This window comes from Collinsella sp. WCA1-178-WT-3 (M1), from assembly GCF_009696325.1.
Classification (GTDB): domain Bacteria; phylum Actinomycetota; class Coriobacteriia; order Coriobacteriales; family Coriobacteriaceae; genus Collinsella.
On the sequence record NZ_VUME01000007.1, the window covers coordinates 57,672 to 100,007 of the forward strand.

Annotated in this window: 35 protein-coding genes and 1 tRNA gene (1 of these 36 cut by a window edge); 9 read left to right on the forward strand and 27 right to left on the reverse strand. The window is 62.2% G+C overall.

Going from position 1 to position 42,336, the window contains the following annotated elements; translation table 11 throughout:
* The 10 genes from FYJ40_RS05855 to cpaB all read right to left on the reverse strand — a co-directional run.
* A protein-coding gene (locus FYJ40_RS05855) for a hypothetical protein (protein ID WP_154517655.1) crosses the window boundary here: on the reverse strand, positions 1-536 show its start. Its footprint begins 1,525 nt before the window's first position; the window shows 536 of its 2,061 coding nt (coding positions 1-536); its start codon is at positions 534-536; its stop codon lies off the left edge, out of view.
* A gap of 76 nt (positions 537-612) precedes the next feature.
* Complete coding sequence (locus FYJ40_RS05860) at positions 613-1,149, reverse strand: TadE/TadG family type IV pilus assembly protein (protein WP_154517652.1); 537 nt, start codon at positions 1,147-1,149, stop codon at positions 613-615.
* On the reverse strand, positions 1,085-1,303 hold the full coding sequence (locus FYJ40_RS05865) for a hypothetical protein (RefSeq protein ID WP_154517649.1): 219 nt from the start codon (positions 1,301-1,303) through the stop codon (positions 1,085-1,087). The genes FYJ40_RS05860 and FYJ40_RS05865 overlap by 65 nt, the downstream gene beginning before the upstream one ends.
* A 1-nt stretch (position 1,304) precedes the next feature.
* On the reverse strand, positions 1,305-1,535 hold the full coding sequence (locus tag FYJ40_RS05870) for a hypothetical protein (RefSeq protein WP_154517646.1): 231 nt from the start codon (positions 1,533-1,535) through the stop codon (positions 1,305-1,307).
* Between the two features lie 293 nt (positions 1,536-1,828).
* Positions 1,829-2,062, reverse strand: coding sequence for a hypothetical protein (locus FYJ40_RS05875; RefSeq protein ID WP_154517643.1), 234 nt, complete (start codon positions 2,060-2,062; stop codon positions 1,829-1,831).
* Positions 2,063-2,072: 10 nt separating this feature from the next.
* Positions 2,073-2,714, reverse strand: a complete 642-nt coding sequence (locus tag FYJ40_RS05880; RefSeq protein ID WP_370450647.1) for a type II secretion system F family protein — start codon at positions 2,712-2,714, stop codon at positions 2,073-2,075.
* A complete protein-coding gene (locus FYJ40_RS05885) occupies positions 2,711-3,637 on the reverse strand; it encodes a type II secretion system F family protein (protein ID WP_154517640.1) in 927 nt (308 codons plus the stop codon). The genes FYJ40_RS05880 and FYJ40_RS05885 overlap by 4 nt, the downstream gene beginning before the upstream one ends.
* A complete protein-coding gene (locus FYJ40_RS05890; protein WP_154517637.1) occupies positions 3,610-4,938 on the reverse strand; it encodes a CpaF family protein in 1,329 nt (442 codons plus the stop codon). Before FYJ40_RS05890 ends, FYJ40_RS05885 begins: the two co-directional genes overlap by 28 nt.
* Positions 4,935-6,572, reverse strand: coding sequence for a P-loop NTPase (locus FYJ40_RS05895; protein ID WP_154517634.1), 1,638 nt, complete (start codon positions 6,570-6,572; stop codon positions 4,935-4,937). Before FYJ40_RS05895 ends, FYJ40_RS05890 begins: the two co-directional genes overlap by 4 nt.
* Positions 6,572-7,231: a Flp pilus assembly protein CpaB gene (gene cpaB, locus FYJ40_RS05900; RefSeq protein WP_370450646.1), complete on the reverse strand. Its 660-nt coding sequence runs from the start codon at positions 7,229-7,231 to the stop codon at positions 6,572-6,574. Before cpaB ends, FYJ40_RS05895 begins: the two co-directional genes overlap by 1 nt.
* Between cpaB and FYJ40_RS08935 the strand changes: the two genes are divergently transcribed.
* Positions 7,218-7,421 carry a hypothetical protein gene (locus FYJ40_RS08935; RefSeq protein ID WP_195838599.1) on the forward strand — a complete coding sequence of 68 codons (204 nt, stop codon included), beginning with the start codon at positions 7,218-7,220 and terminating at the stop codon, positions 7,419-7,421. The two genes, cpaB and FYJ40_RS08935, sit on opposite strands and share 14 nt — an antisense overlap.
* Before the next feature lie 67 nt (positions 7,422-7,488).
* Here the strand turns inward: FYJ40_RS08935 and rsgA are convergent, their stop codons facing one another.
* Positions 7,489-8,442, reverse strand: coding sequence for a ribosome small subunit-dependent GTPase A (gene rsgA, locus FYJ40_RS05905; protein ID WP_195838597.1), 954 nt, complete (start codon positions 8,440-8,442; stop codon positions 7,489-7,491).
* Positions 8,443-8,953: 511 nt separating this feature from the next.
* A complete protein-coding gene (locus FYJ40_RS05910) occupies positions 8,954-11,635 on the reverse strand; it encodes a cation-translocating P-type ATPase (protein ID WP_154517628.1) in 2,682 nt (893 codons plus the stop codon).
* Between the two features lie 442 nt (positions 11,636-12,077).
* Between FYJ40_RS05910 and pyk the strand changes: the two genes are divergently transcribed.
* The gene (gene pyk / locus FYJ40_RS05915; protein WP_154517625.1) at positions 12,078-13,538 is read left to right on the forward strand and encodes a pyruvate kinase; all 1,461 of its coding nucleotides are present in this window, start codon (positions 12,078-12,080) and stop codon (positions 13,536-13,538) included.
* Positions 13,539-13,740: 202 nt separating this feature from the next.
* Here pyk and FYJ40_RS05920 read toward each other — a convergent pair whose 3' ends face one another.
* The 6 genes from FYJ40_RS05920 to pheS all read right to left on the reverse strand — a co-directional run bounded on the left by FYJ40_RS05920 (position 13,741) and on the right by pheS (position 21,341).
* The gene (locus FYJ40_RS05920) at positions 13,741-14,589 is read right to left on the reverse strand and encodes a hypothetical protein (RefSeq protein WP_154517622.1); all 849 of its coding nucleotides are present in this window, start codon (positions 14,587-14,589) and stop codon (positions 13,741-13,743) included.
* A 79-nt stretch (positions 14,590-14,668) separates the two neighbouring features.
* Positions 14,669-15,439, reverse strand: a complete 771-nt coding sequence (locus tag FYJ40_RS05925) for an energy-coupling factor ABC transporter ATP-binding protein (RefSeq protein ID WP_154517619.1) — start codon at positions 15,437-15,439, stop codon at positions 14,669-14,671.
* 44 nt (positions 15,440-15,483) lie between these two features.
* On the reverse strand, positions 15,484-16,320 hold the full coding sequence (locus FYJ40_RS05930) for an energy-coupling factor transporter transmembrane component T (protein WP_154517616.1): 837 nt from the start codon (positions 16,318-16,320) through the stop codon (positions 15,484-15,486).
* Positions 16,298-17,383: a cobalt transporter CbiM gene (cbiM, locus tag FYJ40_RS05935; protein WP_154517613.1), complete on the reverse strand. Its 1,086-nt coding sequence runs from the start codon at positions 17,381-17,383 to the stop codon at positions 16,298-16,300. The genes FYJ40_RS05930 and cbiM overlap by 23 nt, the downstream gene beginning before the upstream one ends.
* A gap of 246 nt (positions 17,384-17,629) precedes the next feature.
* The gene (gene pheT / locus FYJ40_RS05940) at positions 17,630-20,083 is read right to left on the reverse strand and encodes a phenylalanine--tRNA ligase subunit beta (RefSeq protein WP_154517610.1); all 2,454 of its coding nucleotides are present in this window, start codon (positions 20,081-20,083) and stop codon (positions 17,630-17,632) included.
* A gap of 181 nt (positions 20,084-20,264) precedes the next feature.
* A complete protein-coding gene (pheS, locus tag FYJ40_RS05945; protein WP_154517607.1) occupies positions 20,265-21,341 on the reverse strand; it encodes a phenylalanine--tRNA ligase subunit alpha in 1,077 nt (358 codons plus the stop codon).
* 505 nt (positions 21,342-21,846) lie between these two features.
* On the opposite strand from pheS, the gene FYJ40_RS05950 reads away from it, so the two are divergent.
* Complete coding sequence (locus tag FYJ40_RS05950) at positions 21,847-23,421, forward strand: carboxypeptidase M32 (RefSeq protein ID WP_154517604.1); 1,575 nt, start codon at positions 21,847-21,849, stop codon at positions 23,419-23,421.
* 205 nt (positions 23,422-23,626) lie between these two features.
* On the opposite strand, the gene glmM is transcribed toward FYJ40_RS05950, so the two are convergent.
* Entirely contained in the window at positions 23,627-24,958 is a 1,332-nt protein-coding gene (glmM, locus tag FYJ40_RS05955) for a phosphoglucosamine mutase (RefSeq protein ID WP_154517601.1), read from the reverse strand.
* A gap of 82 nt (positions 24,959-25,040) precedes the next feature.
* Positions 25,041-26,063: a DMT family transporter gene (locus FYJ40_RS05960; protein WP_195838593.1), complete on the reverse strand. Its 1,023-nt coding sequence runs from the start codon at positions 26,061-26,063 to the stop codon at positions 25,041-25,043.
* Between the two features lie 290 nt (positions 26,064-26,353).
* On the opposite strand from FYJ40_RS05960, the gene FYJ40_RS05965 reads away from it, so the two are divergent.
* Positions 26,354-26,428 (forward strand) — tRNA-Val (locus tag FYJ40_RS05965).
* Between the two features lie 545 nt (positions 26,429-26,973).
* Here FYJ40_RS05965 and FYJ40_RS05970 read toward each other — a convergent pair.
* The gene (locus FYJ40_RS05970; protein ID WP_154517598.1) at positions 26,974-27,987 is read right to left on the reverse strand and encodes a hypothetical protein; all 1,014 of its coding nucleotides are present in this window, start codon (positions 27,985-27,987) and stop codon (positions 26,974-26,976) included.
* 387 nt (positions 27,988-28,374) lie between these two features.
* Here FYJ40_RS05970 and FYJ40_RS05975 point away from each other — a divergent pair, with 387 nt between their 5' ends.
* Positions 28,375-29,061, forward strand: coding sequence for a DUF5710 domain-containing protein (locus tag FYJ40_RS05975; RefSeq protein WP_154517595.1), 687 nt, complete (start codon positions 28,375-28,377; stop codon positions 29,059-29,061).
* A gap of 445 nt (positions 29,062-29,506) precedes the next feature.
* Here the strand turns inward: FYJ40_RS05975 and FYJ40_RS05980 are convergent, their stop codons facing one another.
* Positions 29,507-30,157, reverse strand: coding sequence for an HNH endonuclease (locus tag FYJ40_RS05980; RefSeq protein WP_195838909.1), 651 nt, complete (start codon positions 30,155-30,157; stop codon positions 29,507-29,509).
* Positions 30,158-30,245: 88 nt separating this feature from the next.
* On the reverse strand, positions 30,246-30,590 hold the full coding sequence (locus FYJ40_RS05985) for a hypothetical protein (RefSeq protein WP_154517589.1): 345 nt from the start codon (positions 30,588-30,590) through the stop codon (positions 30,246-30,248).
* A 215-nt stretch (positions 30,591-30,805) separates the two neighbouring features.
* On the opposite strand from FYJ40_RS05985, the gene FYJ40_RS05990 reads away from it, so the two are divergent.
* The 3 genes from FYJ40_RS05990 (at position 30,806) to FYJ40_RS08940 (ending at position 35,587) form a co-directional block, all read left to right on the forward strand.
* Positions 30,806-31,297 (forward strand): hypothetical protein, encoded by a 492-nt coding sequence (locus tag FYJ40_RS05990; RefSeq protein WP_154517586.1) that lies wholly within the window; start codon positions 30,806-30,808, stop codon positions 31,295-31,297.
* A 258-nt stretch (positions 31,298-31,555) separates the two neighbouring features.
* A complete protein-coding gene (locus tag FYJ40_RS05995) occupies positions 31,556-34,600 on the forward strand; it encodes an insulinase family protein (RefSeq protein ID WP_154517583.1) in 3,045 nt (1,014 codons plus the stop codon).
* 390 nt (positions 34,601-34,990) lie between these two features.
* Positions 34,991-35,587 carry a 5-formyltetrahydrofolate cyclo-ligase gene (locus tag FYJ40_RS08940; RefSeq protein ID WP_195838591.1) on the forward strand — a complete coding sequence of 199 codons (597 nt, stop codon included), beginning with the start codon at positions 34,991-34,993 and terminating at the stop codon, positions 35,585-35,587.
* A gap of 91 nt (positions 35,588-35,678) precedes the next feature.
* Here FYJ40_RS08940 and metA read toward each other — a convergent pair whose 3' ends face one another.
* The gene (gene metA, locus FYJ40_RS06005) at positions 35,679-36,605 is read right to left on the reverse strand and encodes a homoserine O-succinyltransferase (RefSeq protein WP_154517577.1); all 927 of its coding nucleotides are present in this window, start codon (positions 36,603-36,605) and stop codon (positions 35,679-35,681) included.
* Positions 36,606-36,816: 211 nt separating this feature from the next.
* Here metA and FYJ40_RS06010 point away from each other — a divergent pair, with 211 nt between their 5' ends.
* Complete coding sequence (locus tag FYJ40_RS06010) at positions 36,817-37,794, forward strand: L-lactate dehydrogenase (protein WP_152067319.1); 978 nt, start codon at positions 36,817-36,819, stop codon at positions 37,792-37,794.
* A 381-nt stretch (positions 37,795-38,175) separates the two neighbouring features.
* On the opposite strand, the gene FYJ40_RS06015 is transcribed toward FYJ40_RS06010, so the two are convergent.
* The 3 genes from FYJ40_RS06015 to FYJ40_RS06025 form a co-directional block, all read right to left on the reverse strand.
* Complete coding sequence (locus FYJ40_RS06015) at positions 38,176-39,144, reverse strand: SIS domain-containing protein (protein ID WP_370450645.1); 969 nt, start codon at positions 39,142-39,144, stop codon at positions 38,176-38,178.
* Positions 39,145-39,288: 144 nt separating this feature from the next.
* Positions 39,289-40,044 (reverse strand): GntR family transcriptional regulator, encoded by a 756-nt coding sequence (locus FYJ40_RS06020; protein ID WP_154517574.1) that lies wholly within the window; start codon positions 40,042-40,044, stop codon positions 39,289-39,291.
* 2 nt (positions 40,045-40,046) lie between these two features.
* Entirely contained in the window at positions 40,047-42,023 is a 1,977-nt protein-coding gene (locus FYJ40_RS06025) for an ATP-dependent DNA helicase RecQ (RefSeq protein WP_154517571.1), read from the reverse strand.
* Between the last annotated feature and the right edge of the window lie 313 nt (positions 42,024-42,336).

Below are 42,336 nucleotides of genomic sequence, written 5' to 3' on the forward strand. Positions count from 1 at the left end.
TCTGACCCCTCGAGCGCAACAAAATCCGACTCCGATGTCCTGGGCACGGCGAGCGCTGTGCCGGTATAGGTCACGTTATCGGTATCCTGCGCCGAAACAGCCTGCGTAGCTCGCGCGGCAACCAGATATGGCAGAGCCGTTTCGACTTTTTGCAAACCCTCCGACGCACTTTTGGCAAACCTATTGCGCGTTTTAATAATCTCAATCCCGGTATCGACCATATCGCTTGCGGCTATTTTCCCACCCGGCACCAGCATGGCAACCAAGCCGGTGCCGATTGTGGCAAACCCCGCCAAGCCCAAGCTCAAAATGCTCGCATCCACCACCGTGGCCGCTGTATGGTAGGACGATATCACGTTGGCACCCGCCAGAGCACCGCTATCGGCCGCCACCTGGGTATCCCCGGCACGCGACATACTCCATATCGCCGCCGTCGACGAAAACAGCAGCGTAAGCACCACAAGTATGACGACCGCCGAAGAAAGCGTAGTGTAGGCACCGTCCTCGATAAACAAGTCGATACCGGAGCGGCCCATGAAGCCGCCCCGCTTGCGGCGGGCATTCGACCGGCAACGGCACACGAGCCCTCGCATCATTCGCAGCAGGCGACGCCTACTCCCACGCGGCAATCCACGAATCATAGTCTCCCTCCAGCCATCCGGGACGCGATCGATACGAAACGTCGACTTTCAACTCAACATTTCCTTCTCCCCCCACATTGCCCATGGCCTGCGCGAACGCGCCGATCACGGGTAGCGGCTTTACATCACCCGCGATAGATACAGACGAAACGTCCCCTGCGCCCGCCCGGCCAAGCTCGATATCCCACGACAGCGGTCCGCCGGCGTGAAAGATCGAGACATCGGGCACCGCGGCGAGACGGCGGCGGGCAAACTCCTTGAGGTCGTCGTCCTCCGCCGTCGTCGTGGTCATGAGCCGCGCCGTCTCGGCGGCGGCAGACTCCATGACCGCACGCGTATAGAGCAGGCACACCGGCTGCAGCGCAAGCAGGATGAGCGTCAAAAACGTCGGCAGCAAAAAGGCGGCCTCGACCGTGGACTGCGCCCAATCCTCGCGCGCGATATCAATAGAGCGCGATGTCTTTGGCGCCTGCGGCGGCGTCGATAACCGATGTCGAGGCGACGCCATGGGACGCCGCCCGTGCAGCCAACGCCGCCAAGCGTCCGTCGGTGCCGGCGCGCCAAAGCCCCGCAATCGCCAGTACGATGGAAAGCAGCGCCATGGTGACGATGGCGTACTCAACGGTCGATTGGGCAGACTCCTCGCGCAAAACGTCAAGCATTTCACGATCCCTCCTTTGACCCCGATGCTTGCGGAACCAAGCGCACCGCGCGTAAGCGGCACGAGGCGTCGCCGGCATCCGCGGCAACCGTCACCATGTCGACCCAGCCGCGCCCATCGCGCACGATGGCGCCCCATACGTTGCCCTTGATGTCGAGGTAACCGCTTAGAGCGAGCTGGGCTGTGGGCACCTCGCGATAGACACGCAACAGGTCCGCGGCAGCCTCGGTCATCGGCCGCTCCTCGGCCCATGTCAGTCGGACTGCGACTGCGTTGTCCGCAGATGGACCTGCCGCAACATCCGACCGTTCGTCGAGCGCCCGCAGAAAAGTTTGTGCCGTGACGGCGGCATCCCTGTCGGCCGTGTCCCGCGCTTTGTCATCGGGAGGCGCCACCGCGCCCGAGCTCCCATCCGCGACGGCCCCAGAACGCTGCTGTCGCACGGCATTCAGCCCCCAGAGCGTCGCCGCTATCGCCACAATCAGGCAAGCGAGCACCAGCAGCACGCCAACAGAATGCCCGCCTTCTACAGGCTGTTGATGCCGTCTTTGATCGCGTTCCATAGCTTTTCGACGTTGCCCTTAAATGCAACGATGGCAATGATCGCGATTACCACGAGCACGCCGACCAAGATGGCGTACTCGGTGGTACCCTGCGCGCTTTCCTCCTGCACCAGCGCCTTGGCACGTTGACAGGAACGCATTGCACGGTAAAGCGTCCAACTCCAAACCCTACCCATAACGTCAGCCATTTTGTTCATGTATTCCTCCCTACATCATCCCGCCTGCTCCCAGCAGCGGGCCCAATATGGATAACAGCAGTGCCGGCAAGATGAGCGTGCCGGTGGGAATCAGCAGCTTGACGGGCGCTCGTTCAATCTCGCGCTCGACCGCGGCACGATGGGCGGCGCGGATCTCGCGACTTTGGGCAGCAAGGGTCTCGGCAAGCGGGGCACCCAGGGCGAGCGCTTGACCCACCGTAATGGCAAAGGTCTCGAGCGCCCGCACGTCCAGGTCCTGCGCGGCCGCCAACAACTCGTCCTCGCGCGCTCCCACGCCCACCTGCCACGCCATGCATGCCCGTTCAAGCCGAACAGTCAGCGCCGATCGACGATTGGCGCAAAAGATCTCGAGCGCCGCATCGAACGAAAGGCCGGCGGAAAGCCCCAGGCGCACCACATCAATCATCTCGGACACCTCACCGAGCGAAACCTGCGCTGAGTTGTCCCCGCCAAATGCGCCCCTCACCCGCGCAATAGCGGCATCGATCACCGAATGGGACGCAGCAACGACCAGCACCGCCTCGCCCCTGAAAATCTCCATGGCCTGGCGCACATCCGAGCGCTCCAGGCCCGTCGCGACAAATACGCCGAAGGCGCACAGGCAAGCCGCGGCGGCAACCAGGGCGCTCACAGCTCCACCCGCATAATGCGCCGGATAACCACCAGGGCGACGCCGTTAAGGGCAAGCCCCAGAACCACGGCGCCGGCGCCTACCGGCGTTGCGAGACCGTAGCGAAAATCTGCCGAAAGCAGGGCCAGCACCGCGCACATACCCGCCGGCATCGCCGCGACCATATGCGCCGACATGCGCGCCTGCGACGTTTTGACATCCAGGCGGCGCTTGAGCTCAATACGCTCCCCCACCATGCTCGACGCCTCGGACAGCAGATCGGCAAGCGGGGCACCGGTCCGCTGCGACACCTTGAGCGCCAACGTGACAAGCGAAAGCCCGGGGGCGTCGATGCGGACAAGCAGGTCGTCGAGCGCATCGGCAGCCGAAATGCCACAGTCGATCGCCGCCGCCACCCGCAGAAACTCGGTATGCACCGGCTCTTGCGCGTGAGCGCCCACAAACCGCATGCCCTGGGCCAGCGAATGTCCCGAGGCAAGCGACATGGAAAGTGCCGTAAAGGCCTCGGGCATGGCTTCCTCTACATCGCGCTGCTCGCGTCGGTGGTCAAAGATGTCGCGTGCGGCGCCCGCGGCAAAGGGCGCAACCGCCCCCAAAACAAAGCCGATGGGCGATAGCGACACCACGGCAAGTGCAAGGCAGCAGACGCCACTCGATAGCAACAGGAACGCTAAGCGTGAAGCATCATCCTCAACGACAAGACCGATGCGGCGCACGGGAACCAACGATACCCAGGAGCGGGCGATCTTTTTTAGAAGATCATTTTTCACCAGCTCGTGTGGCAGCTTCTCGGCCACCGATTCAAACATATGGCGCACCAGCTCCGCCGGCGGCACCCTCGGCACATGAGGCTCCACTCCGCATACCGTCGCGACCGAAAACCCGGCAAGGCCCCCTACGACGAGGGGCACAACGACCTCCATTCGTCCACCTCCTCCTGTGTAAGCGTTCCCGAGCGCAAGCCCTCTGCGATAAACGGCGGCTCGCGGTTGAGGGTCCAGGTGCGCTCGGCGGCATCGAAGGTCACGTAGCGCTCGAGTTCCACGCCACCCGACGCGCCGCGTCGCACCCCCGAATAGGAGGACACAAAACGCCGGCCGTCCGCATGGCGCTCGGACATCACGATGCCGTCAAGCGCCATAGCGATTTGTTCCTCGATAAGCTCGCTCGGCAGATCGATGCCATAGCGCGCAAGCAGCGTCAAACGCACCACGGTCTCTTGCTCGGTGCCCGCATGAAGCGTGGTGAGCGACCCATCGTGCCCGGTGTTCATGGCCTGCAGCATGTCGCAACATTCCGCACCGCGTACCTCACCCACCACAATACGGTCGGGACGCATACGCAGGGCGTTGGTCACCAGGTCGCGGATTGTCACCGCACCCTCACCCTCAATTGAAGCCTCGCGCGCCTCCAGGCGAACCACATGCGGGTGATGCGCGAACTTGAGCTCGGCGGAATCCTCGATCGTCACGATGCGCTCGCCGGTAGATATCTCGCACGATAGCGCGTTGAGCAGCGTAGTCTTGCCCGACCCCGTACCGCCCGCAACCGCCAAATCTTGGCGCAGCGACACCGCACACGAAAGCAGTTGCGCATACCAAAGCGGCAGCGACCCCAGGCCCACAAGCTCGTCCAACGAACAGATGCGATCCGAGAACTTGCGGATAGTGAGGATCGGCCCATCGATCGCCACGGGAGGAATCACCGCGTTGACGCGATAACCTGTCTTGAGGCGGGCGTTGACGATGGGACTGCGCTCGTCGATACGCCTGCCCAGCGGCGAGATGATGCGGTCGATGAGCACGCGAATCTGCTCGTCATCCTCAAACGCATGCTCGATGGGGTATAAGACCCCGCCGCGCTCAAAGAAAGCCGAGCGGCAACCGTTGATCATAATCTCGGTGACGGTGTCGTCCTCGATGAGCGGCTGCAGCGGGCCCAAGCCCACCACGTCATCCAAGATCTCGTTGATGATGGTCTCACGCTCGGGCGTCGCCAGGTCGGTCGGTTCTTCCACGTTGAGTGCCGCCTCCACCGCAGGACGCAATTCCGAGCGGGCAAGAACCGGATCGACGTAGGCACTGATGCGTGCCACCTCGTCGTAGCCCACGCGATCCATCACGGCCCGCTTGGTGCGGCGCTTGACCGCACGGCGCCATCCCACATCGACAGGCGCCGTCGCCGCCGCCGCACCGGCTGCTTTGATTCTCGTTTGCAGGCTCATCGGCAATCACCCTCACGCGACCAGGGAAGGCGGATGCGCGGGCGTTCGGCACGCGTCGCGCGGTCGATGACCGTGTCGCTCCAAGGCCCTACGGCGCAGCCCAGCTCCACGAGCATCTCGCGCGTGGCTTCGCGCACACTGGTCGCGAAGGCACTGGCCTGACCCACGGCCTCGTCGGCACGACCAAACGCCATGAGTGCAGCCAAATCCTGCCCGCCATCGGCAATTCGAATTTTGGAACTGAGCGAGCACGCGATCTCAAAACGAATGGCGACATCCTCGTCCGCCCCACGCGCGCCAAATCGGTTGAATACGGCGCTCATGCGCGTGCGCGGCACGCCCACACGGCTCGCCAGCTCAATGACGCGCGCTGCAGACGTCGCGGAAGAAACTGACGCATCACCCACGACAAGGCAACGGTCGCACGCCGCCACCGCAGCCGCCACGGCATCGCCCCAAAAGACCGAGGTATCGATAAGGACCACGTCGGACTCACGACGCAAGATGTCGAGCAGCAGCTCTACCGGACGCGCCATGAGCTCGGCGCGCTCGGGCGCTGCGACAGGCCCCCAAAGCGTAACGCCTGGGGCAACGCGCATCGATGCAGCGACCACGTCTGGCTCCGCAAGTGCGCCCGCGACCGACGGCTCGATAAGTGTCGCCATGTCATGTGGGGCATCGGCGCCCAGCAAGTCGTAGAGATTTCCAAACATTAGGTCCAGATCGAGTACGGCAGCTCGCAGACCCAGCAACGAAGCGGCATGCGCCATCGTGGCGACAATCGTCGATTTGCCACAGCCGCCCGATCCCGAGACGGCGCAGATGACCGGAGCTCGATGCGACGTCGACGCAGTGTCTGCCAGCGGTGCAGGGGCTGACGACGTGGGCGGCAACGTCCCCGTCTCGCCAGCCGCACCCAAGCGCTGCGTCCACGCCGGCACGGCAGGCTGCTCAAACGGTAGGGGCGGAACTGGGGATTCCGCTGTCACGTCGACGTGCGGGCCATCACCCGCGACAAGCCCCTCGACCTCATCGAGTCCATCGGCCAGGCTCACGCCGTGCACGTATCCCATATCTACGGCCAGGAGGTCTTCGCCATACGGTATCGACGCTCCGGCGTCATCACATGCAAGGGGGCCCGGGGGGCGCCGAACATGCTCGGCTTCCGCTTTCCCATAGTCATCAACACGCGGGCCTCTTGTAGCGCGAGGCGCCCCGGGTTCCCTATCAACAAAAACATCGGGCTCAAGCGACACGCCCCAATCGGAATCAACCGCTCCCTCGCCCACATGTCCGCTGCCGCATATGCTGTGCGCAGCGATGACCTCGGTCGCCCCCGCGCGAAACAGCCCCTCGATATCCGACGGATCGAGCGCCTCTATCAACACGACGACGCGGCTCACGCGTCCTTCGGCAGTCAGGCGCGCGACGGTCTCTCGCACATCTTTAGTATCAAACAGGGATGCCGCGATAATGGCAGCGCCACGGCGCGAAGGAAACGCCCGAGCCATAGACACCAACCCGTCTAGGTCGCCCACGCGAAGCACCTGCGCGCCCGCATCGCGGCCCTCGACTTCCTGCTGCAGCAGTCCGTAATCGCCACACGCGCAGCACGCAAGCCAGATCGCCTTCATCACTCGTCGCCTCCGCTCTTTTTGCCGCGTGCCGTGGCGGGAATCGTCAAGCTGACCGTTCCCTTGCCCGAGGCTCCCAGCAATTCCTTGACGTCTTTGGGGTCGGCCGCCAGCGTCACCCACTCGACCTTGCCTTCGCGCGTGGCACCGGCCTCGTCGCTGGTATCGATCACATACGCGCCGCACAGCCGGTCGGTCACGCCGTCTTTTTGCACGTACACATCCACATAGCTGCCCACGCCTGCGGCTCCGCCCACCGAATGCTCGGCATCGACCGCCACCGAAACGGCAACCTTGCCCTTGGGCACCTCGAGCGTATGGCTCTCGGCTTTGGTGTAGACATCGCAGACCACGGCATTTTTGGGAATACGCGAGGTCGTCACGTCGCCACGCACCTGGCGCAGCTCGGTCGCCGCATCGCGCGGCAGCAGGCTCGCGAGCCACTCTTGGGTTACGACATTGGTCTCGTCGAGGGTCTCACCCACATCGATATCACGTGCGGCAACGCAAACTTCGACGCGATCGCCGCCGTATTTGGCCAAGGTTTTGGCCTGGGCCTGCTCAGCCCGCGAACGAACCGATGATCCGTAAACCATGCAGAGTGCCGCGGCGAGCACGCCCGCTGCCAGACTGATGGCGATGCGCTTGCTCTTGTTCACGGCAGCTCCTCTCAAGACAGCACTGGGCGGATGGGATGCCCGTACCACTATTGTCCGAGCGGCCAAGCAACAAAACAGCGCGATCACCATCTTGGTTTTAAGTGTCAAACCAATTACCAGCCAAGAGCTGACCAACCCGTCAAGCCCGCGGCAAGGTTTTGGTCAGCGCGTCGGCAAAACGCTCATTTAAGGGCGCATCGGCAGTAAAAAAGCCGCCTCCCGCATAGTTGGAAGACGGCTGTCATAGATAAATTCAATTACAGATGGACATCGGGATCGAGCATTTGGGCACTCACACGCATGGATGACGCCAAGTTTTGGAACGTTTCCAGGCGCAGGCCATCGATCTGCCCGGCATCGGCGGCATCGCGAACGGCGCAGCCCGGTTCGTGGGTATGCGTGCAGTCGCCAAACCGACACGCACGCGACACCTCGACGATCTCGGGGAAGGCACGCGCCAGGCCCCGCTCGTGACCAACGAGCGGCAAACTGCGCAGGCCCGGAGCGTCGGCAATGACGCCGGCGTCGCCCGGCAGCGCCACCATCACGCGCGCGACCGTGGTATGGCGGCCTTGGTCGTCGCGCTCGCGCACACCACCGGTAGCCAGCGCATCGTGGCCCAGCAGCGCATTGAGCAGCGTCGACTTTCCGGCCCCCGACTCACCCAGGATCATGGCGCACGTTCCCGCCGGCACACAGGCGCGCACCTCATCCAAACCACGGCCTTCGGCAGAGGACGTCACGATCACGCGCACGTCCGGGCCCACCAGACGGCGCACGCGATCCAGATCGCGCTCGAGTTCCGCGGCCTCGCAGCGGTCGGCCTTGGTAAGCACCACCACCGGCTCGGCATCGCAGTCGAGCGCCAACACCAGCGAGCGCGCCACGCGGTCGAGCAGCACCTCGCCGGCGCCAAGTGCCTGCACGATCAGCACGCTATCCACGTTGGAACAAAGCACCTGACGCTCGCCGCGGGCGCGGCCACGCCAACGCTCAAAACTCGTGCGTCGCGGCAGGACGCATTCGATTACGCCCATGTCGTGCCCGGGTGTACGACGCACCGCCACACGGTCGCCCACAGCCGGCAGCAGTACCTCGTCCTCGCCGCGCGACTTGGCAAACCCCACGGCATGCTCGGCACGAAAGGTATCGTCGGCCGTCGCCACCAGCGGAAACCCGCGGTCCAGGCGCACCACGGCACCGAGCTGCATCTGCTCGGGCTCCTCGGCCTGAGCGCAAAAGTCGTCAAATGCAGCCTGCTGAGCCGCATCGACCGGCAGGTCATCGAACGCCGGAACATCCTGCAGTGCGTCAAGCCCCGGTACGCTTGCCAGCAACTCCTCAGCAGATGCGGGAGCCTCGGTCGCGAGCTTCCGACGACGATCACGCTTGGCCCGCGCCCCCGTCGTCTTTTTCTTCGCCTTAGCCCTAGCCTTGCCCACAAGCGCCTCCCAGCACCACAAATCACAACTGAGCAGGTATTTTAAATCAAAAAGAGCTGGCCGGGCAAAGCCCTAACTCAAAAAGAGCCGGTCGAGCAAACGCTCGACCGGCTCACAAACTTTCCCTCAGCCCTTTATCATCCGCGCGGGAGAAAAGCCAGCAAGGATGCCGCAGGGCCCGCCCGCCGGGAGGGGTTTCCTAAGGGCACATCCCGCAGCCGCAAAGCGGCGAGGACGTGCCCGTGGAAACCCCGCAGGCGGTCGGGCCCGGACAGGAACGTTACTCTTTTTCGACCGCGCGCATGATCGCCTTGTAGATCTCCATCAGCGGAATGATCAGGAAGGCAAGGCCCAGCGCGGCGATAACGCCCTTGAGCTCAAGCGTCACGGGGCCAAAGAACATCTCGGCAAGCGTCGGCTGCACGGTTACGATCACCGTCAGCACCAGCGCCAGCGCGGCAGAGGCCCACAGCCACTTGTTCTGCTTCTTCATCTTAAACAGCGACGTGCGGCGGCTGCGCATGTTAAAGCAGTGGAAGATCTCGACCATGTTGAGCGTGATGAAGGCCATCATCACGCCTTCCTCGTCGGCGACGCCGGCGATCATATCGGCGATGTGGATGTAGCCCATGTCAAAGTACACGCCCACAAAGAAGCTCGCCAGCACCAACGCGGCAATGATCAAGCCCTGGACCACGCAGTCCAGGCCCATATTGCCGGCAAAGACGCCGTCCTTGGCGTTGCGCGGCTTGCGCTTCATGATGTCGCCCTCGGCATCCTCCATGCCCAGCGCGAGCGCGGGGAAGCAGTCGGTGACCAGGTTCACCCACAGCAACTGCACCGGCTGGAAGATGGTAAAGCCGATGAGCGTGGCGATAAACACCGAGAACACCTCGGCAAGGTTGGCCGAAAGCAGGAACTGGATGACCTTGCGGATGTTGTCGTAGATGCGGCGACCCTCTTCGCAGGCACCGATGATGGTGGCGAAGTTGTCGTCGGCAAGCACCATGTCGGCGACGTTCTTGGTAACGTCGGTACCGGTGATGCCCATGCCAACGCCGATGTCGGCACGCTTGATGGACGGGGCGTCGTTGACGCCGTCGCCCGTCATGGCCACGATCTGGTCGCGCGACTTCCAAGCCTCGACGATACGGGTCTTGTGCTCGGGCTGGACGCGGGCGTACACGCCGTAGTCCTCGATGTGCGCGTCGAGTTCCTCGTCGCTCATGCGATCGAGGTCGGCACCGGTGATGGCATGGCTGCGATCGGTGACGATGCCCAGCTGCTTGGCGATGGCCACGGCGGTGTCGATGTGGTCGCCCGTGATCATGACGGTGCGGATACCGGCATCGTGGGCCTCGCGGATGGCGTCGGCGACCTCGGGGCGGACCGGGTCAATCATGCCGGACAGGCCGCAGAAGACCAGGTCGTGCTCGAGCGCGGCGGGGCTGCAGTCGCTCGGGACCTCGGTGTAGGTGCGGCTTGCCAGCGCCAGCACGCGCAGGGCCTCGTCGGCCATGGCCTTGTTGGCGGCCACGAGCTCGGCACGACGCTCCTCGGTCAGGGGGACGACCTTATCGCCCTCGTAGATGTGGGTGCACAGGCCGATCACCACGTCGGGCGCGCCCTTGGTGTATTGCTCGTACTCGCCGTCCAGGGTCTCAACGACCACGGACATCATCTTGCGGCCCGAGTCAAACGGGGCCTCGCCCACGCGCGGGTGCTCGGCAGTCAGACCAGTGAGGCCCGCCTTTCCGGCATCGTTGACGAGCGCGCACTCGGTCGGCTCGCCCACGGCCTCGCCCAGTTCCTCGTCCCACTGGGCATCGGAGCACAGCGCCATACCTGCCAGGAACTTCTCCTTAGGCGCAGCGAGCTCGTGCTTGACGACGGTCATCTTGTTTTGGGTAAGGGTACCGGTCTTGTCGGAGCAGATGGTCTGCGTGCAGCCGAGAGTCTCGACGGCAGAGAGCTTGCGGATAATTGCCTGGCGCTTGGCCATCTTGGTCACGCCAAGCGACAGCACGATGGTCACGACGGCGACCAGGCCCTCGGGGATGGCAGCGACGGCGAGTGAGACGGCGACCATAAAGGTGTCGAGCAGGGCAGTCGGGTCGGTAAGGACGTTGCCCACGCCGTGGCGGACGATGTCGACGCCAAAGATCACGACGCAGATGACGATCACCATAATGGTGAGGATACGGCTGAGCTCGGCGAGCTTCACCTGCAGCGGCGTGAGCTCTTCCTTGGCCTCGGCCAGGGCACCGGCGATCTTGCCCATCTCGGTATCCATGCCGGTGCCGACCACGACGGCGCGGCCACGGCCGTACACAACGGTGGAGCCCATGTAGCACATGTTCTTGCGGTCGCCGAGCGGCACGTCATCGGTGCCCGCGGCAAGCTCGATCACGTTGGCGTGCTTCTCGACCGGCACCGACTCGCCGGTGAGCGCGGCCTCTTCGATTTTCATCGTGGCGCTCTCGAGCACGCGGCAGTCGGCCGGGACGGAGTCGCCCGCCTCGAGCATGATCACGTCGCCGGGTACGAGCTCGGCGCTCGGCAGGTGCACGAGTTTGCCGTCGCGTAGAACCTTGGACTGCGCCGCGCTCATCTCCTGAAGGGCCTCGAGGGCCTCCTCGCTCTTGGCTTCCTGGACCACGCCCAGCACCGAGTTGACGATAACGACGAACATGATGATGGCGACATCGGCAAAGTCCGCCTCGCCCTTAACCATGCCCGTGAGCGCGCTGATAACGGCGGCAACGATCAACATGATGACCATGGGGTCGGCCATCTGCTCAAAGAAACGCTTCCACAGCGGCGTCTTCTCGGCTTCCTCGAGCTTGTTAGGGCCTGTCTTGGCGAGGCGCGACGACGCCTCGTCGTTGCTCAGGCCGAGGTTCTCATCGACACCTTGGTCGCTGAGCACCTCCGCCGCGGCGGACAGGTATTCCTTTTGCATATAGAGTCCCCTCCTGGGATTCGGGCCACTCAGCAGATTGATGCCCGATCATAATTCCCAGGAGAAGGGCAAGGGCTCATCAAGGCTGCCGTGCTGAGCGGCAGTTGATAGTGGAGCTATGGTACCCCAAAGCGACGCGTCTAGCCAAAACAATCCATTTGGAAATATGGTCCGTATGCAACGATGCGGACCGTGTGATGCTCAATACTGATAAAACGTTTTTTCTTAGGCGCGTCGCCAAACTAACATATCGCCCAGATAGCAGCGGTTAGAGCGGTTGGTAAAATTTTTTCATATACCGTTTTTCCCGTAAAAAATGAACTTCTAATTCGGCATACGGTCGATTTTTTGGGGTATTCGGTCGGCATTTCGTTATAATCAACTCAGTTTTATTTCTTATGGTTTATCTATCAGCGCAAGACGATGTCAGATGGAGGTCTGAATGTACAAGCGCACTAAGATTGTATGCACCATGGGTCCCGCCTGCGATAGCGACGAGACCATCCGCGAGATGATCAAGGCGGGCATGAACGTCGCCCGTTTTAACTTCTCGCACGGCTCCTACGACGAGCACCACGGTCGCATCGAGCGCGTCCGTCGTATTTCCAAGGAGCTCGGTATGCCCGTCGGCATCCTGCTCGACACCAAGGGCCCCGAGGTCCGCACCGGCCTTCTGGTCGACGGCAAGAAGGTTGCCGTCAAGACCGGCGACAAGATCGTCGTTACCGCTCAGCCCACGTCCGAGGATTTCCACGGCACCGCTGAGCACATCTCCCTCGACTACCTGGCTCTGCCCTCCGAGGTCGAGAAGGGCTCCCTCATCCTGATCGATGACGGCCTGGTTGCTCTCGAGGTCGAGTCCGTCGACGGCCAGGACATGACCTGCGTCGTCAAGAACGACGGCCTAATCGGCGAGCGCAAGGGCGTCAACATGCCCAACGTCAACATCTCGCTGCCCGCCATCACCGAGCGCGATCGTCAGGACATCCTCTTTGGCCTGACCGAGAACATCGACTACATCGCCGCTTCCTTCATCCGTGACGGCGAGTCTGTCCGCGGCATCCGCGAGCTTTGCCGCGAGAACGGCGGCGAGCACGTGACGATCTTCCCGAAGATCGAGTGCGCCCTGGGCGTCGAGAACTTCGATGAGATCCTCGAGGCTTCCGACGGCATCATGGTCGCCCGTGGCGACCTGGGCATCGAGATCAAGCCCGAGCTCGTTCCGCACATCCAGAAGGAGATCATCGCCAAGTGCAACGCGGCCTACAAGCCCGTTATCACCGCTACGCAGATGCTCGACTCCATGCAGCAGAACCCGCGCCCGACGCGCGCCGAGGTTGCCGACGTTGCTAACGCCATTTACGACGGTACCGACGCCGTCATGCTGTCCGGCGAGTCCGCTGCCGGTAAGTACCCGGTCGAGGCCGTCAAGATGCAGGCCAGCATCGCTCTCGAGACCGAGAAGTACCTCCCGGCTCACGCTCCGCTCGAGGTTCCGGCCGATGCTCACGGCACCCGCGTCGTCAACAACGTTGTGGGTATGTCCGCTGTGAACATGGCCACCACCGTTGGCGCCAAGTGCATCACCGTGCCGACGACCACCGGCCGTACCGCTCGCCTGATCTCGCACTTCCGTCCCAACATGCCGATCTGCGCGTTCTCCCGCCACGAGTGGGCCGTCCAGCAGATGATCATGTACTGGGGCGTTATCCCGCACAAGGCCGAGATTACCCAGGGCACCGTCAACGGCACGATCGTCAAGGCGATCGAGACCGCTAAGGAGCTCGGCTACGTCGAGACCGGCGATTTGACCGTCGCTACCGCCGGCGATCCCCGTATGAGCGTCCAGCTTGAGGACAAGGTCTCCTCGACCAACGTCGCCTACGTCGCTCAGGTGCGCTAAATCGCACTTGCAAGCACATTTGCATTAAAAAGGGCCCGGAAGGCTTCGCCTTCCGGGCCCTTTTTAAGACGTACTTCATATGCCGCTTCATCGATTTGTGTTCAGTCGCGAACCTTTCCGATGCCGAGCGCACCACCGAAGATGCCCTGCGACGGAAGCTGTTGGTCGATTGGGATGAACTGTTCACCGCGAAGTCAGCCGGCTAGCAGCTAGCGACCAGAGGGACTGCGGGGACGTCAGAAGCGGCAACGCGGGCGGCAAAACCCGCCTCGGTTAGCTCGACGACCTCGGTAAACGTTGCGTCAAAGAACTCTTCGGTCAGCAGACGGTACGGCGGATGATCCGGATCGCCGGGGTTTTCGCGCACAATCTCGTGCATAACGCCAATGGTCTTGAGCACATACTCTTGTGGAATCGAATACTGACCAAACTGGGCCGCCGCGGTATAGAGGCGATCGGTCGCACGCGGGATAGAAACGATGCCGAGCGTCTTGCCAAACCAGTCAAAGTCTCCCTGCTTCTTAATGCGGAACTCCTCGCACGGCTTGCCGCCGCGCGCCTCGAGATATTGATTCACGCGCGTGTTCCACACGGTATCGGCCACCAGATGCGACCAAACGCCCAGCGTCAAATCGAGCAGCGACTGCGCAACGTCATCGGGCGCGAGCGAAAACTCGGCGGCGCCGGGGCCGTCAACCGGCTCGGCGTCTTTGTAGCGCTGCGGATAGTGCACCCGATTGAGCCTTTCACGCTCTTCGACAATCGAGGTCGCTGCAGCCGGCGCACCCGTCGGCGCACCTTTAAGCAACGGCGCCACATAGGTGTCCCAAAACTCATGCTCGCGTGGCTTAGGAATGGGCTCGGGCTTGGCAAAGTGCGTGATGCGATACGGGATGGGGTCGGCAATACCGGGAACCATGTAGCCCACAAAAATGTCCGGAACCACGCTGCCAAACAAAAAGGCATTGCGGTCGCGCACGTTATCAGCAAGCGCACCGGCACGCGCCAGAAGTCGTTCCGTCTGAGCGATATGAATATTCCAACTTGGCATAGCTACCCCCGTAAAAACCCGGATAACTATACCATTCGCAGCAAGTCACGCGCGCGGCCGCAACCCCACTATGCGGCAACTATTCTGCTGCACCGTTTTCGGTTCCATATGATGGCACGGGAGCCCCGACCACGTGGTGATATCGATCGATATAAATCGCACGGGCCCCAAGACGTCGTACTAAATCCTGATGATGCGTGCTCATCAAGACCGTCTTACCGGCAGCAACATAAGCCAGTAGAAAGTTGACCACGATGTCGCAAGAGTCCTCGTCAAGTCCGTTGGTAGGCTCGTCGAGCACCAGAATATCGGGGTTCATCGACACGACGGCAGCCAGCGCCACACGCTTCTTTTGCCCGCCCGAAAGCTGATAGGGCGAGGCATCGACCAGATCGGCAACCTGAAACAGCTCCATGGCATCACGGACGCGGCGCCCAAGCTCGTCCGCCGAAAGCCCCATTTGAGCCGGGCCAAACGCGACCTCCTCGCCGACCGTGGCGCAAAAGAGCTGTGAATCGGCGTTTTGGAACACGAAGCCCACGCGCTGATGGAACCGCTGGGCCATCGCGGAATCCTTGAGATATGCCGCATCGACCACATGTCCATCAAACAGGTACGTACCCGCATCCGCAAGCTCAAGGCCGTTGATAAGCCGCATGATCGTCGTCTTGCCGCAGCCGTTGGGTCCAAGCAGCGCAACCAGCTCACCGCGATTAACCTGCAGCGACACGCTATCGACCACCGTATGGCCCGCATAGGAAAACACCACGTTACGAAACTCGATGAGCGGCGTGGCCTTGGCGCCGGCAGCACCGCTCGCACCCATCGCACCATTTGTATCGTTTGCCAAAACGTCGCCCTTCCCTATTCACATCGACGGCTTGACCGCCCGCGCTACAGCACCGCGCACAACACGGCGAGCAGCACCACAACGGCCGCATAGACCGCGTCGCGCCAGCCAAATCCGTTCCGCGCAGGCGCCGGATATGCGCCGGCAAAACCGCGGCAAAGCATAGCCTCGTCCATCGCGCGGCTGCATTCCATCGCCTTGATAAAGGTCATGCCCATGATACCCGCGATCGAATCGGTACGCGAAAATCCTGCAGGCGCACGGCCAACGCTGCGCAGCAAGACTGATTCGCACAGGTCGTGCGCCGTGCGTCCCAGCACCTCGATGTGTTTGAGCGCCATATCAAACGTAAAGATAACCTCGTCGGGCAGGTGCAGCATCTTAAGCGCCGCCGACATGCGACTCCAGGTAAGCGTCCACGAAACGCCCAGCACCAGCGTCACGTTAATGAATGTCTTGAGCGCAATCTTGAGCATGGCGCCCGTGGCAGAAGCACCCAGCAGCAGGGCCGGCAGCGCCAAAACCACGGCAAACCCCGCGGCAGCCAACGCCGGCACAAAGGTCGCGCGCAGCCCGCGTACGGGGCGCGCCGCAACGAGCGCCAACGCGATCGCTGTCATCAGCATCAAGTACAGCGGGCTCTGCGTCAGGCATACGCACAGGACGCAGACGAACATCCCCACCAAACGCACTGGCGCCGAAACGGAAGAAAGGGCGCGGTCGATAATCGACCCGCCCTTATGCACGCCGCCACCTAGGCGAACCCGCTCAAGCAGGCTCGCCAGGTGCAGGACATTTTTTTGCATCACACGATGCCGAGCCCCCGCGGGCTCATAACACTGCTCGGCCGCAAGCCAGCTAGGCAGCTCGACCGTCGCCATGGGCTCCGCTTTCCTTAACCGTCAGCGAGATCAGGCGAAAGGCGATGGTGAGCACCGCCACGCCAATCACGCCCGAGAGGATATACATGGCAGCCTGGCCGGCAAAGCCAAGGCCCTGCTCTTCGGAATAGGCCTGCAGATAATCGCCCGTGGGCAGGGCATCGGCAAAGGTCGGGGTATCGAGACCGACCGAAGTCTGCAGACTGTCGTCACCAGCCTCCTGAACGGCGGTCGCGGCGCCCTCAGCGTCCCACTCGCCCCAGGCGTCACCCGTGGCAAGCAAGCCGAGCGGCGTGGCCACGACAAGCACGGCGACCAGGATGAGCGTGGGGACCAGCGAGGTCTTCTTGGCAGCAGCACCCTCGGCAGCAAGCTGGCCATCGGCGGCCTCGGGCCCGACGATAACGCTCGGCGCCGTCTTCTTAATGAAACCGTAGATGGCGGCCGTCGCCACGCCCTCGACCACGCCGGCAACCAGCATATGCGGGATCATCATGGCAGGGATAGCAATAGAGAGCGGGAAGGGGCAGTACAGCGGAGCGCCCGAAGCGTTGGTAAAGAGCATCGGCTGAATACCAAACTCGATCGCCGTGCACAGGGCTGCCAGGCACAGGCCGACCCAGCCACTCACCGCAGCGGAGACCGCGGTGCCCCAGCTCCTATCGTGCAAACGGCTGTTGAGCGCACGGAACACGATAGCAGCGGCAAACGGCAGCACGAAGGCCATGTTAAAGCAGTTGGCGCCAAAGGACAGGATGCCGCCGTCGCCAAACAGCAGCGCCTGCAGCGCCAGCGCGACCGAAACCGCGATGGCCGCGGCCTCCGGGCCCAGCAGCAGCGCGATGAGCGCGCCGCCGACGGCGTGACCCGTGGTACCGCCGGGCAGCGGCACGTTGAACATCATGAGCAAGAAAGAGAATGCGGCGCAGATGCCCAGGAACGCCATGTGCTCGCGGTCGAGCGTGACGCGCACCTTTTTGATGCAGTGAACCCAAACGGGCACCATCGCCACTGCCATGACGGCATCGGTCTGCGGGGACAGATAATTATCTGGAATGTGCATGTACGCCTCCCGGTTATCGGCGCACGGAATTGCAACGCCGCTTAAATCACCTTGCCAGTGTTACGTATTGTCAGATTCGTAACACGCCACGGGCTATCATAGCAAAACGGCGCGCTGCCGACAAAGCAGCACGCCGTTATGTAATGCGCGTGTCATATATGCAGGCTCAGCAGTGCCTTATACCGAGGATAGCAGTCACGTAAGGCTCGGCAGCAGCCACCGCTGCCCCATACCCCAGTGCAGGGCCTAGCCGCGGACCTCGCCGTTTACGCCCTTGCACACCTTGGTGACGATCTTCTGGTGCGCTTTTTCGACCTCTTCGCTGGTAAGCGTGTGGTCGTCGGAGCGATACGTAAGCGCAAAGGCCATGGACTTCTTGCCCACGCCCACGCGGACCGGATCGCGGTAGACATCGAACAGACGCACGCCCTCGAGCAGCTTGCCACCGGCGCTGGTAATGCGGCGCTCAAGGTCCTCGCAAGTCACGGAGTTGTCGACCACGATAGCCAGGTCGTGCTCAACAGCCGGGTACTGCGAGAACTCGCGGTAGTTCTCCTGGTTGCGGGCGCCCTTGATCAGCTTGTCCAGGTCGAGCTCAAAGGCAACGACGACCTCGTCGATGCCCATGGCCTCGCGCGCCTCGGGGTGGATCTCGCCGACCCAGCCCAGCACGGTGCCGCCAGACAGAACCTCGGCGGCACGGCCCGGCTGCAAGAAGGCATAGTTCTCGCCCTCGACGGGACGGAAGCGAACCTTCTCGATGCGCAGCTGGGCGAGCAGCTCCTCGACGATGCCCTTGCCAAAGAAGAAACGCAGCTTGCGGTACTTCATGTTCCAAGACTGCTCGCTCCACTGGCCCGAGAGCACGCCCGCCACGGACTTAGTCTCCTTGGGCAGGCTGGCGTTCTCGCGGCCGTGGAACAGGCTGCCGACCTCGTACAGGTGCACGTTGGGCGTGCCATGGGCCTCGTTATACGCCACAGACTGCAGCAGACCCGGCAGCAGCGAGCGGCGCATCTCGGTCTGCTCGGCCACCAGCGGGTTCATAAGTACCACGGGGCAGCCGCGGCCCTCGGTGGACATGCCGATCTTCTCCAGGTCGCCCGGGGCGGCAAAGCCAAAGGTCGTGGTCTCGTTGAGGCCGCAGGCGCGCAGGATCTCGCCGACCTTGCGGGTAAGCTTCTGCTCGCGGGTCAGGCCGCCGATGTGGTTCTTGGCAGCCGGGATGGTCGCCGTCACGCGGCCCATGCCCCACAGGCGCAGGACCTCCTCGATCAGGTCGATTTCGCGCGGCAGGTCGGGGCGGAAGCTCGGCGGGGTAACCATAAAGTCCTCGCCGTCGCGCTCGACGGTGCAGCCCAGGCGGGTGAGCGAGCGCTCGATAAAATCGGGCTCGATGTCGGCGCCGCAGATGGCGTGCACGCGGGCCAGGCGCAGCTTTATGCTGTCGATGGTCTTGGGCGCGGGGAACACATCTACGTAGCCGGGAGCGACCTCGCCGCCGGCGATCTCCTCGATGAGCGCGCAGGCAACATTGGCCACATCCACGCAGCCGGTCTCATCGACCTGGCGCTCAAAGCGGATGGAGGCGTCGGAGATCAGCGACAGGTCGCGGCTGGTGTGCGAGGTGCGGCCGGCGTCGAAGCAGGCGCTCTCGACCATCACGTCGACGGTGTCGTCCTCGATCTCGGAATCCATGCCGCCCATAACGCCGGCCAGCGCCACGGGGCGCTCGCCGTCGGTGATAAGGCCCATGCCGGCATCGAGCGTGCGCTCCTCGCCGTCGAGCGTCGTGAACTTCTCGTCCTGCTGGGCGGCGCGAACCACCACGCGGCGCCTGCCATCGCGCTCGGCAAAGGTGTCCAGGTCAAAAGCGTGCAGCGGCTGACCGGTGAGCATCATCACGTAGTTGGTGATGTCGACGATGTTGTTGTGCGGACGCACGCCCAGGGCGTTAAGGCGCTTGACCATCCAGTCAGGCGAGGGGCCGACCTTCACGTTGCGCACGATGCGAGCGACATAGCGGTCGCACAGGCCCTCGTCGGCGATCTCGACCGAAAGCTCGTCGTCGGTCGCGCGGCCGGTCTCCGCCTTGATGGCGGGCAGCTCAACGTGGAAATCGCGATCGAAAATGGCACCGGTCTCACGGGCCATGCCAATCATGGACAGGCAGTCGGGGCGGTTGGGCGTAATCTCGCAGTCGAGTACGATGTCGCTCGAGCCCACATACTCGGCAAACGGCATGCCGCAGGGCGTATCCTCGGGCAGGATCATGATGCCGGAGTGGTCGCCACCCAGGCCGAGCTCGCGCGCGGAGCAGTTCATGCCCATGGACACGACGCCGCGAAGCTTGCTCTTCTTGATCTTGACGTCACCGGGAAGCACGGCGCCGATCATTGCCGTGACGATGTGGTCGCCGGCCTCAAAGTTCTGCGCGCCGCAAACGATCTGCAGCGGGGCGGAATTGCCGTCGGCGTCGAGGTTCTTGTCACCCACGTCGACCGAGCACACATACATGTGGTCGCTATCGGGGTGCGGGGTCTTGGTGAGCACCTTGGCAGTCACCACGTGGTCGAAGGACTCGCCCACGGTGTCGATCGCCTCGACCTCGGTGCCGGTACGGATATATTCGTCCGAAAGGGTCTTGGGATCCTCCGGAATATCGATCATGGTCTTGAGCCAGTCGTAAGAAACACGCATCTAACTGGTCTCCTTTCATCTGTAACGTCTGCAATAAACAGACGGAAAACTCCAGCTACGGAGACGGGTTTCCGAGGTGCCGCAGGTTGCCCCGAAAGAGGAGCGCCGCGTACTTGGGTACGCAAGCGACGGTTTGAGGGGCAAGGTGCGGTGGCTCGGGAAGCCGCCGGGACAGGTCAACTTAAAACTGATTCAGGAAACGCATATCGCCTGTCATGAGCGTTCTGAGGTCGGGCAGGTCGTAGCGCAGGGCAGCGACGCGCTCGGCGCCAATGCCAAAGGCGAAGCCGGTGTACTTCTCGGGGTCGATGCCGCAGTTGATCAGGACGTTGGGGTCGACCATGCCGCAGCCCAAGATCTCGATCCAGCCGCTGTGCTTGCAGAAGTTGCAGCCCTTGCCGCCGCAGACGTGGCAGCTCACGTCCACCTCGCAGGAAGGCTCGGTGAAGGGGAAGAAATGCGGGCGGTAACGCGTCTTGCGGTCCTCGCCAAACATGCACTTAACAAAGTAGTCGAGCGTGCCCTTAAGATCGCCAAAGGTGATGCCTTCGTCGACGACCAGGCCCTCGATCTGGTTGAACTGCGGCAGGTGACAGGCGTCGGCCGTGTCGGGACGGTAGACGGTGCCCGGGCAGATCATGTAGATGGGCGGCTTCTGCGACTCCATGGTGTGAATCTGCACGCCCGAGGTCTGGGTGCGCAGCAGCACGTCGGACTCGCCGTGGGCATGCGCCTCGGGGTGCGCGACGCTGCCGGGGTTGTTGTCGACCACATAGAAGGTGTCGCGGGCCGAGCGGCTCGGGTGATCCATGGGGGCGTTGAGCGCGGTGAAGTTGTAGTAGGAGGTGTCGACCATGGGACCGGACTCGACGGTGTAGCCGATACCGCTAAAGATATCCTCGGCCTCCTCGATGATCTGCTTGATCAGGTGCTGGTGGCCGATCTGCGGACGAATGCCCGGCAGCGTGATGTCGACGGCCTCGTGCTCGAGTGCGTGCTTGAGGGCGGCGGCCTTCATCTCGGTGGTGCGCTCGTCGAGCATGCCCTCGATCAGCTGGCGCATCTCGTTGGCGCGCTTGCCCATCACGGGGCGATCCTCGGGGGCGAGCTTGCCCATCATGCGCATCAGGCCGGTGATGCGGCCCTTGCGGCCGAGCAGCTCAACGCGCGCAGCCTCGAGCTTGGCGGCGTCGTCGGCGCCTGCGACGAGCTCCTTGGCCTCTTCCTCGAGTTTGACCAGATCATCAATCAGACTCATGTCTTCCCTTTCGTCTCTTGCGTTCCCCGCTCGCCAGGACGACTGCCGCCGTCTGGCGTTGCAAAAACGCGGCCCGGTTCGGTAACAAAAAACCGTCCTCGGGCATGTGCATTGCCCAAGGACGGTTGAATTCCGCGGTACCACCTTGTTTGACCCGGCGGATGTCTGGCCCGCCGTGCCCACTCTGTGCCCCTTATCGCGAGGCTCACGGCTTCCCTACTGAGGCTTCGCCGCCGCTGGCCGCGCGCCCGTTGAGGTTGCTGCTCGGGAGTGAACGCTTGGCCCTTGCCACCGCAGGAAGGCTTGCAGCCCATGACCTTCCCTCTCTTGCCGGCGACGCGGCGGGCAAAACCCTCTCCGTCAACGCATTGGGCTATAGGATAACACATTCTGCGAGCATATCGCCGCGTTCCGTTTTGTTCGCACTGGGTACAAGGCAGGTAGCTGTGCAAACTGGCCGCACGCCCACCCGTGGCGTCCGGTCTGCGAGATCAAGGATATAGGTATGGGAAAGAAACTCGATAAGAAGGCCAAGGCCGCCGTGGCCAAGGCCTCTAAGAACGCCAAGGCAGACAAGGGCATCAAGAAGCTCCGCAAGCTCGAAGGCAAACTATGGACCCGCGAGTACCTGCTCAAGATTGCCGAGTTCGATGGCGCGACGATTGCCCCCGCCAACGGCGCTGCGGCCCGCGCCGATGCTATGGGCACCCTTGCCGGCGAACATCACAAGCTCCTGACCAGCAAAAAGTCCGTCGAGCTTGTAGGCTCGCTGGCACACGAGACCGTCGCCGGCGGCAAGATCGACGACCCGCAGCTGCTCGACGAGATCCGTGTGCTCGGCCGCGACCAGCGCGAGGCCAGCGTTATCCCTACTGAGGAGGCCGAGGCCTGGACCAGGCTCACCTGCGAGGCCGACGCCGTGTGGCACAAGGCCAAGACGGCCAACGACTGGGCAAGCTTTGAGCCCTACGTGGATAGAATCGTCGCCCAGCTCAAGCATCAGGCCGAGCTCATGGACCCCAAGCGCGACCCATACGATGTTTGGCTCGACCAGTACGAACGCGGCCTTTCCGCCAAGAGCTTCGATGCGTTTTGTGACGAGGTCAAGGCCACCGTCGTGCCGCTCGTGCACGCCATCGGCGAGCGCGGGCAGCAGCCTACTGCCGACTTTTTGCATGCCCGCGTGCCCGAGGCCGCCCAGCGCGCCATGAGCTTCGACCTGATGAAGCTCGTCGGCCTTAACCTGGACGACACCACGCTCGCCTTTACCGAGCACCCGTTTAGCGAGGGCTTTGCCGTGGGTGACGCGCGCATCGCCACGCACATCTACGAGGACGACTGCATCTCCAACGTCTATAGCATCATCCACGAGGCGGGGCACGCCATGTACGAGCTGGGCGTGAACCCCGCTTACGAGCGCACGTGTCTGGAGGGCGGCACCTCCATGGGCATTCACGAGAGCCAGAGCCGATTTTTCGAGAACACCGTAGGCCGCAGTCGCGCTTTTATGGGCCCGCTGCTCGAAGTGCTGCGCCGTCACGCGCCCGAGGTCTACGGCAACGTGGACGAGGACACGCTCTACCACGCCGTGAACATCGCTCAGCCGTCGCTGATCCGTACCGAGGCCGACGAGCTCACCTACCCGCTGCATATTATGGTGCGCTACGAGATTGAGCGCATGCTGTTTGCCGGCGAGGCTACGGCCAAGGACATCCCCGCGCTTTGGAATCGCTTTATGGACGAGTACCTGGGTATTCCTGTTCCCGACGACACGCGCGGCTGCCTGCAGGATACGCACTGGAGCGGCGGCTCGTTTGGCTACTTCCCCACGTATGCGCTGGGCAGCGCCTACGATGCCATGTTTGTGCCGGCCATGTGCCGCGACGGTGTCGACCTTAACGGCGCCTGTGCGAGCGGCGACCTGGCACCCGTCCGCGCTTGGCTGGGCGAGCACATTTGGCAGTGGGGCCGCGCCAAGGACGCGCCGGAGCTCATCAAGGGCGCGTGCGGTATGGCATTCGATGCCCGCTACTACTGCAGCTACCTGCAGGACAAGTTCACCACGCTGTACCAGCTGTAAGGATTGACCAGCACGCCATCGCCAACGCCAACCATGTTGACGTCGATGTCTTGGCAACGTCAGCGAAAACGGCCCCAAGCGAGCAAGGTGACGTGAAATGAAAGGGCGCTGACCTTCTGGTCGCGCCCTTGAAATTGAACGCCAGATTGCCGCTTGGGGCCGTTTGTAGCGTCGAGCGGTTACGCGGTTTGGTAAAACCGCGTAACTACAGAGCCTCCAGCGCGGCGGCGATGCGCTTCATGGCGGCGTCGGCGGCGTCTTGGTCGGGGGCCTCGGCCAAAACGCGAATCACCGACTCGGTTCCGCTCTTGCGCACCAGCACGCGGCCCTCGCCTGCCAGCGACGCCTCGGCCTCGGCAATGGCGGCCTGCACGCCCATGTTGCCCAGCGCAGCATCCTTGTCCGCCACGCGTACGGCAACCTGCGCCTGCGGCAGCAGCTTACACGGCACCGCGAGCTGCGAAAGCGTCTCGCGTTCGGCACGAATCACTTCCATCACACGCAGCGAGGTCATAATGCCGTCGCCCGTACGCTCGATATCGCCAAAGATCGTATGGCCCGTCTGCTCGCCACCCAGGCTGTAGCCGCCCTCGCGCATCTTGGCATACACGTGGCGGTCGCCCACGCCGCTGGTCACGGCACTCAGGCCGGCAAGCTCCAGCGACTTAATCAGGCCAAAGTTGCTGGCGATCGTCGGCACCACGGTACCGCCCGAGAGGCGCCCGTGCTTGTTAAGATACACGCCGCACACGTACAAAATCTGGTCGCCGTCGACCACGCGGCCGCGCTCGTCCACGGCCAGGCAGCGATCGGCATCGCCGTCGTAGGCAAAGCCCACGTCCAAGCCTTGCTCCACCACATGGCGCTGCAGGCGCTCCATATGCGTAGAGCCGCAGTCGACGTTAATGTTAAAACCGTCGGGCGCGGCGTTAATCACGCGCACATCGGCGCCGAGCGCATCGAACACCGGCTTGGCGACAGAGGACGCCGAGCCGTTGGCGCAGTCAATGCCAATCTTGACGCCCTGCAGCGAAAAGTTCGCGCTTGCAATGAGCGAGGCAATGTAGCGGTTGCGACCCTGCATGTAGTCAACCGTGGCGCCAATGTGGTTGCCCGTGGCCAGCGGCACCTCGCTCTTGCCATCGATGTAGTCCTCGATGAGCTCCAGCACGTCCTCGTCCATCTTAAAGCCGTCGCTGTTGACCAGCTTAATGCCGTTATCGCAAAACGGGTTGTGGCTCGCACTGATCATGATGCCGCAATCGAAGCAGCCCTCCACGGTCTGGTGCGCCACGCCCGGCGTGGGGATCACGTGCAGCATATAGGCGTCTGCGCCGCTCGCGACTAGGCCGCTCACCAGCGCCGCCTCGAACATATAGCTCGAACGACGCGTGTCCTTACCCACGATCACGCGCGCCTTGGCCCCGCGCCTGGCGCCGTAATACCAGCCCACAAAGCGGCCGATCTTGTACGCGTGCTCCACGGTCAGCCCAACGTTGGCCTCGCCGCGAAATCCGTCGGTGCCAAAGTACTTCATAAGAGGTCCTTTCCGTAGACAAAGGCGCGCCGCCAAAGCAACGCGCCGCCAGCCCATTATCCTTTAATAGCAACCGCGGGGGCTACACCGTTAAAAACATCATTACGATAATCATGGCAAAGCCGATAAGGTCGGTCGGCAAAAATACCGTGCCCAGCATAACGGCGCTGGTAACGGTTGCCGAGACCGGCTCCACGGTCCCGATGAGGCTCGCGCGCACCGAGCCGATGTCCTTGACGCCCTGCATATAGAGCATGTACGCCAAAAACGAGCCCACGACCACAAACACCGCGAGCGCCTCGACGGCAGCAGTATCGAGGGCCGGCATATGAGCCCACGGCTGCACAAAGACGCTCGAAACGACACCCGCCGTAAGCATAGCCGAGCCCGTAACAATAGGGCTGCCGTATTCGGACAGAATCTTGGCGGGAATCACCGCCATACAGGCGGCGCTGACCGCACACATAAGGCCCGCAACCAGGCCAAGCGGCGATATGCTCAGACTGGTAGGGTCGCCGCCGGTAGCGATTAAAAAGGTGCCGCCCAGGGCCAGCCCAATGCCAACGGCCTCACGCACGCGAGGCATGCGATGGTCGATCACGCAGGTGTAGCTCATAATGATGACCAGCTGCAGGCACTGAAGGACCGTCGCGGTTCCGGCGTTGGTCAGGCGCACGGCCGAAAGATAGCAAAACTGGTTGAACAGCAGGCCAAAAGCGGTAAAGAGCAGCAGCTGCTTGCGATCAGCGGGCGTCGTCCAAAGCTTGACCAGGCGTGCGCGGTCGCGCGTGACAACCACAGCCATAAAGAGCAGGCCGGCGAGAATCTGCCGTATGCTCATAAGCCACAGCGTATCGACATGGTAGGTATCGAACAAAAAACTCGCGCTGGTGCCCGAGAAGCCCCAAAACGAGCCGCCCACGAGCGTAGCCAACATGCCCACGATCATCTTGCGCGTCTGGGCGTCGTTGAGGCGGTCGCGCCATGCACGGCGGGTGCTGCGGCTGAGCTCATCGGTGCCCTCGGGCACATCAATGTTCGATATATCGGTCATCGGCACCGAAGCCCCTGCGCCTTCGACCTGCTCGACACGCTCTTTGCTCATCCCGCTCCCCCGAAACAGCCTGGAAACAATTCGGCTTACCTTACCACGGCGAAGGCACCAGCTGGGGGCTTGTCCGCTTATCGGTAGGACAATTCCGCAGACGTCTCTTCCATGGTTCGGCATCGTAACGGCTTTGCATTATGCGACAGCCAAATCACGGCAGCGAGCTCTTTTAAAATGGGCGCGACAAAGCCCTTTGATTCCACAACGTTAGCGATTTTAAAAAATATTCTTGCCACCGAGTTCAAGCTCCGTTATATTATCCCTTGCGCACTTGCGCACCCTTGATCGGGCGTTTAGCTCAGGGGGAGAGCGCTTCCCTGACACGGAAGAGGTCAGAAGTTCAAATCTTCTAACGCCCACCAAATGTTCGCAGCTCAGAGGCTATGTCTCTGGGCTGTTTTGTTTTATGTGCTAAGCCAAAAGGGCGCCGTGGCACCCAAAACCGCTTCGGCAGCTCCAATAACCATCCCAATCGAGGCTGATACCGCCTCTACATAACCGGCAATCATCCCGGCAGACCCCAAGTTGCTTCGGTATCGCCGGCAATTACCCCTGCCACACCCATAGTCGCCCAGACAACCCCGGCGACCGCCCCAATCAGCCCCAAAATCACCCAAACAGCCTTGGCGACCGCCCCGATCTGGCCTTCGCAAGCCTCGCGGCCACATCCGGACAGCCTTCCCATAATCAGGTCTAATACTTTTCCCGAGAAGTGAACGACCTTATTTGGACCCCCGAAGCATCCACACTTTTTACAGCCAAAACCGCAGGATTCCAATGATAAAACCGCAGGAAATAAGCCACCAAAAGTGTCGATGTTTCGGGGGTCCGTTTTGACTCGTTCACTTCTCGGGAAAAGTATTAGACCTGACAATGAGACCCTTGGTCCCATGCCCAGCAACCGCCCCTACCAATGTTGACGCGCCTCGATTACGGCCTGCCAAAGCTTAAACCGCTTCGCTTCGACGCGCTTGAGGGCAAAGTATCGCTGCTCCTCGCTCATGGGCTTGTTAAAAATGGGTCGCTTGTTCCGGTGCAGCTTCCGTCGGATGCGTTCGCACAGCCGGATGAGCTTGTCGTAGTCATTTGCCTGCTCAGTCGTCACGGTGAAGTGTGCCACGCCGCTCAACAGCTCCAACTCGTTGCGGCGCTCGGCATCCTTGTAAATCTTCTCGCGTCCGTCATGAATGGCATCGCTGTCGTAATCGACCATCGCGGTCAGCACCTCTGGCAGCAGCCCGGCCTTTACTTTATCCATGCCCACCTCGACTTTAGCCGTAAGCGTTATGTCGGGTGTGCGTTCCAACACGCGAAGCTTGTGATCACGTCCGTCATTGTATCCATCGCGAATGAAGACCTTCTTGTTAAGTTCGGCCTTGCCCAATGCATACCCGCCGTAGCGCGCAGGCAGCGACATAAACATGCAGAGCCCCGACTCCCTCGGAGAGCGCGACCCCTCGATCACATATGCAAGCAGCGCCTTTGCCTTCGCGATGCCCCTCACCTTGGGTGACTTCTCGATATACGCCGCGATGAGCTCCTTAGTCGTGAGCCTGCTATCGCGCATGCCCGCATCCCTGCCTGTTACCCCACCGGGAGCAAGGTTATCCAGCCGGTAATCCGATGTCATCGCATAGCCGGCATAGACGGCCGCTGCCACATCGCCATCGTGCACAGCCTGCAAAAACGCCAGCTCGGGAGAGCACACGTACGCATCAAGGTCGCCCATCCAGTGGCCCAGCGAGATAAACGAACCCGCCGGGAGCTCGTTGGTGCACAGATGCGTCTTAACATGCTTGCTCTGCCGACGGCCGGCGCGCGACGGCACCAGCAAATCCAGCGTTTCGATCCCCAGGTCATAGCGATCGATAACCTCCTGCGCTTCTTGGTCCAAGAGCGCACAGGCACCTGCAATCGACACGACCTCTGGCTCCGAATCCCCAAAGCGAGGGTTCGGCATGTGCGCCAACAGCGCCAATGCGGCGTTATGTGAAACGATAAAGTACCTCATGGCGCGAAGATAGCACGCACGCCGGCGGCGGCTGGCGGTTCTGCTAAGTTTCCGACAAACGACCGGCGGTTTTTTCGCCGAGGTGCGCCAAAGTGTTCATTCGACGATGCCCAAACCGCAATCCGTCAAGTTTTTGGCAAGGTTGCCGCCCAACTGGCCAAAAGCCGACCATCTACTTGCCAGTTTATCCAGGGCGTAACCAACCAGTCCGCACCGCGGCTTCTCGGCAAAACGCCACAACGTCCACACCCTGCGGTATCCTTGAGCCACTTACACCTGTAGCACCAAGGAGCCACCATGCGCACCGAGCTCGATGTTCCCTTTTCGCGCAAAGAAGAAGCCAAGGCGCTGGGCGCCAAATGGGACCGGACCAAGAAGATCTGGTATGTACCCAGCGGCGTCAACCCCGAACCCTTTGCCGAGTGGCTGCCCGGTGTTGACCGATCCGACCCCTCTGCGCCGTATATATATCTAGTACTGGGCAAGCGCGAGTGCTGGAAGTGTCACAAAGAGACCTCGGTCGCGGCCTTCGGCATTCCCTATCGAGCCGATGACGGCGAGGGCATCGCCATCGCGCACGCACCCAACAAGGCCGGGCACATTGCCATCGACACGACCAATGCCAACGCGCTCGCCATTGTTCCCGCTCTTGGCTGCGTCCCGGGCGAGATCCGCGACTATCTTTCTAAGCGCTGTGGCTACAAGCCCGTAGGCGCGCGAGCCTCCAAAGCCCCGTCACTCGGCAACACGTGCACCAGTTGCGACGCGCTGCAAGGCAGCCGCTATCTGTTCGAAGAACCCACGTCCCCGTTTGCCCTCACTGCCATCAACAAGCTGCCGGCACTGGAGTTTGTGCGCGTCGAAGTTGCCGGCGTCTTTGGCGTTCCGGCCACGCATACCAATTTTGACCAGGCACTCTTTACCTGGGCACGCGACCATCACGCCAAGTTCCACAAGCAACTCGGTGAGGGAATTTATTTGTAGAGACGGAGAGGCCTTCACAGCCAGCTCCTCCGCATCACCTATCCCCCGTCGCAAACGTCATACACGATATCGAGGCCGCAAACAGGGCATTTCTCCGGATACACCGGCATATGAACGCCCGTCCGTTTTCTCACTTCGTCGCTGAGTCTGTCGCGCGCATCGATGAACCGAATATCGAGACACGATATTTGCGAGCCGCAACAAGGACAGGCGACAGCAAACGACCCGCAATTAACCTCTACGCCCGGAAACATATTGTTGTCGATAAGGGCACACGGCAGTTTTCCGTACTTCCCCATCGCAATATCGCCTCGCCAGCTCACACGCGCTCCTCTCTCGCTATACAAATCAGGAAGAGCATGCACCGGCGGGCGTGCACGAGATTGCATCGCCACGCGATCCGATCAAACAACACGATCGTCAAAGACCGCCAAAGCCAAATACGCTAATACGGCAGAAGCCCCGCCTTTTCACGCTTCTTTTCCGAGCGATCAAACTCAATGCGATGGGCCTCAAGAAACACCGCATTGGGTCGCCACTGACGCTCATTCGGCTGCCTTAGCGTCGCACCTGCAAAGAAAGCGTAGTCGGTCTTATCCAGCAGGTACGATCCGCACAGCCGATATTCGCCGCAAACAGGCTCAAACGAAATCAGATGAGCATCGAATAGGGCATGAAAGTCGCGCCGAAGCAGAATGCCGTTGCTGGCAACCTGCGATTTGGGTCCCGAGTAATTCTCGATATGTGCAGCCTCCAGTGCCTCGTTAACCCCACAACCCGACACCGCGCAGCGACCATCATAGGCGGCAATGAGCTGCTTGCGGAACCATTGCTGCCCCAATCGCTCGCGTCTCAACGCATAGCGAGCTTTTTCGTCATCGGTCGCACTCTGCCCGGCAAACTCAATGTCGGCTGACATGTGCTTCAGATAGCTCATGTCAGACGCAAAACGAGGATCAGGCCCGCCTTTATGAACGGGACCATGCAGAACAAACCAGCCGTTTTCGGGCTCAAACCGTTCAACAAACGCAAGGCCGAGCACCTTATAGCCCACCTCGGTTGCAAATATGACTCCAACTGGAACGCCATATTCCATGCAGTTGAGCATTTTACGGTTGTAATTCTGGTCTCGAGAACCAACGACGCCTGGCGCTTGAACCGAATACTTAATGACCCACGTACCGTCATCCAAATAGAGCGGAGGAACATCGGTGTAGAAGCTCTTTTTTAGAGTTATGGACCGAAAGCGCAAAGATCTTATTGGGATCTTGCTTCACCCGATCCTGGCCCGGCCAGAAGATCCCTGAATCCCGCGTTACGGGAAAGAAGTCCGCGCCAATTCTCAAACGATACTGATACTGAGGGCTATCTTCCTTGGTGCGGTGCGGAAGGCTGGTCCAAACGCCGCCGCGCTGCTCCTCACCCAGAAACCACTCCCATGCCTCAACGTATTCGGAAGGCACGAGACTGCAGGCACGGTCATAGCTTGGTCCATCCATCAACGGAACAGCAAGGTCAATGTCGTTCATCGCCAGCACCTACAACCATACGAACGCGAGTCATGCCCCTCAATAATATGGCCGAGAGTCAATTATTACGAGATCTCATTCCGCGATCGGCACATCGTTGATGCTCTCGGTTTGCCGCTGGCGCGCTCATACCCCGCTATCCCACTCCCCTGTATACTGATGTAGCACGTGTTTCATCCGGGCTTATTGGGCCGGATTGTTCATGGGAGGGTCTTATGGCTGCTTCGAATCCGCCTAAGGGAAGCGTTTCTTCTTCGTCCATCAAGCCGGTGACGCGCAAGGCCGTGCGCTGCCAGCGCGAGGTCGCTTGGCTTGTCACGCAGGCGGCGGGCAGGCTCGTGGCGACCACTCAGGACGTCAATGCGCCTACGCCGAGCTTTGTGTTAGCGGCGGCGCTGGATTTTGTGCGCCAATTGGAGCTTGCCGCACAGGATGCCAGCGGCCACCTCGACTACCAGAATGTTATGGCGCCCGACCTGCAAACGTTCTGCCACATGGCCAAGTTGCCCGCCGCGCCCAATGCGCTTTCGGACGCAGGCTACATGTTTACGCTTTCGGGCGCGGACCTTATCCGCGATATCTACGCATACTGCAGCGAGCTCACCGAGCGCCACGTCTTTGACGCGGCAGAAATCAAACCGGGATATGCCATCAAGCTGGTTCTTAGGCTGTTCCTGATGGACGGACACGCGGACGCGCAGGCATAGGACGTCTTTCGGCACCATTCATCAAGCCGGCGCTGGCCGCCTTATCTTGGTTGCCGCCACGTGAGTGAGGATTTTTGGACGGTCCGAAAATCCGCGCTCGTGTGTCCGAATATCCACGCTCGCGCGGCGGTCACGCGGGGCCTTTGTCCAATCCGCCGGCATCGTCTCCAGTTCGCCGCAGAGCCGCGGCCCCATATGGGTATACTCACGAGGATTCGACTCGATTCGCCCCCGCTGGAGCGTCAAAGGAGACTGCATATGCCCACCACCTCAACCGACCCGCGCGCCGCTGCCGCCGCGCTGCTGGTGCCCGGCACCACCTGTCACGGCTTTGCCGTCGAGCGCTGCGAGACCGTGCCCGAGCTCGACTCGGACGCCTACGTGCTGCGCCACACCGCCTCGGGCGCTCGCCTGCTGTACCTGGCGTGCGACGACGAAAACAAGGCTTTTGCCATTGGCTTTAAGACGCCGCCGGCCGATTCCACCGGCGTGTTCCATATCCTCGAGCACTCGGTGCTGTGCGGATCGGCCAAATTTCCCGTCAAGGAGCCGTTCGTCGACCTGATCAAGAGCTCCATGCAGACGTTCCTCAACGCCATGACCTACCCCGACAAAACCATCTACCCCGTCGCCACCACCAACGAGCAGGATCTGTACAACCTGATGGACGTGTACCTGGACGCGGTGTTCAACCCGGCCATCTACACCAAGCCCACCATTTTTGAGCAGGAGGGCTGGCACTACGAGCTGGACCTGCCGGAGGGCGCCGAGGGCGAGGGTAACGGCAGTTCCGCAAGCCTGCGCGAGGGCACGCTACGCTATAACGGCGTGGTTTTCAATGAGATGAAGGGCGCGCTGTCCGACCCCATGAGCGTGCTGGACGACGCCGTCAACGCCGCGCTCTATCCCGACACCGCCTATGCGCACGAGAGCGGCGGCGACCCGCGCGCGATTCCCGTGCTCACCTACGAGCAGTTCCTGGACACGCACGCGCGCCACTACAATCCTTCTAACTCCTACATCACGCTCTACGGTGACCTGGACGTGGACCGCGCGCTGGCGTTTTTGGACGAGCGCTATCTGTCGCAGCCGAGTGCCGCGAGCCGCCGCATGGACGCAGCCGTTGCAGCCGGCGAGGACCCGTCCACGCTGGCGCCCAATCCGCTGGTCGTGCAGGCGCCCGTGACCTGCGAGTACAAGCGTGTCGAGATGGCAACCACACCCGAGAACGCCCTGGTGGGCCTGGGTCTTGTGCTGGGCAGCGCGCTCGACCGCAAGCGCACGATCGCGGCGGACATCCTGTTCGAGGCACTGCTGGGTTCCAACGAGGCACCGGTTAAGAAGGCCATTCTGGCCGCCGGCCTGGGCGGCAACGTGGTGAGCTACACCGCGGCCGAGAGCCTGCAGCCCTACGAGATCATCATGCTGCAAAACGCGCAGCCCGGCGTGGCGCGCGAGCTGCGCCGCGTGTTCCAGGACGCCTGCCGCGACCTGTGCGAGCACGGCGTTCCGCGCGAGCGCCTAGAGGCCATCATCAGCAGCAACGAATACGACCTGCGCCAGCGCGACTACGGTATCGCCGACGGCGTGGCCATTGCGTGCGACGCGCTGAGCACCTGGCTCTACGATGACGACGCCGCGACGCTGGCGCTCAAGTACGGCCCGGTGTACGAGGAGCTGCGCGGCGAGCTGGACGGCAGCTATTTTGAGGACCTGCTGCGCGAGCTCGTGCTGGAAAACGACCACATGGCGCTGGTCGAGCTGGTGCCGGTGGATGCCGCCGAGGGTGCGGAGAGTGCCGAGGCCGCCGAGCTGGCAGCCAAGCGCGATGCCATGACCGATGCCGAGCTGGCCGATGTGGTCGAGCGCACGGCTGCGCTGCGCGCCGCGCAGGAGGCGGATGACGCGCCCGAGGCCAAGGCCACGCTGCCACGCCTGCGCGTGTCCGACATTGGCGAGGCGCGCCCCGAGCCGCCGCTGGTCGTGGACACGACCGCGCCCATCCCCTGCCTGCGCCACGGCATCCCCACCAACCGCTTGGCCTACGCCATGCAGTATTTCGACCTGAGCCGCGTCGCGTTTGAAGACCTGCCCTATGTGACCCTGCTCTGTCGCCTGCTCAAACAGTTACCCACGAGCGAACACTCGGCCGAGGAGCTCGACAACCTTATCGCCGGCAAGCTGGGCTTTTTGAGCTTTACGACCGAGGTCATGACCCAGCCCGACGTGGACGGCGTGCGCCCCTACCTGCTGGTGAGCGCCGGCGCCCTGTCCGAAAAGATCGATGCGCTGGCGAGCCTGCCGCGCGAGGTGTGGTCGAGCACGCTGTTGCTCGATGCCGACGCCGACCGCGTGCGCGACGTGCTCACGCAGATTCGCATTGGGCTTGAGCAGGGCTTTATCAACAACGGTCACTCGGCGGCGCTTGGCCGCGCGATGAGCTACAGCTCGCCTTCGGCCGTGGTGCGCGAGCAGCTTTCGGGCGTGGACTTCTACCTGTTCCTGCGCGATCTGCTCGACCACTTTGACGAGCGCCTGGACGACCTGCGCGCCAAGCTTGCCGAGCTGGCAGGCCGCATCTTTGTGGCCGACGGCTGCCTGGCGAGCTTTACCGGCAGCGATGAGGACTTTGACGCGTACTGGACCGCCGCGGGCGACCTGGGGTTGGGCGCGGGCGACGGTGCTGTTGCCGGCCGCGACACGCTCGTGGTGCCGACGCCGTGCGACCGCCACGAGGCTTTTGTCATCCCCAGCGACATCTGCTTTGCGGCAAGCGCATGCGACCCGCGTCGCTTGGGGCTCGACGTGACGGGCGCCTGGGCGGTTGCCGCCAACGCGCTCTCCTACGACTACCTGTGGAACGAGATCCGCGTGAAGGGCGGGGCGTACGGCTGCGGATTCCGCGCGGCAGGCGAGCGTCAGGCCGCGTTCTACACCTACCGCGACCCGGCAATCGACCCCTCGATTGAGCGCGTGGCGCGCGCAGGCGAATGGCTCGGCGGTTTTGAGCCCGACGAGGCAGCCTTTGAGGGCTTTATCGTGAGCTGCGTGAGCGGCATGGATGCGCCGGTGAAGCCGTACGCGCTCACCAAACGCCGCAACACGACCTACTTGGCCGGACTCGATCCGCATGCACGCGAGGAGCGCCGCGCCCAGATGCTCGCCGCCACGCCCGGTGAGCTGCGCTCGCTCGGCGCCGACGTGACGCGCATCGCAGCCGTCTCGCCCACCTGCGTCTTTGGCGGCCGAGACGTCATCGCCAAGAGCAACGCCGGCTTCAACGTCATCGACCTGCTGGACTAACGCACAGCAAAGGTAGATTTTTGGGACATGCCTGAAAATCTACCTTTTCTTTTGCCGCTGCTTGGGCGGGGCAGCTCAGCCCGTCACACCAGTTTGTCTAAATCTGTAACATCTAGGCGGCAATATTGGCTCCAGATGTTACAAATCGAGACGTTTTCGGATGACGCCGGCCCTTTGTCTAAATCTGTAACATCTAGGCCCGATTTTGCCGAGTTACTGTTACAGATCGAGACACACCGCCGCGAACACCCACTCTTCGTCAAAACCCACGAAGGTGTCCATGAACTGCTCCCCCTTGCGATGGTTTGCGTGGTGGTTTCGACATTTGACCAGATAAAACCTACCAAAATAAACCTGTCCCTTTTTGGTAGGTTTGAGAGAGGGGCCGGGATGGATAAGGCCGAGTTGCGGCGGGCGGTAATTGCCCGGCGCGACGCTCTAGATTTGGATATGCGGGCGGCAAAGTCTGCTGCTGTATGCGCGCGGCTCGTTGAGTTGCTGGGCGGCTCGGGTCCCGCGGCCCCGCGCACCGTTGCCGTCTATGCCGCCATGGGCTCCGAGGCAGATCCTGCCGCGTTTGCCGCAGCGGCCGCAAAACACGGCTGGCGCGTGGCCTATCCGTGCATGTTCTCGGCAGCTGACACCGTGGCTTGTGGCCAGCGCATGTGCATGCGGGCAGTTGCTGACGGCGATGCGTCCGAGGCCCCGTTTATCGCCCACCCTACGCGGGCCTTCGCAGCCACGGACGTCGACAGCAGCCGTTTTCCTATCGTGCCTGCCGAGGCGCTCGATATGATCGTCGTGCCACTCGTAGCCTTCGACCACAACGGCGCGCGCCTGGGCTACGGCGGCGGCTGCTACGACCGCTACCTGCCCGCGATCTCGCCCGCATGCCAAATCATCGGCATCGCCTTTGACGAGCAGCGTGTCGACCACGTTCCCACCGACACCCACGACCTGCCGCTACCCCACATCATCAGCGCCTAACCGCCGTTGTATCGCACCCGCAAGATGGGCATCCGAAAATCCACGCTCGTCACGCCGCAGCCGCAGCCACAACCGCAACCGCGGCCGTAGCCTAGTGCTCCTCGCCGGCGCGGGCCAGGTCGTAGGGCGTGGTCTGGTAGACGTAGTAGTTGAGCCAGTTGGTGTAGAACAGCTGAGCCTGGCTGCGCCAGACGTTGCGCGGCTCGGCGGTGGGGTCGTCACCTGGGAAGTAATGCGCCGGCACCTGGGGGTTGAGCCCGCGCTTCACGTCGCGCTCGTACTCCAGGCGCAGCGTGTCGGTATCGTACTCGGGATGGCCAAAGACAAAGAAGCGGCGACTGTCGGTCGACTTGACGATGTACAGGCCCACCTCGTCTGATACGGCCACGACCTCAAGCTGCGGCTCGGCATCCACGTCCTCGCGACGCACATCGGTATTGCGTGAATGCACGGCATAGAAGCGGTCGTCAAAGCCGCGGACCAGCGGGCTTTGCGGCTTCACCAGATAATGCTCAAACACGCCGCTCGCCTTGGCCGGCAGGTCGCACTTCTGGATACCGTAATGATGGTAGAGCCCTGCCTGTGCACCCCAGCAAATATGCAGCGTAGAGTGCACGTGCGTGGTGGACCAATCCATGATCTGGCAGAGCTCGGGCCAGTAGTCGACCTCCTCGAACGGCATCTGCTCCACCGGCGCGCCCGTGATGATCAGGCCGTCGTAGTGGATATCGCGGATGTCGTCGAACGTACGGTAGAACGTCTCCAGGTGGCCGGCACTCACGTGCGTGGCCTCGTGCGTCTTGGTGCGTAGCAGGTCCACCTCTACCTGCAGCGGCGTGTTGGAGAGCTTGCGCATGATCTGCGTCTCGGTGGCGATCTTGGTTGGCATGAGGTTGAGGATGAGCACGCGCAGCGGACGGATGTCCTGGTGCAGCGCGCGGTACTCGGTCATGACAAAGATGTTCTCGCTCTCGAGCTGCGCGGCGGCAGGGAGGGCGTCGGGGATGCGAATGGGCATGGATGCTCCTTACGAGTCAGTTGCAGCTATGGTACAACGAGCGGCCCCATCCGCGCGAGTGCATCGCCCCGAGACACCGTCAGCGGCCCAAATCACTCCAAAAGTAGAGATTAAGGCATGTCCCAAAAATCTACGGCGCTTTAGCCTAGCAAAGTGGCAGCAGGACGCTACAATGGTTCGATGCGAAATACTCGGCCGAAAGGATATGAATATGTACCAGACGCGTAAGATCGGTGTGGTCGGCCAGGGCCACGTAGGAGCACATGTCGCCAACAGCCTGCTCATGCAGGGCATTGCCGATGAGCTGTACCTCTGCGATATCAACGAGGCAAAGGTGACGTCCGAGGTCCAAGACCTGCGCGACTCCCTTTCGTTTGTTCCGTACAACACCAAGATCGTCAACTGCTACGACCACTACGAGGAGCTGGCCTGCTGCGACGTCATCGTCAACGCCGCCGGCAAGGTCGCACTGGCCGCCGGCAACCGCGACGGCGAGCTGTTCTTTACCACCGACGCCGCCCGCACCTTTGCCAAGCGCATCGTCGATGCCGGCTTCGACGGCATCTTCGTGAGCATCTCCAACCCCTGCGACGTCGTGTGCACCGAGCTGTGGCATCTGACCGGCTACGATCCCAAGAAGATCATCGGCTCGGGCTGTGGCCTGGACTCTGCCCGCCTGCGCACCGAGATCTCCAAGAAGGTCGGGGTGAGCCCCAAGTCCATCGACGCCTACATGATCGGCGAGCATGGCTTTAGCCAGCTGGCCGCCTTTAAGGCCGCAACCATCGCCGGCAAGAGCCTCAACGAGCTTCAGGCCGAGAACCCCGACAAGTACGCCTTCGACCACATGGAGGTCGAGGAGCTCGCACGCAAGGGCGGTTATGTGACCTACGCCGGCAAGCAGTGCACCGAGTACGCCGTTGCCAACTCCGCCGCGCGCGTCTGCGCCGCCGTGCTGCACAACGAGCACGCCGTGCTTTCGGCCTCTACGCTTATGACCGGCCAGTATGGCGAGGAGGGCATCTTTACCTCCCTGCCGTGCGTGATCGGCGCCGAGGGCGTCGAGGAGGTCTACACGCTCGACCTTTCCGAGCACGAGCTCGAGGGCTTCCACAAGAGCTGTCAGCATATTCGCGACAACATCGCCCAGCTCGACTGGTGGGACGCCGAGGCCTACGACGCCAAGTAGTCCGCCGGTTGATGCGACAACTCACTCATACGGACACAATGTAAAGCGGGCCACGCCGGAAACCCACCGGCGCGGCCCGCTTTTTGACTCACGCGACATGCCTGCAGATTTAGGTCTAATACTTTTCCCGAAAAGTGAACGAGCAAAAACGAGCCCCCGAAGCATCGGCAATTTGTGGGGACCATTTCCTGCAGTTTCATTAAGATTTTCCTGCTGTTTTGGCGTCAAAAAATGTTGATGCTTCGGGGGTCCAAAATAGGTCGTTCACTTCTCAGGAAAAGTATTTGACTTCGTTTTCGACAAACAGAAAGGGGCGCCGTGACGCAAACGGGGCCCGCGCTTGGCGAAGGCCCCGTCATGAAAAATCGCGTTCCCCGTTACCTAGTACTGCTCGACGCCCATGTAGCGGCGAACCTCGGGACTGTGGTCAAATACCTTGCCGCGGGCGGCGCGCAGCTCACAGCTCATCGCATAGAAGAAGATCGGCTCCAGGTACGAACGCACGCTGGCAGGCACCTCGCCCACGCCGTACTCAAGCGCATCGAGCACCATGACTGTATCGGTGTGCGTGTTGAGGAATGCCAGTGCGCGCTCCTCCATGGGGCGGCACTCGCCAGCGCCAAGCTGCACAAAGTAGAGCACGCCGGGCTCGGTAGCCTCGAAGGGACCGTGGAAATACTCGCCGGAGTGGATGTAGCAGCAGTGCTGCCACTGCATCTCCATGAGCGAGCAGATGGCCATGGCGTAGGTCTGGCTAAAGTTGGGGCCGGAGCCCAGGATATAGAAGAACTTGTGCTGCTGGCAGAGCTCGGCAAAGCGATCGCCCAGCTCGGCGTTGACCTTCTCGCGGGCAGCGGGCAGCAGCGCGTCCATCTGCTTAAGGCCGGCGTACATGTCGGCGAGCGCCTCGTAGCCCTCCTGCTGGTCGAGCAGCTCGGCGGCGATCAGAGCGCCGATGCCCTGCGGAACTTCGGCCTGCGACTCGCCCTTGCCCCACGGGTAAACCCAGGTGGTCCACTTGCCGTTATCGATCTTGGAGCCCGCGTAGTCAGTCATAGTCACGACCTCGGCACCGGCGGCCAGCGCCATCTCGCAGCCGTCGACGACCTCCTGCGTGTTACCGCTGTGGCTACAGGCGATGACGAGCGACTTCGGCCCTAGGCTCTTGGGGGCCATAAGGCAAAACTCGCGCGCCGTGTAGACCGTCGAAGTAAACGTAGTTGCCTCGCGCTTGAGCAGCTCATTGGCCGGCATAAGGTCAATCATCGAACCGCCGCAGGCGATCCAAAAGACATTCTCGATCTTACCCTTGCGCTCGATAATTTCCTGAACCAGATCGTGTGCGTTCACGGTGACATTCCTCCCTGTGTGGCGGCTTTGAGCGGCGACAGCTCGTACCTGCGGTCGTTCTATGTTGTCCTATTTATAGCACGCAAGCTGTTGCAGGTGAATTCATTTCACCAAACTTGTTCTGTATTGTTCTATCTATGGAAGTTAGATGTCGAACACGTAGCGCGAGCCCACGATCTTTTGGCGCCCGAGCAGCAAGGGCCGCTCGTCCGCATCGGCAAAGTACGCCTCCATATAAAAGAGCGGCTCGCCGACCGGCACCTCCAACAGCGGGGCCGTCTGAGCATCAGCGAGCGCGATCTCCACGGTACAGGGATCGGACTTGAGCGGTGCGCGGCCCGAATGCACGGCAACGATCGCAAAAATCGAATTGTCGGCGAGGTCCTCGTCGGCAAGCTGCTGCAGATAGGGATGGTCGGCCAGCACAAAGGCGTTGTTCTCGAGCATGACGGGCACGCCATCGGCCGTGCGCACGCGCTCGACCACGATGAGCTCGCAGCCGGGTTCCACGCCAAAAAACGCCGCGTCCTCGCGCGTCGCCGCAACCACCGTGCGCGACACCAGGCGCGCTCCGGCCGCCATGTCGTTGGCAGCGCAGGCCTCGGTAAAACTCTGGACGTCGCCTTTCTGGACAATCTTGCGCTTGAGCTTGGGCGCACACACAAACGTGCCCCTCCCCTGCTGACGGTTGAGATATCCCGCGCGCGACAACTCCTCAATGGCGCGACGCACGGTAATGCGCCCCACGCCGTAGGACTTCGCGAGCTCCATCTCGGAAGGAATGCGCGAGCCGGCAGCGTACACGCCGCGCGCAATCTCGCCCTTTAGGTCGTCCATAACCTGCTGGTACAGCGGCACGGCGGACACGTCAGTACGGTCGGTCTTGCTATCGGCTACCATCGTTACGCTCCATCCCGTGCATGCTCGGATTCAAACTCTTCAATCGCCGCCATAAACTGCTCGCCAAAGGCGTCGGCTTTTTTCTCGCCAATGCCGTTGACCCGGATAAGCTCGTCGCGCGTCTGAGGGCGCAGGCGGCACAGACCGCGCAGCGCCTTATCGGAGAAGACCATGTACGGCGCCATCTCCAGCTCGGTCGAAATCTCCTTGCGGAGTGCCCGCAAGCGCTCGAACAGCTCGACATCGTCGCCCACGCGCGGGCGCTGATCCAGCTCGGCCTCCTCGCGCAGCAGATCCACCGCACGGAGGGCGCGGACCGAGGCCTTGCGCTTGGATGCACGACGCTTAACGGTAAAGGCAAACGCCTCGTCCTCGACCTCGCCGGCACGCGGGCCCAGTCCCACGACCGGGTACTGTCCCTGTGAGGTTGCCAAATAACCGCGGCCGCACAGCTGCCCGATGATGTCCTTGATGCGCCCGACCGATTCGCTCGACAGCTCACCGTAGCCGCGGTCCTCGTCCAGATGCATCTGGCGAATGCGCTCGGTGTTGCCGCCGTGGAGCACGTCGGCGATCAGCGACTTGCCAAAACGCATGGGACGCGTAGCCACATAGCGCACGGCGGCGCGGGCCATATCGGTGACGTCCTCGACCTCGAACTGCGTGAGGCAGTTGCTGCAGTTGCCGCAGCCCTCGGCGTCGTCCGTGGCGGCACCGCTAGCACCGGCCGCAGCGGCATGCTCGGCCGCAGCCTCGTCGCCAAAGTAGCGCAGCATGTATTCGCGCAGGCAGCCGGTGGTATTGCAGTAGCCCTCCATCTGGCTGAGCAGGCGGTATCGATTCTGGAGCGCCCACGCGCGTTGCTCGTCATCGAGCGCCTCGTCGGCAACATCGCCGCGATCGATCAAAAAGCGACGCATACGAAAATCATTGCCGTTCCACAGCAAATGGCAGCTGGCTGGGTCGCCATCGCGGCCGGCGCGGCCCGCCTCCTGGTAGTACGCCTCGATGCTCTCGGGCACGTTGTTGTGAATCACGTAGCGCACGTTGGGCTTGTCGATACCCATGCCAAAGGCGTTGGTGGCAACCATTACCTGGATATCGTCGTCGATAAAGGCGCGCTGGCTTTGCCGGCGGGCGTCGTTGCCCATGCCGGCATGGTAGCGGCCAACGCGAATGCCGCTGGAGCCTAGCGCCTCGGCAAGCTCGCTTGCCAGCGCATCGACGGTCTTGCGAGTCGAGCAATACACGATGCCGCTTTCGCTCGAATGTGCGATCACATAGTCGCGCACCCACGCGGCCTTGGCCTTGTCGCTCATCTCCTCGCAGCCAAAGTAGAGGTTCTTGCGATCGAAGCCCGTCACCACCGTCGCGGGGTTTTGCAGGCCGAGCATCTGCTGAATGTCCGCGCGCACGCGCTCGGTCGCCGTAGCGGTAAAGGCCGCCACGATGGGGCGCTGCGGCAGGGAATCGATGAACTCGCGAATCTGCAGGTAGGCGGGACGGAAATCCTGGCCCCACTGGCTTACGCAGTGGGCCTCGTCAATGGCCACGAGCGGCACGCCAATGCCGGCGGCGGCCTCCCGCGCAAAAGCTAAAAAGCGCGGCTCGAGCAGACGCTCGGGTGCCACGTACATAAGCTGGTAGCGGCCCTCGCGCGCCCGCTTGAGCACGGTGTTTTGCTGGGCCGGAGTAAGACTGGAGTTGAGATAGCTGGGTCGCGCACCCGCCGCGAGCAATGCACGGGTCTGATCCTCCATAAGCGACAGCAGCGGACTCACCACAAAGGTGATACCGGGCAGCATGAGCGCGGGCACCTGGTAGCAAATGGACTTGCCGGCGCCCGTGGGCATAACGCCCAACGCATCGCGGCCGGCAAGGATCGCATCGACCATGCGGTCCTGCCCCGGGCGAAACGAGGTGTAGCCAAAATAGGCGCCGAGCGTATCGAGCGCCATCTGCTGCATGCTATCGGTCATGGTTTCCTAACGTCCAAGTCATCTGCCGCCGATTATACGCCGCCACGCGGACCGATGCCGCACGGCTGCCGGCCACGGGCAATGTAATCCGATGGGAACGAGCGTGGATAATCTCCCACTTTGAGCCTGTCACCAAGCAAAAAACGGGAGATTATCCACGCTCATTCTTTGGTGAAGGGCAGCTAATTTGGGACGTGTCTCTATAGTTTTGTCAACCGCGTGCTTCGTGCCATTTCGGCATGACGCATCCGGGCGCCTGGCGCCCCCGCTCGGTTTCCTCTTCGGTTGATCCCGCCGCCCGCTAGGCCGCGTA

Excerpts from the sequence above, each read along its gene's own strand:
- FYJ40_RS05980 (WP_195838909.1), bottom strand. The coding sequence starts at position 30,157 with ATGGAATATGGCGTTCCAGTTGGAGTCATATTTGCAACCGAGGTGGGC.
- FYJ40_RS05910 (WP_154517628.1), bottom strand. The coding sequence starts at position 11,635 with ATGCAAAAGGAATACCTGTCCGCCGCGGCGGAGGTGCTCAGCGACCAA.
- FYJ40_RS05860 (WP_154517652.1), bottom strand. The coding sequence starts at position 1,149 with ATGGCGTCGCCTCGACATCGGTTATCGACGCCGCCGCAGGCGCCAAAG.
- FYJ40_RS06020 (WP_154517574.1), bottom strand. The coding sequence starts at position 40,044 with ATGGTAGCCGATAGCAAGACCGACCGTACTGACGTGTCCGCCGTGCCG.
- FYJ40_RS05960 (WP_195838593.1), bottom strand. The coding sequence starts at position 26,063 with ATGAGCAAAGAGCGTGTCGAGCAGGTCGAAGGCGCAGGGGCTTCGGTG.
- FYJ40_RS05950 (WP_154517604.1), top strand. The coding sequence starts at position 21,847 with ATGGGAAAGAAACTCGATAAGAAGGCCAAGGCCGCCGTGGCCAAGGCC.
- metA (WP_154517577.1), bottom strand. The coding sequence starts at position 36,605 with ATGCCCATTCGCATCCCCGACGCCCTCCCTGCCGCCGCGCAGCTCGAG.
- FYJ40_RS06010 (WP_152067319.1), top strand. The coding sequence starts at position 36,817 with ATGTACCAGACGCGTAAGATCGGTGTGGTCGGCCAGGGCCACGTAGGA.
- FYJ40_RS06025 (WP_154517571.1), bottom strand. The coding sequence starts at position 42,023 with ATGACCGATAGCATGCAGCAGATGGCGCTCGATACGCTCGGCGCCTAT.
- FYJ40_RS05930 (WP_154517616.1), bottom strand. The coding sequence starts at position 16,320 with ATGGCGACGGTCGAGCTGCCTAGCTGGCTTGCGGCCGAGCAGTGTTAT.
- FYJ40_RS05865 (WP_154517649.1), bottom strand. The coding sequence starts at position 1,303 with ATGCTTGACGTTTTGCGCGAGGAGTCTGCCCAATCGACCGTTGAGTAC.
- pheS (WP_154517607.1), bottom strand. The coding sequence starts at position 21,341 with ATGAGTCTGATTGATGATCTGGTCAAACTCGAGGAAGAGGCCAAGGAG.
- rsgA (WP_195838597.1), bottom strand. The coding sequence starts at position 8,442 with ATGCAGCTCGGTGCCGTGGTGCGCCTGGACCGCGGGTTTCCGCTGGTG.
- FYJ40_RS05870 (WP_154517646.1), bottom strand. The coding sequence starts at position 1,535 with ATGACCGAGGCTGCCGCGGACCTGTTGCGTGTCTATCGCGAGGTGCCC.
- glmM (WP_154517601.1), bottom strand. The coding sequence starts at position 24,958 with ATGAAGTACTTTGGCACCGACGGATTTCGCGGCGAGGCCAACGTTGGG.
- FYJ40_RS05920 (WP_154517622.1), bottom strand. The coding sequence starts at position 14,589 with ATGCCAAGTTGGAATATTCATATCGCTCAGACGGAACGACTTCTGGCG.
- FYJ40_RS08940 (WP_195838591.1), top strand. The coding sequence starts at position 34,991 with ATGGATAAGGCCGAGTTGCGGCGGGCGGTAATTGCCCGGCGCGACGCT.
- FYJ40_RS05890 (WP_154517637.1), bottom strand. The coding sequence starts at position 4,938 with ATGAGCCTGCAAACGAGAATCAAAGCAGCCGGTGCGGCGGCGGCGACG.
- FYJ40_RS05995 (WP_154517583.1), top strand. The coding sequence starts at position 31,556 with ATGCCCACCACCTCAACCGACCCGCGCGCCGCTGCCGCCGCGCTGCTG.
- pheT (WP_154517610.1), bottom strand. The coding sequence starts at position 20,083 with ATGCGTGTTTCTTACGACTGGCTCAAGACCATGATCGATATTCCGGAG.
- pyk (WP_154517625.1), top strand. The coding sequence starts at position 12,078 with ATGTACAAGCGCACTAAGATTGTATGCACCATGGGTCCCGCCTGCGAT.
- FYJ40_RS05990 (WP_154517586.1), top strand. The coding sequence starts at position 30,806 with ATGGCTGCTTCGAATCCGCCTAAGGGAAGCGTTTCTTCTTCGTCCATC.
- cbiM (WP_154517613.1), bottom strand. The coding sequence starts at position 17,383 with ATGCACATTCCAGATAATTATCTGTCCCCGCAGACCGATGCCGTCATG.
- FYJ40_RS05985 (WP_154517589.1), bottom strand. The coding sequence starts at position 30,590 with ATGAACGACATTGACCTTGCTGTTCCGTTGATGGATGGACCAAGCTAT.
- FYJ40_RS05895 (WP_154517634.1), bottom strand. The coding sequence starts at position 6,572 with ATGAAGGCGATCTGGCTTGCGTGCTGCGCGTGTGGCGATTACGGACTG.
- FYJ40_RS05975 (WP_154517595.1), top strand. The coding sequence starts at position 28,375 with ATGCGCACCGAGCTCGATGTTCCCTTTTCGCGCAAAGAAGAAGCCAAG.
- FYJ40_RS05885 (WP_154517640.1), bottom strand. The coding sequence starts at position 3,637 with ATGGAGGTCGTTGTGCCCCTCGTCGTAGGGGGCCTTGCCGGGTTTTCG.
- FYJ40_RS05875 (WP_154517643.1), bottom strand. The coding sequence starts at position 2,062 with ATGAACAAAATGGCTGACGTTATGGGTAGGGTTTGGAGTTGGACGCTT.